At 50.8% G+C, this 53503-nt stretch carries 70 protein-coding genes and 1 pseudogene (2 of these 71 cut by a window edge); 29 read left to right on the top strand and 42 right to left on the bottom strand.

What is annotated here, in order from left to right; genetic code table 11:
- The 3 genes from SynBIOSE41_RS05365 to SynBIOSE41_RS05355 form a co-directional block, all read left to right on the top strand.
- On the top strand, window positions 1-94 hold the 3' end of the coding sequence (locus SynBIOSE41_RS05365; RefSeq protein ID WP_186539909.1) for a Nif11-like leader peptide family natural product precursor. Its footprint begins 155 nt before the window's first position; only the last 94 of its 249 coding nucleotides appear in the window; the start codon falls outside the window, past its left edge; its stop codon occupies window positions 92-94.
- Between the two features lie 224 nt (window positions 95-318).
- A complete protein-coding gene (locus tag SynBIOSE41_RS05360; protein WP_255476029.1) occupies window positions 319-498 on the top strand; it encodes a Nif11-like leader peptide family RiPP precursor in 180 nt (59 codons plus the stop codon).
- Window positions 499-819: 321 nt separating this feature from the next.
- Window positions 820-1071, top strand: a complete 252-nt coding sequence (locus SynBIOSE41_RS05355; protein ID WP_186539908.1) for a Nif11-like leader peptide family RiPP precursor — start codon at window positions 820-822, stop codon at window positions 1069-1071.
- Window positions 1072-1495: 424 nt separating this feature from the next.
- On the opposite strand, the gene SynBIOSE41_RS05350 is transcribed toward SynBIOSE41_RS05355, so the two are convergent.
- Both SynBIOSE41_RS05350 and SynBIOSE41_RS05345 read right to left on the bottom strand, forming a co-directional pair.
- Window positions 1496-1804, bottom strand: coding sequence for a hypothetical protein (locus tag SynBIOSE41_RS05350; RefSeq protein WP_186539907.1), 309 nt, complete (start codon window positions 1802-1804; stop codon window positions 1496-1498).
- 190 nt (window positions 1805-1994) lie between these two features.
- Window positions 1995-2297, bottom strand: a complete 303-nt coding sequence (locus SynBIOSE41_RS05345) for a TIGR03894 family protein (RefSeq protein WP_066908109.1) — start codon at window positions 2295-2297, stop codon at window positions 1995-1997.
- Between the two features lie 141 nt (window positions 2298-2438).
- On the opposite strand from SynBIOSE41_RS05345, the gene SynBIOSE41_RS05340 reads away from it, so the two are divergent.
- Window positions 2439-2816: a DCC1-like thiol-disulfide oxidoreductase family protein gene (locus SynBIOSE41_RS05340; protein ID WP_066908112.1), complete on the top strand. Its 378-nt coding sequence runs from the start codon at window positions 2439-2441 to the stop codon at window positions 2814-2816.
- Here the strand turns inward: SynBIOSE41_RS05340 and SynBIOSE41_RS05335 are convergent.
- The 4 genes from SynBIOSE41_RS05335 to SynBIOSE41_RS05320 all read right to left on the bottom strand — a co-directional run bounded on the left by SynBIOSE41_RS05335 (window position 2807) and on the right by SynBIOSE41_RS05320 (window position 4431).
- Window positions 2807-2965: a hypothetical protein gene (locus SynBIOSE41_RS05335; RefSeq protein ID WP_186539906.1), complete on the bottom strand. Its 159-nt coding sequence runs from the start codon at window positions 2963-2965 to the stop codon at window positions 2807-2809. The genes SynBIOSE41_RS05340 and SynBIOSE41_RS05335 overlap by 10 nt on opposite strands.
- Before the next feature lie 116 nt (window positions 2966-3081).
- The gene (locus SynBIOSE41_RS18315; RefSeq protein ID WP_370594186.1) at window positions 3082-3357 is read right to left on the bottom strand and encodes a hypothetical protein; all 276 of its coding nucleotides are present in this window, start codon (window positions 3355-3357) and stop codon (window positions 3082-3084) included.
- Window positions 3357-3533, bottom strand: a complete 177-nt coding sequence (locus SynBIOSE41_RS05325) for a hypothetical protein (protein WP_186539905.1) — start codon at window positions 3531-3533, stop codon at window positions 3357-3359. The genes SynBIOSE41_RS18315 and SynBIOSE41_RS05325 overlap by 1 nt, the downstream gene beginning before the upstream one ends.
- A gap of 91 nt (window positions 3534-3624) precedes the next feature.
- Window positions 3625-4431, bottom strand: coding sequence for a prohibitin family protein (locus SynBIOSE41_RS05320; protein ID WP_186539904.1), 807 nt, complete (start codon window positions 4429-4431; stop codon window positions 3625-3627).
- Window positions 4432-4542: 111 nt separating this feature from the next.
- On the opposite strand from SynBIOSE41_RS05320, the gene SynBIOSE41_RS05315 reads away from it, so the two are divergent.
- Together SynBIOSE41_RS05315 and SynBIOSE41_RS05310 are read left to right on the top strand one after the other, a co-directional pair.
- Entirely contained in the window at window positions 4543-5052 is a 510-nt protein-coding gene (locus tag SynBIOSE41_RS05315) for a hypothetical protein (RefSeq protein ID WP_186539903.1), read from the top strand.
- An 8-nt stretch (window positions 5053-5060) separates the two neighbouring features.
- Window positions 5061-5222: a hypothetical protein gene (locus SynBIOSE41_RS05310; RefSeq protein ID WP_186539902.1), complete on the top strand. Its 162-nt coding sequence runs from the start codon at window positions 5061-5063 to the stop codon at window positions 5220-5222.
- Between the two features lie 55 nt (window positions 5223-5277).
- Here the strand turns inward: SynBIOSE41_RS05310 and SynBIOSE41_RS05305 are convergent, their stop codons facing one another.
- The 6 genes from SynBIOSE41_RS05305 to SynBIOSE41_RS05285 form a co-directional block, all read right to left on the bottom strand.
- Entirely contained in the window at window positions 5278-6780 is a 1503-nt protein-coding gene (locus tag SynBIOSE41_RS05305; protein WP_186539901.1) for a SagB family peptide dehydrogenase, read from the bottom strand.
- 326 nt (window positions 6781-7106) lie between these two features.
- Entirely contained in the window at window positions 7107-7331 is a 225-nt protein-coding gene (locus SynBIOSE41_RS05300; protein WP_066908124.1) for a hypothetical protein, read from the bottom strand.
- Window positions 7328-7633, bottom strand: coding sequence for a hypothetical protein (locus SynBIOSE41_RS05295; protein WP_186539900.1), 306 nt, complete (start codon window positions 7631-7633; stop codon window positions 7328-7330). The genes SynBIOSE41_RS05300 and SynBIOSE41_RS05295 overlap by 4 nt, the downstream gene beginning before the upstream one ends.
- Before the next feature lie 199 nt (window positions 7634-7832).
- Window positions 7833-7982 carry a hypothetical protein gene (locus SynBIOSE41_RS17790; RefSeq protein ID WP_222930579.1) on the bottom strand — a complete coding sequence of 50 codons (150 nt, stop codon included), beginning with the start codon at window positions 7980-7982 and terminating at the stop codon, window positions 7833-7835.
- Window positions 7983-8030: 48 nt separating this feature from the next.
- Window positions 8031-8672, bottom strand: a complete 642-nt coding sequence (locus SynBIOSE41_RS05290) for an SOS response-associated peptidase (protein ID WP_186539899.1) — start codon at window positions 8670-8672, stop codon at window positions 8031-8033.
- 15 nt (window positions 8673-8687) lie between these two features.
- The gene (locus tag SynBIOSE41_RS05285; RefSeq protein ID WP_186539898.1) at window positions 8688-8870 is read right to left on the bottom strand and encodes a hypothetical protein; all 183 of its coding nucleotides are present in this window, start codon (window positions 8868-8870) and stop codon (window positions 8688-8690) included.
- A gap of 47 nt (window positions 8871-8917) precedes the next feature.
- Here SynBIOSE41_RS05285 and SynBIOSE41_RS05280 point away from each other — a divergent pair, with 47 nt between their 5' ends.
- Entirely contained in the window at window positions 8918-9073 is a 156-nt protein-coding gene (locus SynBIOSE41_RS05280) for a hypothetical protein (protein WP_186539897.1), read from the top strand.
- A 17-nt stretch (window positions 9074-9090) separates the two neighbouring features.
- Here the strand turns inward: SynBIOSE41_RS05280 and SynBIOSE41_RS05275 are convergent, their stop codons facing one another.
- Both SynBIOSE41_RS05275 and SynBIOSE41_RS05270 read right to left on the bottom strand, forming a co-directional pair.
- Window positions 9091-9612 (bottom strand): DoxX family protein, encoded by a 522-nt coding sequence (locus tag SynBIOSE41_RS05275; RefSeq protein WP_186539896.1) that lies wholly within the window; start codon window positions 9610-9612, stop codon window positions 9091-9093.
- A 242-nt stretch (window positions 9613-9854) separates the two neighbouring features.
- Window positions 9855-10289 carry a nuclear transport factor 2 family protein gene (locus SynBIOSE41_RS05270; RefSeq protein WP_186539895.1) on the bottom strand — a complete coding sequence of 145 codons (435 nt, stop codon included), beginning with the start codon at window positions 10287-10289 and terminating at the stop codon, window positions 9855-9857.
- A 72-nt stretch (window positions 10290-10361) separates the two neighbouring features.
- On the opposite strand from SynBIOSE41_RS05270, the gene SynBIOSE41_RS05265 reads away from it, so the two are divergent.
- Window positions 10362-10577: a chlorophyll a/b-binding protein gene (locus SynBIOSE41_RS05265; RefSeq protein ID WP_186539894.1), complete on the top strand. Its 216-nt coding sequence runs from the start codon at window positions 10362-10364 to the stop codon at window positions 10575-10577.
- A 20-nt stretch (window positions 10578-10597) separates the two neighbouring features.
- On the opposite strand, the gene SynBIOSE41_RS05260 is transcribed toward SynBIOSE41_RS05265, so the two are convergent.
- Window positions 10598-11452 (bottom strand): NAD(P)-dependent oxidoreductase, encoded by an 855-nt coding sequence (locus SynBIOSE41_RS05260; RefSeq protein WP_186539893.1) that lies wholly within the window; start codon window positions 11450-11452, stop codon window positions 10598-10600.
- 402 nt (window positions 11453-11854) lie between these two features.
- Here SynBIOSE41_RS05260 and SynBIOSE41_RS05255 point away from each other — a divergent pair, with 402 nt between their 5' ends.
- Entirely contained in the window at window positions 11855-13363 is a 1509-nt protein-coding gene (locus SynBIOSE41_RS05255) for a hypothetical protein (RefSeq protein WP_186539892.1), read from the top strand.
- A 177-nt stretch (window positions 13364-13540) separates the two neighbouring features.
- On the opposite strand, the gene SynBIOSE41_RS05250 is transcribed toward SynBIOSE41_RS05255, so the two are convergent.
- From SynBIOSE41_RS05250 to SynBIOSE41_RS05240, 3 genes are all read right to left on the bottom strand, one after another.
- A complete protein-coding gene (locus SynBIOSE41_RS05250) occupies window positions 13541-13840 on the bottom strand; it encodes a DUF2811 domain-containing protein (protein ID WP_186539891.1) in 300 nt (99 codons plus the stop codon).
- A complete protein-coding gene (locus tag SynBIOSE41_RS05245; RefSeq protein ID WP_186539890.1) occupies window positions 13841-14155 on the bottom strand; it encodes a hypothetical protein in 315 nt (104 codons plus the stop codon).
- A gap of 443 nt (window positions 14156-14598) precedes the next feature.
- Window positions 14599-14937 carry a hypothetical protein gene (locus SynBIOSE41_RS05240; RefSeq protein WP_186539889.1) on the bottom strand — a complete coding sequence of 113 codons (339 nt, stop codon included), beginning with the start codon at window positions 14935-14937 and terminating at the stop codon, window positions 14599-14601.
- Between the two features lie 70 nt (window positions 14938-15007).
- On the opposite strand from SynBIOSE41_RS05240, the gene SynBIOSE41_RS17785 reads away from it, so the two are divergent.
- Window positions 15008-15214, top strand: a complete 207-nt coding sequence (locus SynBIOSE41_RS17785; protein WP_222930578.1) for a hypothetical protein — start codon at window positions 15008-15010, stop codon at window positions 15212-15214.
- 160 nt (window positions 15215-15374) lie between these two features.
- On the opposite strand, the gene SynBIOSE41_RS05235 is transcribed toward SynBIOSE41_RS17785, so the two are convergent.
- Window positions 15375-16634: a glutathione S-transferase gene (locus tag SynBIOSE41_RS05235; RefSeq protein WP_186539888.1), complete on the bottom strand. Its 1260-nt coding sequence runs from the start codon at window positions 16632-16634 to the stop codon at window positions 15375-15377.
- A gap of 267 nt (window positions 16635-16901) precedes the next feature.
- On the opposite strand from SynBIOSE41_RS05235, the gene SynBIOSE41_RS05230 reads away from it, so the two are divergent.
- A complete protein-coding gene (locus tag SynBIOSE41_RS05230) occupies window positions 16902-19307 on the top strand; it encodes a S8 family serine peptidase (RefSeq protein WP_186539887.1) in 2406 nt (801 codons plus the stop codon).
- Window positions 19308-19510: 203 nt separating this feature from the next.
- Entirely contained in the window at window positions 19511-20038 is a 528-nt protein-coding gene (locus SynBIOSE41_RS05225; RefSeq protein WP_186539886.1) for a hypothetical protein, read from the top strand.
- Here the strand turns inward: SynBIOSE41_RS05225 and SynBIOSE41_RS05220 are convergent.
- From SynBIOSE41_RS05220 to SynBIOSE41_RS18310, 3 genes and pseudogenes are all read right to left on the bottom strand, one after another.
- A complete protein-coding gene (locus tag SynBIOSE41_RS05220; RefSeq protein ID WP_255475966.1) occupies window positions 19965-20525 on the bottom strand; it encodes a pyridoxamine 5'-phosphate oxidase family protein in 561 nt (186 codons plus the stop codon). The two genes, SynBIOSE41_RS05225 and SynBIOSE41_RS05220, sit on opposite strands and share 74 nt — an antisense overlap.
- Window positions 20526-20538: 13 nt before the next feature.
- The gene (locus SynBIOSE41_RS05215) at window positions 20539-21273 is read right to left on the bottom strand and encodes a peroxiredoxin-like family protein (RefSeq protein WP_186539885.1); all 735 of its coding nucleotides are present in this window, start codon (window positions 21271-21273) and stop codon (window positions 20539-20541) included.
- Between the two features lie 313 nt (window positions 21274-21586).
- Window positions 21587-22135: pseudogene (locus SynBIOSE41_RS18310) on the bottom strand (aspartyl/asparaginyl beta-hydroxylase domain-containing protein).
- A 115-nt stretch (window positions 22136-22250) separates the two neighbouring features.
- Between SynBIOSE41_RS18310 and SynBIOSE41_RS05200 the strand changes: the two are divergent.
- From SynBIOSE41_RS05200 to SynBIOSE41_RS05185, 4 genes are all read left to right on the top strand, one after another.
- Entirely contained in the window at window positions 22251-22805 is a 555-nt protein-coding gene (locus tag SynBIOSE41_RS05200) for a hypothetical protein (RefSeq protein ID WP_186539883.1), read from the top strand.
- A gap of 144 nt (window positions 22806-22949) precedes the next feature.
- Window positions 22950-24026: a hypothetical protein gene (locus SynBIOSE41_RS05195; protein WP_186539882.1), complete on the top strand. Its 1077-nt coding sequence runs from the start codon at window positions 22950-22952 to the stop codon at window positions 24024-24026.
- On the top strand, window positions 24026-24913 hold the full coding sequence (locus tag SynBIOSE41_RS05190) for a sulfotransferase domain-containing protein (protein WP_186539881.1): 888 nt from the start codon (window positions 24026-24028) through the stop codon (window positions 24911-24913). The genes SynBIOSE41_RS05195 and SynBIOSE41_RS05190 overlap by 1 nt, the downstream gene beginning before the upstream one ends.
- Entirely contained in the window at window positions 24906-25448 is a 543-nt protein-coding gene (locus SynBIOSE41_RS05185; RefSeq protein ID WP_186539880.1) for a hypothetical protein, read from the top strand. Before SynBIOSE41_RS05190 ends, SynBIOSE41_RS05185 begins: the two co-directional genes overlap by 8 nt.
- A gap of 11 nt (window positions 25449-25459) precedes the next feature.
- On the opposite strand, the gene SynBIOSE41_RS05180 is transcribed toward SynBIOSE41_RS05185, so the two are convergent.
- Window positions 25460-25750, bottom strand: a complete 291-nt coding sequence (locus tag SynBIOSE41_RS05180; RefSeq protein WP_186539879.1) for a PqqD family protein — start codon at window positions 25748-25750, stop codon at window positions 25460-25462.
- 204 nt (window positions 25751-25954) lie between these two features.
- Between SynBIOSE41_RS05180 and SynBIOSE41_RS05175 the strand changes: the two genes are divergently transcribed.
- The gene (locus SynBIOSE41_RS05175; RefSeq protein ID WP_186539878.1) at window positions 25955-26635 is read left to right on the top strand and encodes a TIGR02466 family protein; all 681 of its coding nucleotides are present in this window, start codon (window positions 25955-25957) and stop codon (window positions 26633-26635) included.
- A 484-nt stretch (window positions 26636-27119) separates the two neighbouring features.
- Here SynBIOSE41_RS05175 and SynBIOSE41_RS05170 read toward each other — a convergent pair whose 3' ends face one another.
- Window positions 27120-27278, bottom strand: a complete 159-nt coding sequence (locus SynBIOSE41_RS05170; protein WP_186539877.1) for a hypothetical protein — start codon at window positions 27276-27278, stop codon at window positions 27120-27122.
- A complete protein-coding gene (locus tag SynBIOSE41_RS05165; RefSeq protein ID WP_255475965.1) occupies window positions 27250-28293 on the bottom strand; it encodes a carbamoyl-phosphate synthase in 1044 nt (347 codons plus the stop codon). Before SynBIOSE41_RS05165 ends, SynBIOSE41_RS05170 begins: the two co-directional genes overlap by 29 nt.
- Window positions 28294-28552: 259 nt before the next feature.
- On the opposite strand from SynBIOSE41_RS05165, the gene SynBIOSE41_RS05160 reads away from it, so the two are divergent.
- Window positions 28553-28861 carry a hypothetical protein gene (locus tag SynBIOSE41_RS05160; RefSeq protein WP_186539876.1) on the top strand — a complete coding sequence of 103 codons (309 nt, stop codon included), beginning with the start codon at window positions 28553-28555 and terminating at the stop codon, window positions 28859-28861.
- 126 nt (window positions 28862-28987) lie between these two features.
- Here the strand turns inward: SynBIOSE41_RS05160 and SynBIOSE41_RS05155 are convergent, their stop codons facing one another.
- A complete protein-coding gene (locus tag SynBIOSE41_RS05155; RefSeq protein WP_186539875.1) occupies window positions 28988-29206 on the bottom strand; it encodes a hypothetical protein in 219 nt (72 codons plus the stop codon).
- Window positions 29207-29721: 515 nt separating this feature from the next.
- Complete coding sequence (locus tag SynBIOSE41_RS05150; protein WP_186539874.1) at window positions 29722-29907, bottom strand: hypothetical protein; 186 nt, start codon at window positions 29905-29907, stop codon at window positions 29722-29724.
- A 249-nt stretch (window positions 29908-30156) separates the two neighbouring features.
- Here SynBIOSE41_RS05150 and SynBIOSE41_RS05145 point away from each other — a divergent pair, with 249 nt between their 5' ends.
- On the top strand, window positions 30157-30405 hold the full coding sequence (locus SynBIOSE41_RS05145; RefSeq protein WP_186540841.1) for a DUF1651 domain-containing protein: 249 nt from the start codon (window positions 30157-30159) through the stop codon (window positions 30403-30405).
- Between the two features lie 32 nt (window positions 30406-30437).
- Here SynBIOSE41_RS05145 and SynBIOSE41_RS05140 read toward each other — a convergent pair whose 3' ends face one another.
- Window positions 30438-30707 (bottom strand): cupin domain-containing protein, encoded by a 270-nt coding sequence (locus SynBIOSE41_RS05140; RefSeq protein WP_186539873.1) that lies wholly within the window; start codon window positions 30705-30707, stop codon window positions 30438-30440.
- 29 nt (window positions 30708-30736) lie between these two features.
- Between SynBIOSE41_RS05140 and SynBIOSE41_RS05135 the strand changes: the two genes are divergently transcribed.
- Window positions 30737-31771: a bestrophin family ion channel gene (locus tag SynBIOSE41_RS05135; protein WP_255475964.1), complete on the top strand. Its 1035-nt coding sequence runs from the start codon at window positions 30737-30739 to the stop codon at window positions 31769-31771.
- Window positions 31772-31800: 29 nt separating this feature from the next.
- Here SynBIOSE41_RS05135 and SynBIOSE41_RS05130 read toward each other — a convergent pair whose 3' ends face one another.
- Window positions 31801-32151, bottom strand: coding sequence for a hypothetical protein (locus tag SynBIOSE41_RS05130; protein ID WP_186539872.1), 351 nt, complete (start codon window positions 32149-32151; stop codon window positions 31801-31803).
- 113 nt (window positions 32152-32264) lie between these two features.
- Here SynBIOSE41_RS05130 and SynBIOSE41_RS05125 point away from each other — a divergent pair, with 113 nt between their 5' ends.
- Together SynBIOSE41_RS05125 and SynBIOSE41_RS05120 are read left to right on the top strand one after the other, a co-directional pair.
- Window positions 32265-32678: a DUF1499 domain-containing protein gene (locus SynBIOSE41_RS05125; RefSeq protein WP_186539871.1), complete on the top strand. Its 414-nt coding sequence runs from the start codon at window positions 32265-32267 to the stop codon at window positions 32676-32678.
- A gap of 177 nt (window positions 32679-32855) precedes the next feature.
- Entirely contained in the window at window positions 32856-33107 is a 252-nt protein-coding gene (locus SynBIOSE41_RS05120; RefSeq protein ID WP_186539870.1) for a hypothetical protein, read from the top strand.
- Between the two features lie 620 nt (window positions 33108-33727).
- Here SynBIOSE41_RS05120 and SynBIOSE41_RS05115 read toward each other — a convergent pair.
- The 3 genes from SynBIOSE41_RS05115 to SynBIOSE41_RS05105 form a co-directional block, all read right to left on the bottom strand.
- Window positions 33728-33886, bottom strand: a complete 159-nt coding sequence (locus SynBIOSE41_RS05115; protein WP_186539869.1) for a hypothetical protein — start codon at window positions 33884-33886, stop codon at window positions 33728-33730.
- A gap of 485 nt (window positions 33887-34371) precedes the next feature.
- Entirely contained in the window at window positions 34372-35496 is a 1125-nt protein-coding gene (locus SynBIOSE41_RS05110; RefSeq protein ID WP_186539868.1) for an NAD(P)-binding protein, read from the bottom strand.
- Between the two features lie 108 nt (window positions 35497-35604).
- Window positions 35605-35781 carry a hypothetical protein gene (locus SynBIOSE41_RS05105; RefSeq protein ID WP_186539867.1) on the bottom strand — a complete coding sequence of 59 codons (177 nt, stop codon included), beginning with the start codon at window positions 35779-35781 and terminating at the stop codon, window positions 35605-35607.
- Between the two features lie 220 nt (window positions 35782-36001).
- Between SynBIOSE41_RS05105 and SynBIOSE41_RS18005 the strand changes: the two genes are divergently transcribed.
- On the top strand, window positions 36002-36712 hold the full coding sequence (locus SynBIOSE41_RS18005; protein ID WP_255475963.1) for a response regulator transcription factor: 711 nt from the start codon (window positions 36002-36004) through the stop codon (window positions 36710-36712).
- 232 nt (window positions 36713-36944) lie between these two features.
- Here SynBIOSE41_RS18005 and SynBIOSE41_RS05095 read toward each other — a convergent pair whose 3' ends face one another.
- On the bottom strand, window positions 36945-37148 hold the full coding sequence (locus tag SynBIOSE41_RS05095; RefSeq protein ID WP_186539866.1) for a hypothetical protein: 204 nt from the start codon (window positions 37146-37148) through the stop codon (window positions 36945-36947).
- A 3-nt stretch (window positions 37149-37151) separates the two neighbouring features.
- On the bottom strand, window positions 37152-37283 hold the full coding sequence (locus tag SynBIOSE41_RS18000) for a hypothetical protein (RefSeq protein ID WP_255475962.1): 132 nt from the start codon (window positions 37281-37283) through the stop codon (window positions 37152-37154).
- Window positions 37284-37469: 186 nt separating this feature from the next.
- Here SynBIOSE41_RS18000 and SynBIOSE41_RS05090 point away from each other — a divergent pair, with 186 nt between their 5' ends.
- Both SynBIOSE41_RS05090 and SynBIOSE41_RS05085 read left to right on the top strand, forming a co-directional pair.
- Entirely contained in the window at window positions 37470-38138 is a 669-nt protein-coding gene (locus tag SynBIOSE41_RS05090) for an SDR family oxidoreductase (RefSeq protein ID WP_066908214.1), read from the top strand.
- A gap of 86 nt (window positions 38139-38224) precedes the next feature.
- Window positions 38225-38452, top strand: coding sequence for a TIGR02450 family Trp-rich protein (locus SynBIOSE41_RS05085; RefSeq protein ID WP_186539865.1), 228 nt, complete (start codon window positions 38225-38227; stop codon window positions 38450-38452).
- Here SynBIOSE41_RS05085 and SynBIOSE41_RS05080 read toward each other — a convergent pair.
- Together SynBIOSE41_RS05080 and SynBIOSE41_RS05075 are read right to left on the bottom strand one after the other, a co-directional pair.
- Entirely contained in the window at window positions 38438-39103 is a 666-nt protein-coding gene (locus SynBIOSE41_RS05080; RefSeq protein WP_255476028.1) for a class I SAM-dependent methyltransferase, read from the bottom strand. The genes SynBIOSE41_RS05085 and SynBIOSE41_RS05080 overlap by 15 nt on opposite strands.
- A 103-nt stretch (window positions 39104-39206) precedes the next feature.
- Window positions 39207-40742, bottom strand: a complete 1536-nt coding sequence (locus SynBIOSE41_RS05075; protein ID WP_186540835.1) for an NAD(P)/FAD-dependent oxidoreductase — start codon at window positions 40740-40742, stop codon at window positions 39207-39209.
- Window positions 40743-40881: 139 nt separating this feature from the next.
- Between SynBIOSE41_RS05075 and SynBIOSE41_RS05070 the strand changes: the two genes are divergently transcribed.
- Window positions 40882-41418: a rhomboid family intramembrane serine protease gene (locus tag SynBIOSE41_RS05070; protein WP_186540833.1), complete on the top strand. Its 537-nt coding sequence runs from the start codon at window positions 40882-40884 to the stop codon at window positions 41416-41418.
- Here the strand turns inward: SynBIOSE41_RS05070 and SynBIOSE41_RS05065 are convergent.
- Window positions 41403-41651 (bottom strand): hypothetical protein, encoded by a 249-nt coding sequence (locus SynBIOSE41_RS05065; RefSeq protein WP_186539863.1) that lies wholly within the window; start codon window positions 41649-41651, stop codon window positions 41403-41405. The genes SynBIOSE41_RS05070 and SynBIOSE41_RS05065 overlap by 16 nt on opposite strands.
- A 36-nt stretch (window positions 41652-41687) precedes the next feature.
- A complete protein-coding gene (locus SynBIOSE41_RS05060) occupies window positions 41688-41990 on the bottom strand; it encodes a hypothetical protein (protein WP_186539862.1) in 303 nt (100 codons plus the stop codon).
- 140 nt (window positions 41991-42130) lie between these two features.
- On the opposite strand from SynBIOSE41_RS05060, the gene SynBIOSE41_RS05055 reads away from it, so the two are divergent.
- Together SynBIOSE41_RS05055 and SynBIOSE41_RS05050 are read left to right on the top strand one after the other, a co-directional pair.
- Window positions 42131-42340, top strand: a complete 210-nt coding sequence (locus SynBIOSE41_RS05055) for a hypothetical protein (protein WP_186539861.1) — start codon at window positions 42131-42133, stop codon at window positions 42338-42340.
- 22 nt (window positions 42341-42362) lie between these two features.
- Complete coding sequence (locus SynBIOSE41_RS05050) at window positions 42363-43124, top strand: hypothetical protein (RefSeq protein WP_186539860.1); 762 nt, start codon at window positions 42363-42365, stop codon at window positions 43122-43124.
- A 49-nt stretch (window positions 43125-43173) separates the two neighbouring features.
- On the opposite strand, the gene SynBIOSE41_RS05045 is transcribed toward SynBIOSE41_RS05050, so the two are convergent.
- The 4 genes from SynBIOSE41_RS05045 to SynBIOSE41_RS05030 form a co-directional block, all read right to left on the bottom strand.
- A complete protein-coding gene (locus tag SynBIOSE41_RS05045; RefSeq protein ID WP_186539859.1) occupies window positions 43174-43509 on the bottom strand; it encodes a hypothetical protein in 336 nt (111 codons plus the stop codon).
- A 1180-nt stretch (window positions 43510-44689) separates the two neighbouring features.
- Entirely contained in the window at window positions 44690-51925 is a 7236-nt protein-coding gene (locus SynBIOSE41_RS05040) for a calcium-binding protein (RefSeq protein WP_186539858.1), read from the bottom strand.
- 577 nt (window positions 51926-52502) lie between these two features.
- Window positions 52503-52832 (bottom strand): Nif11-like leader peptide family natural product precursor, encoded by a 330-nt coding sequence (locus SynBIOSE41_RS05035; protein ID WP_186539857.1) that lies wholly within the window; start codon window positions 52830-52832, stop codon window positions 52503-52505.
- A gap of 137 nt (window positions 52833-52969) precedes the next feature.
- Complete coding sequence (locus SynBIOSE41_RS05030; RefSeq protein WP_186539856.1) at window positions 52970-53176, bottom strand: hypothetical protein; 207 nt, start codon at window positions 53174-53176, stop codon at window positions 52970-52972.
- Window positions 53177-53254: 78 nt separating this feature from the next.
- On the opposite strand from SynBIOSE41_RS05030, the gene nth reads away from it, so the two are divergent.
- Window positions 53255-53503 carry the beginning of an endonuclease III gene (nth, locus tag SynBIOSE41_RS05025; RefSeq protein ID WP_186539855.1) on the top strand. The gene runs 405 nt beyond the window's last position, so 249 of the gene's 654 nt are visible here — the first part of the coding sequence; it begins with the start codon at window positions 53255-53257; its stop codon lies beyond the right edge, outside the window.

Here is a 53503-nt window from a genome sequence, read left to right as displayed (position 1 = left end):
ATCAGAGATTTCTGCAGAAGAGCTGGATAGTTTGATTGGTGCCGGACAAGCAAAACAAAGCATATGTGCATGCAGGGGAACACTTGAATTATGAAACACATTTTCAACTCCTTTAGCTTATACACCAATAATTCCTGGTATTAGGAGGTGAGTTTTTGTTGTTTCAGTCACCCAAAAAATGCGTGAATCAGCTTTCGGCAGCTGCCGCGATTGAGGACAGCAATGATTAATCAAACTCTCTTCAAAGTATCGTTGCTGTGATCGCTTAACCCCCTGATAGCCATGTAAGAAGAACAACTCAACTCTTTCCTTGAGAAACTGCAAAGCGACACCATTCTTCAGCAGAAGATCAAAGCTGCTGCTGTTGTTGATACTGTTGCCGCGATCACAAAAGAGGCTGGATTTAGTATTTCTGCCGACGAATTGAAGAAAGCTCAATCAGAATTGTCGGAAGAAGAATTGGAAGGTGTAGCTGGAGGCAAACATCACTGCACTTAGACATACTAAGCCTCCATCAATCTTCAACAGCTTACACACTCAAAACCTCTGCATTGGCAGGTGCTTTTTATTGCTTCAATAGCCTAACTAATCCCATAAATCAGCCTCCAATACCTGGCACGCTTGAGTGCAGTTGAGCAGAGATCAGGCGGGCGGATGCATTACCTACCTAAATCATGAAAAAGTTCTGAGCCATTCACCAGATGTTCACCAGAACCTCTCGCGATCTGCACCTGAGCTGTGTAGTGGGGTTCACCAGAAAGACTGTGACCTTGAAGCAGTACAGGGGGCAACACCCCTAAACATTCATTGCTTAGAACCATGACACAAGAACTACTCACAGCTTTCCTGGCTAACGCCAAAGGCAACATCAGCCTTCAGGAGCAGCTCAAAGCCGCAGCTGATACCAATGCTGTTGCCGCCATTGCCAAAGACGCTGGATTTCATCTTCCTGCTGATCCCTTCAGCAAAGCTCAATCAGAGATTTCTGCAGAAGAGCTGGAAGGCGGGGCTGGTGGACGCAGTTTCTCTTATCTGCCGCAACAATGTGTGACCGACATTTTATGTGGGTGATACAGATAAGCCCTATACGACATAACGCAAGGACGGCTTACTGACGCATGGAGGCTGGGCACAGTATCAAAGGCGACTTTGAAGGCTGTGACTGGCGTCATCAAGCGGAACTGCGCAGGAAGAGATAAAACTAAATCACTGACAAAGCTGGGCATTGATCAGCAACTCCGGCCAATACTTGCTCAGCGACAGTGATCAGCTCAGACTCTCCGGTTTTGGGGCCCTTGCCCTGCATGGATGTGATCTGGTTGTTGCACAAAAACCGGCAGCCCTCCCAATCATTGAGACCGATCCAATCAGCCACCTACGCACAACGATTGTTTTACAACTAAAGCCTTATACCGAAAAGCCTGTTCGCAAGGAAGCGAAAGGGCTATGCGAAAATCGCAGAGACACAGCAGCCCTAGAGATCAAGGCAAAAGCATTACCGAAACCGGCCACATAATCTCCTGAAAAAGTATGAGTTACCCTCGAAAACAACAACCACAAATTCATCCGACTCAACGATACCCTCATATTCAACACAAAAAGAATCAGCAAACTGATCAGCTGTTTCAATTCCATTTTGCCTCAAAAGACAGATAAATGAATTATTCTGATCTTCTCCAAGAATATAATCAGTACAGTCAGCAATCTCATCGATCAGCTGTTGTTCCTGCTCAGATTTTTCCTCATACCAGTCGGCATACCTTTGTCGCTCTTTGAGCGATTCACGCGAGAGGCCACCACTCATCAGCGGAGCTTGATCGCTGAGATGGAGCCACACACGCCTGGTTCAGAAAGGGCAGGAATCATTGGAGTTGCACAGTCCTGACGATCGTTTCAAGGGCTGACTATCTTCACTCATTCGGATAGCAACGGCACCCAAAAGGATCCGGGACCCAGCCCTGCTGCCTCAAAGACGACCGGCGCGATCGCTCGATTCAACCGGCGGAGCGGGAGCGGCGACGCACCACCCGGCGACCGTCAGGTGTCTGTTCGACCTCGGGAGCAGCGTCTGCCGATTTGGTCACGTCCTGCCCCTCAGGCTCGTTCTCTGGGGGTTCCTGTTCAGCGATCACGCCAACCACCACAGCAGCCTGCACCTGGTCATGCAGATCACCGATCACCATCAGAGCTTTGAGCGTGAGCTCAAGCCGAGACTCCCTCGGCAGGCCTGGACGCAGCTTCTTGACTGAGCCCCAGAGCTCAAGCGCCACCTCTCTGAGGAGTTCCTTGTCTGCCATTCGAGCCTGATGCGATCCATCTAATCGATGGCATCAACCTACCGTTCGGAGTGCAGCCCGCTTCAGCTGAAGTGACACTTGGCTGCGGACCGTTGTCGGGAACTGCCTCTGAACGGCATCTGAACGCGCCAGGATGTCTTCATGGCTCTGACTCTTGTTTATGACGGCGGCTGCCCCTTCTGCAGGCATTTCGCCCAACGCAGTGAACTGATGGGCGGCCTGCCCGACCTGGTGATCAGGGATGGGCGCAGTGACCACGCACTGAGGACGGAATTGCGCAACAAAGGGTTCGATCTCAGCAACGGCGCTGTGCTGATGGATCAAGACAACATCTGGCATGGCAGTGAAGCCATCGCAATGCTCTGTCAACAGCTCTCCCCAAGCGACCCTCTGCTGCGTCTGCTGAATGTTGTCTTCAGCGATTCCGGTCGGGCCAATCGTCTTTATCCGGGTCTGCTGATGGCTCGACAGATCGCGCTGGGACTGCGTGGACTGCCTGTGGATCCTGATCAGGCTTGAGCGGGGCTTTCCAGCAGATAGGGGGACGGCTGCTCAGCATGATCAGACGCGTGATCGTGCTGGTAAGCGAACTCCTCAAGTTCAGCATGCAATTCCAGCAACATCACCGCCATGGAATGAGCCAGTTCACTGCTGAAGCTGATCTGCATGGAGCGCTCTAGTTTCCGTCGAGAAGGTTCTAAAAGCTCCCACCGAGAAGGCGTGGATGTCGTCAACGTGCCGTTACATAAGGGCCGCGCGCCGATTCAAGCGGCGGCCCGAATGATCACTGGTGCTCGCGCTGCCAGCGGCTGAAGTTGGCAGCAGAGAACTTGTGACCATGGCGCATTCCGACCTTGGCCACGCAGGTTGTATCACCAGCGCACTGCTCAACCTCGCGGCGGATGTTGTCGTTGCCGTTAGCCCTGGCGAGAAAAGTCTCCAGCTGTTTCATGGACATGGTGAGCCTCCAGAGGGATTCTTCACCGCTAACCCAACCTGACGGGTTCATCGGAATCCATCGGTTTTTCTTCTCCAGGGCCGGCGCTATGGCACCAGCCATCACATCAGCACTCCTGGCAGCTGATTCCGTTGCTGTGAAGGACCAGGGGCCTCAGGCCAAGGTCCCTGCTGCGGCAGAACCCGGTACTGAACCCTCACGCGCATACGGGCCGCGAAATGGGTGATCAGACCCAGCAGGAGCACCAGCAGCAAGCCTGTGGCTGCACGTTGACTCATATACAGACCCGCCCCTGAAGCCAACCACGAGCCGGGAGAACATCTCTCCCGAAAGCAGATGGCTTCATCAGTGCCGGCAGCTGAGACAGCATCACTTGCGACCGACAATCACCGGGGGGGTTCCGCCTGCACCCCCAGGCAGTCCAGGCACAACCTGGGTCTGGCCATCCCACTTGTCCAGGAAGAGCTTGTAGAGAACCTGATCATCGAGGCTCTTGTTGAGCGTGTCGTAACGCAGCGCTTCCTGTTCAGCGATTTTGACCTCCGTCTGAGCGCGCAGCAGCTGCTGCTCAGCTATCTGCTTCTGCTCAATGGCTGCTCTGTATTCCTCAGCAATTTCCAGACCGGTGAGATCCAGACCCACAACCTTCACGTAATCGAACTGGTCCAGTTCCTCGGCAACCGTTGAGGCCACAAGCGAGGAGATGTCATTCCACTCAGAAGCGATTGTGACCAGCTCGTACTGCGAGAACACAGACTTCAAGGCTTTCAGCAGCGAAGGCTGAATGATGCGCGGATAAACATCGCGATCACTGCTCGCGATCGTGCTGTAAACGCGGCCTGCTTCATCAGGGCGCAAGGCGTATTTGATGGTGGCTGTGGCCTGGATCACCTGAAGATCCTTGGTGAGAGTGGCGAAATTCTCCGGCCTCACCTGAGTCCTGATGCTGAATGGCCACACCTGCTGAACCAAAGGTGCTTTCACATTGAGGCCCGGCTGGCGCGGAGCCCCGCTCACCTTGCCAAGGGTTGTGATCACCGCGACCTCACCGGCTGGGACCACGAACAATGCCTGACCCAGGAGCAGTAAACCGGCCAACACAAGGGCAACGATCGCCACCAAGCTGCCTTCGGGACCTCCTGGTGTGGCCGATCGCATCGACGAGGGGCTCTGCATGAAATGAATGCGTCGGACGCACGAGTTCGCCCTCTTCTAGCGACAGGCGGCGCTCTCTGCTCGCGGGGGCGATCGAGCCCTGATAGCGTCCGCCCATCCTGTCTGGGTCCCATGCTGAGAAGTCTGTTCTCACTGCTGTTTGTTGCCCTTCTGCTGATAGCGCAACCGGCATGGGCCGCAGACCTGAAGCTCACCTCCGTAACTCTTGCTCCCTGCGATGCTTCCGACCCGGGCTCTCAGCCAAGAGACAGCAACAGACAGCGCAGCAACATCACCAGCCTTGAAGGAGCGAGCTGCTATGTGCTCAGCGGCAACGTCAGCAACCCAGGCCGCAACTCCGTTGTGGATACCGATGTTTATGCCCGGATTCTTGATCGCAGCGGCGAACCGGTGCTCCAGAACCGGACGCGGGTGGGATCGATCGGCGATGTTCTGCCGGGAGACCACTCTTTTGCGCTGCGCTTGGCGGTACCGGCTGGAACACCGGGACCCTTTGAGGTGAAAAACCCACGTGCTCGCGGTTTCAGCGCACCAGTGCGCAGCAGGGCTGGGGACGACGAGGAATTGCTGCCGCTCGAACAGGGCGTGGTGCAACCTGGGCTTGAAGATGAGTTCAGCTGATGCTCCTAATGCTGCGAGCCGGAGCAGCGATCGTTCTGATGCTGATTGGCACAGTGCTGATCAGCTATCACCCGCGCGCTCGACAGCAGGGCAATCGCATCCATTCACTGCAAGACAATCGGATGATGCCCAGAAACACGATGAGGCGTCTTCGGCAGGAGAGGCTTTAACGCCAGAGCCCAAACCATTCGGATTCGCAATGGCAAAACAGAGTTACCTGCTGGTTCACCCCACAACACCAGCCTTTGGCTCAAAGCCATGCGTTGACGGTGGGTTGCCGATCATGAATTCACCTACGGAACATTCCAGCAACCCGGGATGGCCTGATGCCTGTTGAAACAACTCGCTGCTGCCAAAACTCAGCCCACAAGGAGCGAGTCCCAGAGCCGTCGCCACAAGATAGAGCTGCTGATAAATCGATCCCACATCTTTGAGGATCAGCGCATAGGGCAATCCTGTTTGCTGATGAAGACTTGCATTTCTGCCGTAACGGGCAGCCATCACAACAAGCACATCAGGTAACTGACCCTGACTTGGCGAAACAGAAGCTGCCTGAGGTGCACGACAGGTTGAGGCCGCAGCCAGTTCGAGCATCTGCAAGCAAGGGTCGATGAGATCACACAGCTTTCCCAGGGAGTGATCAGAGGAGTCGAAGTGATAAAAACCTGGCTGAAGACCGATGCATCGGTTGATGCACAGGTACAGCTCTATCGAATGAAGAGCTCCAGCGCTGGCAACAGGTTTCAACAAGCCTGCATAGGCTCGCGACAGGCCCGGATCGCAGGAGATTTCCTCACGGATGTGCATGGAGTGCCAGAGAAAATCACTCAGCAGCCCAGCGTTAATCGGCTGCTCTTGATAAGCACGTATTGTTTTCCGCTCGCGAACAACTTGAAAAAAACTGAGGTTGTGATTAATGCGGGATGGCAATGGAAGAGCTGTACTGCCACGAATGATTCTTTGATGCTTCGCAGGAAACTGCTTTTTGTCGATTGGCGTCTGGCGTGCTTGATTACGGCAAAGGTCAATCATCTGTTCACGTGTGTGACAGTGAAAAGCGAGATCTTCAAACGTCCAGCCCGCCTCAACAGCATCTTGATCAATGTCAGCAACACCCCATCCGTCGCAAACTCCTGCAACGCCGGAGCTCAACAGCAATGAAATCACATCTGCATAATGCGACTGAAGATCATCAGGAAGACACCCTCTGATTGTTGCCTCATCGCAGGCTGCTGCAAGCTGCACAAGAATCGTAAACAATCTCTGATCCTTCAGACGAACAGCTCCCGTTGCTAAAGGCGAGACAATCTCCAGACCATCAACCGAGGGTTGAACAATGACAAATTTTGAAAACTTGATGCGATAAATACCCTCTGGAGCGGTCTTGCGATGAAGCGACGGCTTCACAGGAGCAAGACAGATCGCAGTGCCCTCCGAACCACTGATTTCAGTTAAAAGCAGTCCCTTCGTATAAAACTTATCAAGCTCGCTCAGAAGCTCTCGATGTTCTGCCTTGTTGGAGAACGCATTATCCAGGATTAAAAGATTTTCTCGATCAACTCCAGTTCCCACCAGATCTTTCAAAAGACTCTTCAACGAGTCACCTGGATGATCAATTCGCAGGCTTTGTCGGATCGAGTTCAGTCGCGTGGCATAGGGCGCCGTGATGACAACATTGTCCTCACCCCAACCAACCTGCACACCATCACGGAATCTATAGCTAAGCATCGCCTTAACCTTAGCCCCAAGTGCCCACGGCAAATTCAGACCATGTCAATCATGGTTCACCACAAGCAGGCAATCACTGCGACCAGCTACAACTCACACAGATATCTTTGCGGACCACAGAACAGTGGCGAATCAAAGAACAACAAACCACATTCGCTCTGAAGGCCATCAGGACCTCCGGGATAAGCAAATCGACACTTGAGCAGCAACCATACTCTCTAATTCCAAACAAAAGAAGCTTGAGTAATTTAACCAAGGAGTAACTTCTAGAGCCCAGAAACAGCTCGCAATCAATCAGAAACAACTACCGGATCAGCAGCCAGTGCTTAGACAAGATATTTCCAGATTTTTTTATTAACTGCCATCCGCGTCCAGAAATACAACGACAACAGCAATGCCCCCAGGAAGCCAAGCCCCATTCCCCACATCAAAGTGTCTTCAACACCGAGGAAATCCATGCAATGGAAGAAAGCACCAGCCATAAAGAACGCAAAGCCAAAGGCACGAAAATTCTTCGGCAATTCAGTTGTAGCCTGATTGGAGCTGTTCATTTCCGGTCAAAGCCTCTATTCAAAAAGGTGAACCATGCGCCGGCCACAAGAAGCATGGCAGGCAGACCCGCAAAGAAAACACTGGAATCCGATTCTCCTGCGCTGACAATCCAGAACAATCCCCAAACCCAAGTGAGGAGAAAAATCAGATTGAGCAGCAACTTCGAGGAGAATTGAGCAATGAGCACTTCTCCAACGCGACGCTGAAAAGTTGTAGCTTGCGTGTTAGCCATAATCATCAGTCCCGATTGGATTTTGATACCGACGCGCTCCTGCGTCGTATCAATTGCTCCAAGCAGCAAGGTCTCCTTGGCCAGGAGCGGGAATCAATTGATTCGGAAGTGAGTACTGGCGCAGGTCTTGACGACCTAACCGGCCTGCTGAAAGCAGCAACTGCTGTTGATCGATGGATTCAGACAGCACCCGAATGAATAAGAATCATGGATGACTTCCGCCACCCAAGAACGATCAGAGCCTGAATCGCCTGCTGAAGTTAACAACTCAACGACTGGCCATTTCCCAGGTCAGCATAAAGAAGATGATCGAAAAACCAGTAAGGGAAAAGTCAATCGCTGTATGAGAGGAAAACCTGGCAACAACTCCCTGCACAACTGCTGACAATGCTTTCAAGATTGCGGCTTCACAGGCCATCAAGACTCAATGGACGCTGCTGATATCAGCATTGCGTCAACACATTGATCAGGTTTGCAGGGCAGGCAGCAACGAAAGCTGACCATCGGCCCGATCTGAAACCACTTCCCAACCACTCGGGTCCCATGGAGCGAGCAGCGGTTCAAGAGCTCTCAGCTGCTGGCCGTCAAGGGAAGCCATCCAGGCTTCCTCCAATCCCTCCGGAATCAGAACGGGCATCCGGTGGTGCAGGGGTTTGACGAGCGCATTCGGAATCGTGGTGAGGATCGTGCAGGTATCAACCTCACTGCCGTCACTCCCCAGCCAACGCTCCCAGAGACCAGCAAGCCAGAAAGGTTGGCGATCAATGCGCCTGATGGTGCGACCTTTTTCGAAGAAACAACTGGCAGGGATCAGACAGCGTCGATGACGCCAGGACCCTCGAAAACTGGGCTTGTCAGCAACCGTTTCCGCACGGGCATTAAAGGGCCTGGGGCCGGTGGAGGGGTCCTTCAACCAGCCTGGGATCAGTCCCCAGAGCATCAACGATGCCTCCGGACCGGACTGATCACACCGACAGGCCAGCAGGGGCTCACCAGGAACAATCATGTCCCTTGGTGCATAGCGAGTGCGATGGTCCTCAGCCATCCCGTCAAACAAAACAGGAGGCAACTTGTGCAAGGGCGTCGAGAGGGCAAAACGACCGCACATCTCAGGTCGGCTCGATCAGGATTCCTCTCGAAAGATACGTTCCAGATCGCGGCGGAACTGCTGCGTGCTGAGAGGTCTCTCGCCGCGACGGCTGTTGTTGCGAATCACCAGCGATCCAATCCACCACACCTGAAGACCAGCGAAAACCGATCCAAACAGAAGCAGGCTGAGTGTGGGAGTGTCGAGCTGGAAGGGCATCAGCGAAGCGACAAATCAAGCAAAATGAAGGTCCCTGCCCTAAGCCCATGAAGGAGATCAGCATGTTTGAGCTGATTGCTCGCAATTTCGCTCGCTTCGCTGCTGTATCCGGCGTAATTGTTCTGGTGATCTGGGTCAGTTGGGTGATGCTCGATTTTGAGCATATGAACAGTGGTTTCACCCTGCCTCAGTCTGTGTACTGAAGCAGGGCGAGACAGATTCAGCTGACCCCGTCAGCAACGACATCAGCTTTGACTGCTTCAGCTGGCTCGTTGTTGGCGACGAAGGCAGCTTCAAGACGATCAGCCTGAGAACGAGTATCCGGAGCAAAACGTCGGGCAATCAACTCGTCAACAGACAATCGGCCGGGACCAACTGCGAGGATTGCCGCCACGGAAGCGAAGTACAGACCCAGCAACTCAAGCAGATAAATGTTGAAACCCGATGTGCTCACAGCGTGGTAGATGGCCACGCTCATTGTTCCGAGGATGGCCAGGGCCCCGAAGCGTGTCAGCAATCCAGTGATCAGCAGCCAGCTGCCACCAACTTCTGAGAAAGCTGCGATGTAAGAAAGCGTGATCGGGAATGGGAGTCCGAGAGGACGGACAAAAGCGTCAGCGAAGTTATCGATGTTGGCGAGCTTCTCGTAGCCGTGATGAATCAGGAGCACTCCGGTGAAAACCCGAAGTACGAGGAGGCCGGCGTCTGCAAGGAACGGCTTAGTGAGGATTGCCCTGATCACAGAAATAAAAGTTAGTTTACGAAACGTAAGAGACCATCCCCCCACATCGTGTGCCGAAAGAACGGATCAGGGCAAAAATGAGCAGATATACCCATTCAAGACCAGCAACACAGCTCCGCCCAAATGCCACATAATGAAGCAACGTTACGAGTGCTTGACATGGGCAGCGAAGCTCTCATCACTTTGTTCCTTGGTTTTGGGGCTGCGACCATCAGTCTCCTGTTCTGGAAACTGAGCCGATCTCAGTCAACAAACCGCTTGTAAAGCCAGCGCACAAAACCACCAACCACGGGAACAGGCTCAAACGTGGGGCCCACAAAATCGAAATAGTCTCTGTGATCCTCAACTTTGCCTTCCGCGTTGAAGAGCAGGCGAGTGGTACCTGGATAGACGAACTCGATCCCCTTGATCTTGAGACCCATCTCCCATTCCACAAATGCAGTGTCCCCCTCCACCGCGATGGCGCCAGGAGTGAGGTAGACGTCATCGCAACGCCGCATCAATCCGTCCTGCGCTTCGACATAGGCCTTGATGCCCTGACGCTCCTGAGTTGGATCCTTGAAGCGCACGTTCTCGTCGTACAGCTCTCGCCATTGCTCCTCAGTGGGAGCAGGTATGCCGTAGGGCTTCGTGAACAGTTCACGCAGACGATCAACGTTCACAGCAGCAGATGGCATGGAGGGAAATCACACTATTCAGATTCCTGCGGACATTGCATAAGCTTCTCTCCCGCACAAGCGCCTTGTCCCATGCCCGACCAGCAATATCAATACGAACCCATCGAAGCCTTCGGAGAAAGTCTCACCACCAATCGTCCCTGGAACACCTCGGCGCTGGAAATTGTTGAGCGCATCAATGGGCGTACCGCCATGGTGGGATTCGCAGCCGCGATCGTCGGCGAATGCATCACCGGACATGGTCCCGCCGGTCAGGTGATGGACCTGATCCGCTGGTACCTCAGCTGAGCCTGAACACAACCGTCGACTCAGCGTCCATCCGTCAGTTCATGAAGGGCGGAATAATCGCCGGCGTCCAGATCGGTGTCAACAGCGCCTTCGAGCAAGCTTGCGAGTCCGTCCAGAGCCGTGGCATTCACCCCCGCCAATCGCGCCTCACGCAGAAACAGCAGAAGATCCTTGCGCAGCAGACTGGTGCTGAAGTTGGGATCTCCGTATTGGTGAGACATCATCCTCACCAGCTTCTTATCGACGGTGGGGGCATAAAGAGCTGAAAGGCGCAGCACTTCCATGAAGCGATCGACGTCCAGACCGGAGGCTTGAACCAGACGCAGCGCCAGTGAATATCCATGGGTGAGGCTGGCGATCAGCTGATTGAGAGCCAGCTTCGAGGCAGCACCCGTCCCCACGGCACCCATCAAACGCGGCTCAGATGCCAGCTGCCGAAGCAGGGGCAACTGAGCGTCAAACACCTTCGACTCGCCACCGGCCATCACCAATAAGCTGCCCTTCAACGCCTCCGGACGACTACCCAACACAGGAGCCTCCAGATAGGAGCCCCCCTGAAGGCGCACCTGCTCAGCTAGGGCAACACTTTCACTGATCCCCATGGTGCCCATCGGCACAATGCACCTCCCCCCCAGAGAACCGAGGCTGCGGACAATCTCCGCGGTGACGGGGCCATCGCGCAGCACTGTGACCACAACCGATGAAGCCTCAAGCCCCTGGCCGGGATGATGCAGCTGCTGGGCCCCTGCCTCCAAAAGCACAGCACAGCGAGCGGGGTTGCGATTCCACACGTTCAGCGTGAAGCCGACCTTGAGCAGCCGTTGGCCGATCGCAGCGCCCAGGAGGCCAGTACCCAGCAAAGTAATCGTGGTCATCAGCCTGCCTGGAATCCGCTCCACCTTGCAACAGGTTGCGGACCCACCCGCTCGATCGATCGGTTCAACTCGATGAGCCTGCTGGGAAAAGGGATGAGGCCTGAATCGCCATAGCCGAGTAGACCGCTGAGTCAGAACTCGCAGACATGGGTGGTCGATTGGGCAGGATCTAGCGAGCAATGGGAAATGTCTGACCTCCAGTGATGGCGAGAAAAATTCAGTTGCCAATGTCCAAGCGCCCGAGCTCAATCACTGCGGCCTGGGCAACGCTGACCTTCGCTTACGTCGCAGCCTGGGCTCTTTGGGCTTTGGCAAACGCCTATCCCAGCCTTTGACCGAGGGAGCTGATGCATTGTTCACCCCATCACTGATGGAGACAGGCAGGGGGGTGAAGCTTCAGGCTTGAGACGTCCTCTGCTCAGGCGGTTGGCGGGGTCTCACCCCCAGGCGGTAATCAAGGCCTTGGCATCGGTCAAATCGAGGATTGCCTTCACGACCAAAACCTCCAATCGTGAATCTGACGTGCCACCGGTCAGGCAATGCGCAGGGATGATCAAGCCTCGATCCACAGCACTCCGGTCACTGTCCCTGCTGTTGCTTGGATTGGCGTTCTGCGGAAGCACAAGTTCAGACCGGAAGCCTCTGCCGCCGATCATTTTCGTACCCGGCTACGGGATGGGCGCACTGCATGTGGAGGTTGAGAGAGAGGGGCGACCCGAAGCGAACTTCAATTTTCTGCTCCCTGCGATGAATCCAGACGCAGTTTTTGCAGGATTCAGCCCTCCGGTGGCCAATGCTCTGGACTATGCCCGAGGAAGTGGACTGGAGGCGGCGGATGTGGGTTTTGTACGGGACTGGCTCAAGCTCAGGATTGATGCGGATGGATCAGCACGGAACCGTCGAGGGGTTCGGGTCAGGCCAGTTTCAATCGGCCGGGATTTCGCACGTGAATGTCCTCGTTACGGAGGCATGGTGGAGAGTCTTGTCTCCGAGGGCTGGGAGACCAACAAGAATCTGGCTTGCATCCCCTTTGATTACCGATATCCACCAGGTGAAACCAGATTTGCGGCAGATCTCAAAAACCTGATCATCGGCCAAGTCGAACAAAGCAATGGCACGAAAGTCACGCTTGCTTGCCATAGCCAAGGGTGTCTTTTGGCCTATCAATTTCTGCGTACGCAGGATCCGGTTTGGGTTGCTCAGCATGTGGGACTGTTCTTCTCATTCGCTGGCCAGTTTTCCGGGTGCAGCGATTGCTTGCGCTGGGCATTCCAGAAGCAATGGAGCTGGGACAGCAACAACCATGTGGCGTCACCTTCGGATATGACATGGGTTGGGGAGCTCGCACTCGGTCTACAAAGCAGCGTTTACGGAGAAAAAATTTTGTATCGCTGGGGTCAGAGCTCCTATCGGGCCAGAGATTCAAGTGCTCTGTTGCGAGAGGCAGGTGCATTGGCGATCGCAAAGGCGGCCGATCGTTACGCACTGGACAAGCAGACTTGGTTCCTGCAGGGCGCACGAGATCATGAGCCACTAGCTGTGCCGACCCGTGTCGTTTTCGGTACGGGTCTGCCGACAACGGCAGGGTTTGTTTTTGCTCGAGAGCATGCCCCTAATCCAAATTGCACAAATCCTCAATGTGGTGGGCTTTACTCACAGGACGGACCGGAATTAATCACAACCTCGGGCGATCAAGGCGATAGCCATTGGATGAATCGGGCCCCCCGCGTGTGGTTAAGAAACCCAGAATGCGAAATAAAAGAGTTTGCAAAGATCAGCCATATGAAAATTTTCGAAAACAAGAAAGTTCTGAACTTTTTCACACAGACAGTGCAGGAAATCGCCTCTGGAAATGACACCTGCACCCCATTACTTTCATACGAGAATCGAATTGATCCAAGCGGGCATTGATCGACAGAGCTGCTCGAAGGAACGATTGAATCCAAAGTTGCCAGCCATGGCAATGAAGAAGCAGAAAGTCAACCTTCACCGGCCACTGAATGGCTGAGCTCTCGGATTGACAGGCAGCACTTCACTCGGGTCTATCAGCAATTGAATCGACTGAGGTCATGACGAGAAATTTGAATTTCAAGCAGTTCTGATGTCTTCCTTTTTGGTCTGTAACTGAGAGGTTGTTGTCGTGAACAAGTCATCGAGATAGCGCTCAGTCACAGCTCTCTCACTACAACCATTCTGGTAGAGAAATCGCGCCAACGCTGAACTCATCACCTGATATTGATCCCAGTTGGGGTTGGCACCAATGAAACCCTTCATTGCCGCGAACAGGACTTCAGGTATTTCAGATTCCAGGCTCACGTAGGGCGTCTCATCTGCAGAGGGCCTTGCCAACGCGGGATTGATGCAGCTTTCCAGTTGGTTGCGATCCATTCAGTCTTTGGACATCCGTCTTTCCGCCACCACAAAGCCATGAATCCAGGCGGACGTCAAAGCGCTCGCGGAATTGCCAGGAATTCCTGGTCTCACATGAGACTCATTTGTTTGCAGGGGTGTTTGGGTTGGCGGTGCAATCGAATCTTTCCCTTCCAAGCGAGCACGCTCTTCTGTCAAGCGGCGAATGGCACCCGGGTCAAAAACCACAGACTTTCTTTTTTTGAAAGGTTTTTCACAGATTTCCTGTGGAAAAGCCCCAGAGATTGGTGGAAAACCACCTTTCTTTTCCACAGGACAACATGCCATCAGCAAGGCTTATCCCTCGAAGTCTCACAGGACCCGCAAAGAGCAAAGACGTTTGAGAAACAAACAGGGGACAGGCAGGTTGGGACTAGTGGTAGCCCTCGCTACTGATTGGTTCCCAGTGGCGCGATCCATCTGAAACTCAACCGCATGCCCTGCTCCTGAATGGCAGATTGCGGAGCGGCGGTTAGCAGTCTCCTTGCAAAACTCGGGGTTCCAGCTCAACCCACTGCCTAGAGCCACCAGTGCTAGGGGTCTGAAGTGACAGAACTTGCCTGCCGAAAAGAGGTCTGAATCTGTTCAGCGACTTGTGGTTCACAGCCGCAAGCTTCGAAGTCCTTGAGGGCTGGCGGTCAACCTGGGGGCGATGTTGATTGGTCATTTCGCCGTGATGGCGAAATCACACTGCTCACCGACCCCTGCTTGAAATCATCAGGCATCTCGAATAGCAGTCAGAAGCGCAGTTGAATCCCAAAGCCTGCAGGTGTTCCATAGACGTAACCAGGGCCGTAGCCATAGGCAGGCATCACGCGGGGATAACGATTGACATCACGTTGATAGGCCCTGCGTGCATGCCTGTAGACACGCGTGTCATGACGGATGTCACGGCGCAACTGCCTCAGCTCATGCTGGTTGTGGTGATGGTGATGGTGGTGGTGGTGGTGGTTATTTTTTGCGTCCGCTGCCGGTGCCATTGCCAATGCCGTGGTGCCGATCACACCAGCACACAGCAGCACTTTGCTGCATTGCTTTTGAAGGAAGTTGCTTGCAGCAGCCAATTTTGTGGTCATCGCCTTGCTTGAGCTGCATTCAGCGTCGATCAGGTGGGGATGCAGGCAAAGTTCCTAAAACCGAACCTTCATGGACGGTCGCCCCTCTGACTCTGATCAGGAAAAGAGTTTCGTCCCAGCCCAGCAGATCAATAAAAAGACCCCACTGCTGGTGCAGCCGGGCCAGAGTGATGGGGAAGCACATCTTGGGATCACTCACGAGGCTCGTCAACGCCACATATGGTGCATTGACCCTGAAATTGCTGATCTGGTATCCCTGTATACCCATTCGCAATGATCGGTCGCTTGTTGACCGATCCGGGTCGAGAGATCGGAAGGATCGGGATCAAGAGTTGAGCCAGTGCCTTTGAACCGGTGGTTGAGATCCGCTGCCAAAACGATGCTTTTTGATCGGAAAGAGCCTCCGGAATGTTCTGGCATTGGCTCCAGTGACTCCGTCAACGCATCAGCTGTGATGGGTCCAAGAACGGTCTGGGGTCCTGATCGAAACGATGCTCGAACGGCAGTGCATCAGCATGCTGATCACCATCGAGTGCAGCAGTGGACTCGAGACTCTGCCTCAGCACCCTGGCACTCTCCAGCGGCATGTCGCGGGGCACGGAGATCCGATCGCGCAGATAGCGCAGAGCTGCAGCCGATCCACTCTCCGGTTCCACAGGTTGTTCCAGAACCATCGCACTCAGTGCGGCTCTCAGTGGCTGGTCGAAGCGATCCCCCAGGGGACTTCGGGCCAGGAGAGTGCTGCGATGCCTCAGCACTCTCTCCAACGCACGCCCCGGCGGCGACACCGTTGCGCCTGACGAGCTCCAGCGACTTTCGAGCTCATCAAGTCCCGCACCGCAATCCACAGCAAGAGCCATCCGCTGCTGGTCCTGGCTGCCATCAGCCCAGCAGCCACCCATCTGCGGCGGCAGGTCATGGGCATGGGTGTGCACGTCGCTCTGGGTACCTCGATAGGTCTCCAGTTGCTCCAGTGCAGTGAGCCAATGATCAATTCCGGGATGCTCCTGGCGCAAGGCAAAGCCCTTGAAATAAGCGAGTGAGGCATTCATCCGTTCCACGTAGGGAATGAACACCAGGTCGGCTGTGCCTGGGATCGGACCATCCGGTGCATCGGGATCCAGCCAGCGACCTCCCCCGCTGGCGAGCGCCTGCTCCATCTGTTTGGCCACACCCTGGAACTGAATACGAGCCTGACGTTCCTGGCCCTCTCCCAGACCGGGGGTGCACAACCAGATGCACCAGGCCCTGAACAGCAGGCGCTCCAGATCGCGAAGCCGACGCACTCTGTGGTCGGCCATGGGAGCGCCGACAGGACCGAAGCTGCGTTCCAGCGACTCCAGGATGCGATCACTTTCGGTAATCAGCCGGCCATCAAGCTCCAAAGCCGGGAGCATCCCGGAAGGCACGAGCTCCGTGAACCAGTGCTCCTTCGGGCCATAGCAGCGCATGGTGACCTTACGGATTCGATACGGAATCCGGCGGAACTCAAGCCAGAGCCACACTTTCTGGCAGTACGGACACCAGGCGTGGTGATCGCGGAACAGTGTGACCCGAACCGATTCCTCCAGCTGACCAAACAGGCGCAACGTGGCCTGAGCATTCGCAGGACCCTCGATGCGCTCGGCTGCAGGCGGAGCAAGTGCATTCAATGCAGACCAGCTGAGTGCCTGCTGAGACACTGCGGGATCAGCCATGGGTGTTGCAACAAACGATCAATCTCATGCTGGCGTGCCAGCAATCAGAGGGTGATTGAAGTTCACCAGGAGGGTCCAAAGGACAGTCTCCAGAAACGAGACACAATTTCAGCGCAGGCACAACCGAGGAATGCGCACTAGTCAGTACAGCACCGAGTCACGTTGTGAGCAAGATCACAACTGTTGTTGATGTCAATCAACGCATCAACCTGAAATCAGAAGGATGGTGAATACGCCGGAGATCAATCTCCACATCACTCTCCTCCCATGTTCAACACCAATTCGTTTTTTCTGAACCGATTTCAATCCTATTTTCAAGCCCCGAGACGACGTCGCTTCCAAACAAACAGATTCAACAAACCGGAGCGCCTCGACAACAACCGCGGCGAGCAATACGGCCAGGAAGCCAACGAGTTCGAGTCACGAGCACAGACCAGTTTCAACTCTCGACTGAATGGTGAAGCACGCTTTGAGGGTGATTCGACACAGTGGGCAAAGGTTGGTCGCAGACAACCAAGTGCAGCAAAATCATGGTCAAGGTCATTCAGAAGCATTGGCCTTGACAGGGATCCAATTGGGTTCAAGAGCACAGGCAATACAGACTTCATGAGGTCAGGCAAGGCCTCTAAAACTTTGGGTCAAGGCTTTGAGAAAGCAAATAGACAGGAGCAGCGAGCTCCGTTCAAAAGCAATGTCTTAATGCACAGCAAATCCAACGGAATAGAAACCGAACCAGAAGGAGGCGTTTTCCCTGAGCTCAGCCGAGGAATCATTGATAATCGTGTTGCCTGGAGACAAGAGTCCAGCAATGGGATCACACAAGCTGCCATCGGTCGAAACAACCGCCAAACAAATCTCATCAGAAGGGAGCATTACTTTGACCGCAATCTGAATCTGGGTTCAGTGTTCGGGCTACAACGCATCTTTGATGCATCAGGTGATGCATCAAAAAAGGAAGTCTTTGAAGATGGAGCGCTGGAAATCAGCTACAACAAGAACTACCTCAACAGTCTGAAAAATATCTATGCACCTCAATTCAATCACTGGGGGGGAATAAGCTTCAACTTGCCTGGCTCGGTATCGGCGACAGTTTCTGCCACCAAATCGTCCACTGGCGAAGTTGTTGATCTTGGCAGCACCACTCTCAACCTTGATCAAAGCAGTTTCTACGTGAATCTCAAGGATCAACTGGAAGCATCTGACAGCTTACTTGACCGACGCAGCACATGGAATATTGACGTCGATATTGATGCAAACTACGTTAACGGACTCAACATCAATCTCGAAGACTTTAATGAAAATATCACCATGATTGATGCCCTGGATGTAGGGAGTGGTTATCGAGGTGACGTCACAGCAAATACCTTTACCTATCTGGATTACAACGGAGGATTCTTTGGCAATTCCTTCGATACCGGCAGAATTTACCGCGGTCGTGGCGGCACAGACACACTAGTGCTCGATGGCATCAACAAAAACGACCTCCTTGAATTCAACGGTAGTTCTGTTAACCAACTGGGGCAATCGGAAGCGGGCGGCGCAGCGCTTGGTGAACAAGCATTCTACGGCGGCACTGTCTTTGACGTTCTCAATCTCAACAACGGAGATGAGCTCTATCTACAGGGCATTGAAACAATCTCCTGCGAAGACGGTGACATCCGAGTCCGCGCCAACATGAGTGATTCCACCAAAGAGCAGTGGAACCTCCAGGCCATGGATGTCTCTGGTGCCTGGCGATTTAATCGAGGCTCCAGTGATGTGGTAATGGTTTCTCTTGATTCTGGAATTGGTGATATTGCTGGCAATGCTGATGACATTGACGATGAAATTGATCATGTCGTCAACAAAACAAGTAAATATACTGATACCAGAGCTGCATTTCGTGATCATGGCCATCACTCAATGAGCATCATGGGAGCGCGTCACGATGGGCAAGGAATTGCAGGAATCGCACCCGGGAGCCAAATGTGGGCTTATCAAGTCTGGGAGCCAGGCTTTCACGGAGCAATTGAAGATGCAAAGGCTGACAGAGAATCTCATGAACGCCTTGTTTTTCAGAATGGTGCGAATTTCGGTGGTGAAGGTCTTTGGGGTCCCCGTGGAAACACACGCTCGATTACCGAAGAACAAATGATGGAATCTCTGGCTGAAACAGAAGATTATGGATTCTTCTCAGTTGCGGCAGGAAATAACTGGTCCAGAGATGGTGTCAGCACACAGAATCTTGCACATTTCCAAACCGACTTTGGGAACATTGCGAGCGTCGGCGCTGTTCAGTTCACAGCAACTGATGAGATCGACAACATCACCAATGTTACCGGCACTCAAATCGCTGGATATTCCAATCAAGGCGATGACCTGACCCTCTCCGCACCCACCGACAGCAGAGCTGTCAATGGAAACGGCGATATCACAGACTTCGGTGGAACATCCTGTGCCAACCCAAATTTGGCCGGTGTTGCTGCTTTGGTTTGGTCTGAAAACACTTGCCTCTCAGGCAGCGACGTACGTGATCTGTTGACCCACAGCGCCATGGATCTTGGAGCTGCAGGTCGCGATGATGCTTTTGGCCATGGCATGGTCAATGCAGAAGCTGCAGTCCGCCGTTCTCATGCACTTGCAGAGAACTATGAACTGGCAAGTTTCTATACCAACGATCAGTTCCTGGCCTGAGTGATCCACAACCCATTACACACAGCAGCAAGGATCATCCCAATGGGGTGGTCCTTTTTTAAATGCAGCAGATCGAAATGCATCAAAACTCTCTGTCCAGCAAGAGTCAGTCTTCGACTGAGGAACAGTCGATCAGCACATGCCTGCCATGACATCCTCGAAACAAAGCAACACCATCACTCCCGCTCGATTGAACCGTGAACATGGATCACAGCGCATTACTGGATCTAGAGAAGCAGGCTCGGCGAGCCGGTTCAGGACTGACCGCCAGCAACCTGGTGGGGTGCTGGCAACTGAACACCATCTGGCCCAAGGGACAAACCAAAGCCAGTGTCCTCAACGGCTGGCTGCTGCGACGCATCGGCGCCTGCCTTGAGATCAGCAATGGATCAGGCGATCGACTTCAACTGCGCAACGCCGTGAACCTGTCAGGTCTCACCCTCCAGTTCACAGGCCCAGGCGAACTGAATGGCCGCCAACCACTGCTGAAATTCCGCTTTGAGCAGGTGGAACTGCTGCTCGGCCGCTTGACGCTGTTAAAGCGTGAATTGCCATCACCGGAAGAAGGTCGGGAGCCGTTTTTTGCCCTGATCAGCCGCCGCCCAGAGGGGTGGTTGGTTGCACGAGGCCGGGGCGGAGGGTTGGCCTTGTGGACCCTCAGGGATTCAGACGCTGCTCGGACCAGCCATCCTGAACTGTCCAGCAACGGCGAAGGTGGGGATGGGGCTTGAGGTCGAGCTGCTCCACACGATCCAGGGCAATGCGCATGATCAGCAGATGAGCGGAGATCGGCTCGTCATCGGAAACCTCCTGAGGCCAGGGTCCTTGCGAATGAAAGGGTTCACCGGGAGACGGCCAGGCCCAGACCATGCGACCGGACGGTGACAGGCGTTGCCAATGATCGAGCAACGTCTCCGGTTCCTGCTCAGCACTCACCAGAACCGCCGTGCCACGCAGACGAAACTGCTCTCTGGCCTTGCGGAACAGCCAGCAGAGTTCAACCCTAGGCTGACTCAGCAGCTCAGAAGGCTTGTCACTGCGAACGTCGGTGAGCAGCTCCAGTTCTCCTGCAGCACTCCAACCTCGAAACACCAGGGTGCGCACGCGGGGCGTGCCGTCTGATGCAGCAGTGGCCAGCTGCAGCCAGGTGGCTCCAGGTGATCGCCCCTCACGTTGACGAGCTCCACGCACAACTGCGCGCCAGGGAGGCAGACTCATCACAGTCTCCTGATCAATCGGCATCATTCAGCCAGGGATCGAGAAATGCAAGTGGGCGCTGCATTGTTGCCGAAAATCCAAGGATGCCACGATCGCGGTAGACGTAGAGGAGGGAATCGTCGCTATCCAGCAGGAAGGTACCGCCACGCTGCGTGATGAAGCGATCATCCGGCACGTACGTGCTCCAATGACGGAGCACCTCATTCATGTTGCGCAGGCGAACCGTGGCCAGCTCAAATGGGCGCTGGAAACCCTCGCCGCCAGCCCGCCGGAACAGAGCGGCAGGAATCGGTGGCAGAACACCTGTCGACACGGTTTCATCAGCAGCAAAGCGTTGAGCCGCTGAACGGTCGCCGGTGTAGCCACGCAACACCTCGGCCAGAGTTCCTGGGGAACCAACGCCGGCACACATCAGCAGAAGCGATGGCCAGGGCCCTCCTGGAGCCTGAAGACCGGGAGATAGGCCAAGAGCCTGATGCAACTGGGAATCAGGCTCCACCTGAAGCAACTCCGGCGGCATCCCCGTAAACGAGCAGAAGCGCTCTGCCCCTGCCTGATCGCCAATCGCAATGGCGAGGGGGCGAATCCCTGCCTGTTCGAGCCTGGGCAGCGCAGGGACTAACGCCTGGGCATATTCCATCGAATCAAAGTCACCAAGCTGGGTCAGGAGAAGAACCAATCGCCTGGACCCACTAGACATGGAAGGAATCTCAGCGATGCGGCGTGACAGCGCCTCGGGTGCATTCATGACGGTGATGAGCAGACATCCAGCAAACCTTCAACCGGTATTTCCAGCGCTTTTAATTCAGCAAATAGAAGCGATGGGACACCACATTGACGAGTCAACCCGGTGTGGCAAAAGAATGCTCAGAGAAGCAATAACCTGACAACTCTACGAAGGGAATGATGAAATCAGGGCACCAAGCTGGAAGACGGACGGGGAAAGACATCACTAGCAAACGACAACCATCGAACAAAAGTAATTAGATTTCGCAAAAAAAACACAACAACTAACACGTGAAACACAAGCATAAAAAGGCATTCCAGAAAAAAGAGGGAAACTATTTCAAAAAATCAACTAACAAAATATACCTTGACTGATCGCTGAAATTCCAAGCTTCATGCACCTCAGTATCATCAAATATAAAAGCTTTGCCTTGCTGCTACGAATAAGTACTGCTGCCAACCCTCAAAGCACATGAAGGTTTGTTTTCGTTGACGTTACTATCCGAATTAGTGGCTGAAGCCATATACGGAACAATTAGACCAAGATGGCATCGAAGAACATCACTGGTATATCCCTTGTGCGGCAAAATATGAGTGTTTGGCTTCATTGCAGAAAAACCTGCTGTGGTCATACCAGGTATTGACTCGATAATCTTAGTCGTAATAGGACAGAGTTCACAATTATGTGATAACTTATCCCCAAATGCGTAGAAGCCAAAGACCTTCCACTGCCCTTCATAGATACCCCGCTCATGCCAGAAGTCAAAATAATTATTCCGGGATCCCACTTCCTTCAGAAGCAAAGATTCAAGCTCAGAGAGGATCAGCTTCCATTTGCTTTCCAGACTGTCGACAAATGTGTATCGTGAGAAGTCTGTACCCACTCAAACGTCTCAATGCATCACTTCATTATAGGCCGGAGTTAAACGATTCAGATAAATCACAGATGAAGACACAACACTTACCCAAGAACAGAATTACTACGGAGAGAGATTCTTGATGGAAAAGCAAAAGGTGTCAATTGAGTTTATATTTGGAGAAAAGGAGTCGAATTTATCGAGGGAAATTAATCTGTTTTGGAGTAAATTTAGTAAATCATACGACGAAGAAATGAGCAGCCATCAGCGATCAACTCAAATGAAGCGAACAACACATACATCTGCTAAGCTTGGCAATATCACCTTTTTAAAAAAAGAAGCCGCCGCCGTAGCAAAAGACCAAAATGGCGCTATTTTAGGAATAGTATCAGTGGCGCTAACCAAAACAGAAAGCCCATCAAACTCCAGCGAATATGTTTACTTTCAAAGAATGTATACACACAATTCACAAAGGTGTATCAGCTTATCAAGTCAACTATACAAGTCGTTTTTGAAGAATTTCAAAAAAGCAATAAGCAAACGCGATCCTCGAGCTCATTATTTAATGGCAGAAAATGCAAATCCAGGGTTAAGAACTCCGGTAATGAGACGATATTTTTTTCGACTTGGCTTCAGGATGCTAGGCACCAACCATTTAGGTTATGAGATCTGGCAATTACCATTGGAAACAAAATAAGACATAGAGCGAAGCGCAGAAAGGAATTGAGTAAAAGGTATAGTAAGCGAAACACTTAAATCAAATTAGACTAATTTTAAAACCACACGATGTACAAAAAAAGGGCGCCAATACAGGGTGGCAAGCAAAGAATGATATTATCAAGTGGGATCAGCAATTGAATTTGCCATCATCATCACAACAAGGCGAAAAATGAATTCAAGCAACACTGATCTCGAAATATACACTGCCTTTGGATTGGCGATAACAAGTGACGTGGTCCTACCAGAGTTAGTCAAACATCCTGCCCCGCAAGATGCTGCTGAAAAGGTCAAAATTGCTGGATCAAATAGAACCAGTTGGCCAAAGCTGAAAATCAGTGAACATAGTACAGCGATTGTTCAAATGTCAGACAATGATTGGCGTTTGAGCCTTGAAGGGATTGGATGGTTCCGCGTTAGTCAGGGCCAATCTATTGAATGGGAGCGATGGGATGACAGTGTTAGTGATCGTGATTTGCGAACATTTCTAGTTAGTACTGCTCTTGGAGCACTCATGATTCAGAGAGGAAATCTGATGCTGCATGCAACAACAATAGTGAAGGAAGGCAAAGCCGTCTTATTATTAGGGGAGCCAGCATGCGGTAAATCCACACTAGCTTTCTGTCTTCAAGAAAATGGCTGGAAACTTCTAAGTAGTGAAATAACACATGTTGATTCTAACGGCCTGGCCTGGCCTGGAGTTCAACAAATTAAATTATGGCTGGATGCAACGATGGAATTAGAATTAAATAGAGACAACCTCCCACCAGTTCGTAAGGGATTAAAGCGATACTCAATCATGCCAACATATCCAACTATTCTCAATCAGTCGATTCCATTAAGTACAATTTATGATTTAGTGAGACCCAAGAGGGGAGAAAAGAAAGAAGAGGAAAAATCCGAACCTAAAATCTCCACGTGGCATATAATCAAACAACAAAGGGTTCTCTTGCATTTACGCAACAAAGCATATCAACCACGATTTTATCGAGGCATGCAAAAAGAACAACAACTATTTATGCATGCTGCATCTTTGGCAAAGAACTTTGAATTACACCGTCTTTTTCTTCCAGATGATATTCAAGAAATGAAAAGGGCGTTAAATAACGTTGATCTCCTAGCACCCCATGCGTTATCAGAATCAGACAATAACAATGACACAGAAAGTCAGATCAAAACGGAAGCAAGGGAGGTTCAGTGATGGCGAAGAAAGACCAAGGCTACTGGTATCTTGCTTCATACCCTAAATCGGGTAACACTTGGTGCCGTGTATTCATCCCTGAATTAAAACGTCTTTCAGTAAGACAAGAAGAGCGAGAAGAACTTAACCTGAACAGAGACGTAGAAACGGGTGCAATAGCATCATCACGTCATTGGTTAAATGATCAGCTAGGAATCAATACGTGTGACCTTAGCTATGCTGAATTAGACCCTTTAAGGGGGCTAGCTGGGCAAACTGCCAACCTATTTGCAGAAGGAGAGAGATTTCATAAAGTCCATGATGCTTTTCGATCTCCAGATTCAAAGGGGAGGCCGATTGTATGCACTAATGGCTGTAAGGGGGTTGTTTATATCTTGCGTCACCCTGAAGATGTAGCTGTCTCTCTAAGTCACTTCTTTTCTTGGGATTTACCACGATGCGTCAATTTTTTGATGGACCCATCAGCATCGCTATTAGGAGGAGAAGGCCACGGTGGCCATCAAGTTAGACAATTTATGGGGCGATGGGACAGACATGTGAAGTCATGGGTTGACCAAACAGAACTTCCGTCATTGGTCATTCGTTATGAAGATATGCTGGACGACGGACAAAACACATTCTTGAAATTGGCGAAATTTTTAGAATTAACATCAGATGAAGAATTAGTTAATCAAGCAATTGCAAATACATCAATCGATCGCCTAAAAAAACTCGAAGATGAAGTTGGTGGATTCGACGAAAAGCCAGATGGATGTGAACGCTTTTTCCGTTCAGGCAAATCTGGCGAAGGTGCTGAAAAATTATCCATTGAGCAACGCCGTAGATTATATAAAGGTTTGGAAGATGTGATGAATCGCTTTTCATATACTGGAAGTTCAGATGAGTGAATTAGTCATTGAATACATCTTTGGTCAAAATAATTATTCTCTAAAACCTTTCCTAAATTCTTTTTGGATAAACAATATCTCTACATATCGTCAAGAAATTGGCGTTCATCAGCGCAAAGAGAAAGGAGTTGGAGTTAACTCTCGATCACCAAGCCTTCTATCTCGAAAACCAGCTGCAACCATACGCGATAGATCAGGGGAACTGGTCGGCGTAGTTTTTGTTGAACTGAGATCGTTATTTGCCGAGCTTAACCTCGGAACACATGCATATTTTCAACGAATGTATATTATTGATAGCTTCCGAAATGCAAGTTTAGCGTACAGACTCAATCAGACATTTTTAGAAGGCTTTGTTCCTGCAAAAAGACCAAGAGACCACCGAGCAAACAATTTAATTGTTGAAATCAGCAATCCAAGGCTCCAAAATTCGTATATAAGAAAATACTTAAATAGATTAGGGTTTCGCATGCTTGGTACCAATACTCTTAATGAGGAGATATGGCATCTAGCTCTGGATAGTACATACAACATGTAATCGTCATTGCACTAATTGACTGAGTCAATCAGAATCACTTCTCTTTCAACAGCCTCCTTAAGCCATTCAGAGGTTTCCTGCATGCATGTTTGAAAATCAACATCATAGTCTTCTACTAATTGTTTGCAAATGTCTTGCAATGTAGCCGGTGAAACAATCAATTCCCAAATGGCCGATCCCGTTGCGTTAAGAACTAAATATTCACAGGTATCAGTCTGAAACAAAGCGGTTTCACCATCTAAGTCAGTAAAAATGGCCTTAGGAGCACGCCTATAAATGCTTGATGAAGAATTATCTTGCATCGATTTTATTTTTAATTAAGCGAATGAACTATTATAACTCAGTTGACTCAATCTAGGAGCAACGTGAGCTGAAAAGCTAGCTTTGGTTCAAATCAACCATATATCGCGGTCTAAGCCATTTTACTCCATGCTGAATGATGCTAATGTAGCCTAAATTGTTATTCGTCTAGGCGCTTAACCCTAATCAAGCTCAACATTAGTTCAGTGAGTAGTCCGCAAATCAATTACAAGTCTGTTCCTGGGTTCAGCATCGCCCAAACACAGCTTCGACCTCCAGAGATAGAGCTGACAAGCATGATTAAATTCATGCAAAATCTCCAGGACAAAAGCAATGAGTCGAATAAACAATTTTGGGATCAGAAAGGTGGTATGGCTCACTTACACCAATTAAAACAGTTTAATTGGCTAACCGTCGAAGTCGAAAAGATTGTTGTCAAGTATTTAAGTGACCTGGGTTACGACTCAAGCCGAATTGCATTATTCCACCAAAAGTCTTGGCCTGTAATTACAAGAAAAGATGCATCGATCAAGCGACATGCTCATTTTAATTCGGTTCTAGCAGCAGTTTTTTATCTGCGATGTGATCCGGATTCAGGTGGAAATCTTGTTTTTCATATGGACAGACCTAGTCTTCCCAATATTCCTAAAATCAACTCTGCAAAAATGGAATTCCCTGCTCTAATCACTAAAATCTCTCCACAGCCTTTTGATCTCCTTGTTTTCCCTTCAGGGTTGTCCCACTCAGTAACTGTTTACGAAGGGGAAAATCCAAGGTGGAGCATTACATACGATATCAGTGTTACAGCAAGTGAAAAACTAGGATCTGGCAATACTGAATCAGTGATTATTCATCCCAATTACTGGCGCGAATTTACCCGGCATTGAGCCCACATCTATTTCAGGTTGTTAGCCAATGGCGATGAAGTCATCATCATCCAACCAACCTTTCTTGTTAAATCACTTTAGAACTTTATGAGCGGTTCCGTCTCCGTCATACTTATCTGTATTGTAAAAACCATTCCTTGTACCGAAGTACAGCGTGACTAACACGAAAGGGATTGAAACATACACAAGAACTGTGGATAAAGTCATTTTAGATCTGTAAAACCCAGTTTTATACCTCTATGTTAGTGACAGGTGCTTTTGATGTCAGGCTCTACTGAAAGTTGAGCTTCATGTGATCGCCACTTGACCACGGCACACAGAGCGACTGGTGTAGTCATGAAAGAGCAGACCCGTGAATCGGGTAGTCATTCAGTTCCCATTGCGGCTGCAGACCATAACGATCCACCTGTGATCGGGCGTCCCGGTGGAACAGGCTGCCGCTGAGCGAGTATTGGCCGGAGTTGCTAGTTGATTGCAGTCTTGATTAGTAATTAAGCCCCGCCTGTCGGTCTTTCGGCAACAGCACTTCCACCAGTGTTGGCCCCAGATCCACAACGGATAACCCCTTGGCTTCTGCGTATTCCAGCAGCAGCAAACGATCAACATCAGTCAGCTCAAGCGGATCCCCAAGTGCCTCCACCATTCCAAGTTGTTTTGCAATGATAAGTTCTACCATTGTGTTTTCTGTATACTGATCCGGTCTTGCATTTTTCGCCTTGATATTTATTGGCATCATGAACTCTTACGTCACGATGTTTGACTGATTCAGTGAGAGCTTGAATCACTGGTGTTTGCCATTTTTTCTTCTCAACTTCTGTTGCATTACCGCTGCCAAAGCGATATTCGATATTGCCTGAAACTCTGGTTTCAAATGCCTCGTCGTAGGAGACGTTGAAGCCAAGCCTTAAACCATCTGTGATTTCATAGGCCAGCTTGGCCAGTACACCATTTGCATCATTCGCTGTGAGGTCATCGCCATGCTGGTAGTAGTAACCAATTGAGGCGTCCCACTCAGGGGTGATTGCATAACCAACATCTAAGCCGTAGGTATGCAGTGCACCACCGCGGTAACGGTCATTCAAGACCTGCTCAGTATCACCAACAGGGAACAAGCCATAGGCATTGAAATTCCAGCTCTCAGAGACTGCTTCTAAACCTGCTGCAACCTGCTGAAAGAAGACATCACGCTTATGAGTGACATCCACGCCGGTATCAGCATTGCCTGTGTTCATCGGGCGGCTGTCATAGCCAGCATTCACCCCGAACATCCAGGAGCGATCGTTATTCAGCCAGCGGTAGCCAAGCCTTGAGGAGGTGCTGATGGTGGTGCCAGCAACCTCTGTATTGATGATGCTGCTGTAGCCCCCGTAATCAGCGAAATTGACGTTGGCGAGGGCGTCAACAAACAAGACGCTGTTATCGCCAACAGACAGCGGCAAGAACCCGCCAATACCAGCTTGATTCGGTGTGCCTGCTCCCTGCAAGGCTCCTTGAAACCCCCAGTTGAAGTTGATGGCGTCTTTGAGGTTGATCTCCATCACCCCGAGGTCTTCTGCGCCACCTGCCTCTTGAGCACTGGCAGGCAGCAGAGCACCATTAGAGAGTGCCAGTGCAGCAACACCGCTCAGCGAAAGCGACAGACGTACGGAACGCTGCATTGCATAAGACCCATTAGCTCAGCATCTTGACCTGCTTTTGATATTGATACGAGCTGCAGTAGGCAGTTTTGGCTTTGCTATCTTCTGTAGGCAATAAAAACCCCGCACTTAGCGGGGTGGCGATGTTCTTAATCAACACCCCACTCTAAAAAGTCAGTTTTATTTACTTCAGCTCAAATGCACTCAATCGTGGCAAGTATCAAATGTGAATTTGAGAAAATATGGATGAAACTTGCCGACAAGCAATAAACGATGCAGCGTGGGGACAGAACAGACAAATCTGACCATGGGACGGGTCCAGAGGTTGGCAGCTCAAAGGCAGGTCACGCCTTACGAGCTGTCGCGCAACATTCTTCAAGAAGCCGGCTACGGGATCACCCGTCGAGAGGCGAAGACTCCTGCTGGGCATCGCGGCTATGACGTGACCTTTCCCTGCGCCATTGATGGACAGCCACATCAGAAAATGATGCGAAGAACATGGCTGATCGAACTGGCTGAATTGGTACTGGAAGGGTTCAAGCCAGAGGAGATTGCCGCCAACTATTTCAAACGAGAATTCGACTCGTAGCGCGATATAGAGTAAAAATTGACAGACAAGATCAATGCTGACAATTCAACAGAAGACCTCTCTCCCCTCAGCTCCGAGACGAGAAAAAATCGCTGAAAGGTCCCATCATTCTCCGAGAACAATCCCTCAAAGAGAAGTCCCATTGCAGAGCCTCACGCCCAGAGCGCGCTTTTCTGCGAACGACATTTTCTCAACATTACTTTCACGAATCACCTCGTCAACGCAGTGATTGAAATACCGCGCTTGATTCGCCAGCGGAGAAATCTGGATCGCTCCATAGATCACAGCAAAGATCAAAAGCACTGGATAAAGGTGTGCATTAATCAGTTCACGTGCTTGAGACATTGACGGATCCATCACTGACTGCGCAGTAGCAACGAAGACACCATCGCGTCAAGCGAGAACGCCAGCGAACAGAGCCTGAAAGCTGAAGTCAAACAACGAATGAAGCCGCACCATCAGCCCAAAAACAGTGATCAGTTCTCCACAAAAAGGGGCGTCAACAAGCTAAACAAATCAATCAGGCCACATCACCAACACACCGAACGCCGAACCACGTCCAACCAGATCGTCGAAGCTGAAGGGCCTGCTCCAAGCCAGCAATGTGAGCAAACAGGAAAGCCTGGCTCAGGTCTCTTGTCTCTGGACGCAAAACTGGGTTTGATGGTCGTGTGTCACCCGGGAGCCCCCGCCGTGATCGGTCAAACCAGGATTTACTGCCATCAGGGAAAGGACTTCCTCCTTGTTGAGGTTCCATCCCAGGAAGCCCCATTGCAGATCCAAGAACTCACGGATCAAGGCTGGGAGATTGAGGCTGAAATCCCTGTCTGACCAGCTGAAATCGGCAGCAAAACGTGTGATCACCCAGGCCGGCCTGAATCGTCGTCGTCAAATTTCTGCACAGCTGAATCAATCAGCCCCTGGGTGTCCGTGTTCAGGGAAGCCACAACAAAAAACACCAACGACAACACCCCTGCGGCCACAATCACCACAACGCTGAGATTGCTCATCTCAAGATTGCCGTAGCGGAAAGCCAGATAAATCATCGTTGTCGCAGCAGCTCGAACCTGACGGACCGCAGTCCGTTCGCAGAACCATCAATGTACGCATTGGCGGAAACGCGACGACACCAACAGCGGCAACGACCAAAAGACAGCAAAGCCTTGCGTTGACACACCTGTACTACAGCACTAGAACAGATGTATTAGCAGAGGATCCATGGCTCCGAGCTCCCCCTATGCACCGTTCAAGGCTGAGGAGTGGATGCGTGCGTCCCTGATCACCCCACGGAAACGATGCCAAGCCATGGTTGGATCCAGGATCCCAGCACCCAGGACACGAAACGCTTCCATGCCGACGAAAAAAGTTGGGAATGCGATCCGAGGGTGTTCGTGGATTCAGGGCGACCTTTTCCAGACCAAGCACCATTGCTGAGCACACGCGTTCATCTGAGCCAGGACACTGCTGAACGCCTCTGGGGTGAACTCCTGCGCGTCGGTTGGATTCCATGCAGGCCCCAGTGGGCCGCTGACGCTGAATTCTGAGCGCTGAACTTTCGCGCAACCCAGCGTTTTGCTCAGTCGAATTGGTAATGCTTGCGAACGGGTTGATGAACCTGCCAGGTGCATGACAGCCCTGCTGGAAATTCAACAAGGTCGCCAGCACCGAATCGAACCGACTCTCCGTCTTCGGGTGTCACCGTGACATCACCCTCAAGCAGCAGACAGGTTTCCCGCTGGTCGTAATGCCAGGGGAAAGAGCTGATTTCACAGGCCCAGACCGGCCAGTCGCGAACACCCAGGGCCAGGATCACACTCTCCGGGCAGTTGGAGGTCACACAGATCATCGCGGGGTCGGTCGCGGCATCAGGAAACCATGATTACTCGGCGCCGGCCCCACGCTTCGAGCCTGGGCAATGGAATGCGTGATTGGCCAGCGATGATCGCGGCTGTGATCGAGTCACTGCAACAGCAGCCCATGAGCGACTCTGGCGACTACGGCTATCCACCAAGCACCCGAAGACAGGACTACGCACTCGTTTTGCTGCAGCTGCTCTGGCGCATGCGCTTCGACCTGCTGGTGCTGCTGTTGATCACTGTTCTCGTCCATCAGGACTGGATCCCCCGCAACTGGACCGCCAATGAAAGCGTGGTGCGGATCATGGGCATCGCCGCATCGATTTTTCTGGGCTTTCGCAACACCCAGGCAATCGGACGCTGGTGGGAAGCCAGGAAACTCTGGGGAAGCGTTGTGAACGTGAGCCGAAACTGGGCAGACTCACTGCGGGCCCATCTCGATAGCAGCAGGCCGCCCGGACGCCAGGAACGCAAGTTGCTGCGTCTGCAGGTTGCCATCGTCTGGCAGCTGAACTTTCAGTTGCGCAACTTCTGGCAGCGAGACCTGAGGGAGCTGCAGGATCAATTGCTTCAGGATCTGAAGTTGCCCAGTACCACCAACCTGCGCCAGCTGGGACAGCTCAGGGGGGTATGGATCGGGGATCTCCATCGCCAAGGATTGACCGATGGATTCGGACGTCTGCAGCTGATGCAAGTAGGCAACGCCTGCACCGATGCCATTGGGGGCCTGGAGCGAATCCGCAACACACCACTCCCAGCGTCTTACGCGGTTTTCGTCAGGCTTCTGAACTGGTTATTCGTTCTGTTGCTGCTGTTGTATTTCCACGACCTGGGTCCCGACTCACAAAGTCGTTTTGGAAGTGTGGTGATCGTGGTGCTGTTCCTGATGGCGGAACGGATCGGTGCCTATGTTGAAGGTCCGTTTGACGCAGATTGCAGCAGCTTTTCCCTGCCCCTGGACAGCATCTGCCTCACGATCAGTCATGACCTGCTCGATCATGCGACCGATCACGTGCAACACCTCAAATCGGATGATCCCGTGCGCTGGACCTGATCAGAAAAGGGCAGGGATGAAGACCGCAGTTATTGTGCGCCCAGGTATTGATTGCTGAATTCCCAGGCCACGGAACATCGATACTGATAATTCAGGCCAGCGATGCCAATCCTTTTGCAGGACGCATCTGTGATTGCCGCCCCTTCCGGAACTTTTGACAGCAATTTGTTCAGGGTCACCTCTCTGTTTCTTCCGCTGCCAGAGATGGATAAATCATTTGCAATCGCGCCAGACCCAAAAGCAAACAGTAGGAAACCCAGCAGAATTGCACTCAGGATTCTCATGACTAACAGGACTGCTTTCCAAGCAATAGCCACACAGAGAAACAGTGACCCAATACTTGACACATTCTGATCAGGAAAGGATTGCGCATGAGACAAGCCGACGACTGAACGTTTCTGCTCCTGTCTTGATCACTGCCCATGACTTCGATCAGGGAATGTTCGTCACTCAGGGCTCATAAGATGAATGAAAGCCTTGGCTATTGATCAGCATGCCTTCCATTGTGGTTCAGATCACCATCCCGTTCGTTCTGGCCCTGTTCCATTTTGTTGGGCCCATGCCCTCCGACTTGGGTGTCAACGGCGGACACCTGAGTGCCTGCCCAGGTCCTGAGCACTGCGCAAGCAGCCAATGGCAGGTTGCTGATTCCTCCGCTGCCCTGAAACAGCTGTCTGAACGGATCAAAGGCACTCCTCGCACAGAGATCATTGAACAGAGTTCCAACTACCTGCATGCCACCTACAGCAGCAGGATCTTTGGTTTCGTCGATGACGTTGAACTTCATGCCAACGATGCGGTCACTCTGGAGGCACGCTCCATCTCCCGCCTCGGAGAGTCCGACCTCGGCGTGAATGCACAACGCCTGGAGAGCCTCGGCGAGGCGCTGGAAATCCCTGAAGCCTGAATAGGCCAAGACAAACCTCTTCAACCAACACTGTTGTTACAGCTGGATGCCTTGTGAGTCGCACAGGTGTTGACTGAACCTAAACGTCTACACAGATTCGATTCACATTCGCTTTCATTCCTCACGAGGCGATAGCAGCCGTGAATGTGAACTACTCGACAAAACCGCCACCCCGCCTTGAATCCCTCCAGCATTCGCAGATTCATCTTCACTCTGATCACCGGATACCTGGCGATTTTTGGGGTTCAGAAAATTCCTTACGAACTTGATAATCAGTGGCTTGTCCTGATACCAGTCCTGATCGTTGTTTATATCATCACCATCTGGCTAGATGGGATATTTTTCAAAGATTCTGCTGTGGAAGCAACAACTGAATCGAAAACAAAGAAAGTTCAAAAGCAATCATCGAATAAGGGTTTTGGCCAATAAACAGCGATTTGGTGTCCATGCATACGACCAGATTCCGGCGATGAAGAGAAGCTTTGCCTGCGTCCAAGCAGTGGGAAGCACGACGAGAAGTTCAGGGCAGGGCTGGCACTCTGCCTCTTTTTCATGGGCGGCAGGCATAAACATTCAGAACCCGGCCTTCATCAGTAGTCCGAGTTCCAACCCGATGACAATGGGCTTCGGCAGGTGGAATTCTTGAACCCACGTGAATGGTGGAATCGGTCCTCACTCCGCTCGCCAAAACAAAAAGACCAGTTGCCAGGCAAAGCAGAGCTGCGATCCACCTTTGCATTACCTTGAATCAACGAGCTTGATTCTGCCCACTGGCAGAGCATCCGGTGGAATCTCGAGGGGATCGAACACCATTGAGAGTGCACTGAAAAAGCCCCCGGTCTCGCCTCTAAGGGCTGATTCAGCACCCTGCACCCATCACCATGACGCATCAACACAAGGCTTACATCCTCTGAAATGGGGATCTTGCCCAAAGATGATCAGAAGCTTTTCTGAAGCCACTGGAGTAACTGCCAAGTAGCGCATTCGCGCAAACGTACCAGCCGTCAAGCAGCAATCGAAGCGTTGGAGGACGTCGATGGAAGGGAGCGTCAGAACTGTGCGCCAGCGGAGTGAATGCTCACTGCAGCACGATGGTGGGCTGCAAACTCATACAGCCGCGGCTGCAAGGAGACCACCTCAGCAAGCGCTGCCGGCATTGGTGCCCATGTGGCATGAGCGGCCAGAAGGGTGTCCGGATGACGTCTCATTATCAATAGAGCGTCACGATTCTCTAACGCTTCAGTATTCAGGATTGAGACATTGGGTGATTCCTCAAAGTGAATCAAGCCATCGCAAAAGTGTGATCTGAATGGTGACGAGACCAAACCAGATCAACTGTGACTGTCAACGAAGACGCTTGTCAGAAGCCCGGTGCTGACTTGACAAGACAATCAGAAATTCGTTTGAGCTCAACGGCAGAGATAAACAGAACGATGCGTCCCAGGCAACGGCTTGGTCTGATTGACCATCTGGGTCAAACGACGGCGCAGAGCCACACAGTCTTGACACTGGCATGGCTCATCATCGTGAACACTGGCATGAACCCGGACAGGCTGAAATCGGCTGCGCATGGGAAACGACCTTTTCTCTGTTGTGACGCGCTCTGCGGTATCCGGCCAGCAGTTATCACAATCCTGTGATTGTTATGCATGAACCGACGACGGGTACGGCCTCTTCCAAGGAGAGTCGAAGTTCAGGACGCGATCAACTCGGCCAGATCGAGACCGCTCTGGAGAGCCCCCTCCGCCATGCCGAAACCAGATCCCGCAATCCAGTCGCCACAGAAACCCACACGGGCTTGCCTGCACCACTGCAGTGCTTTTGGCATTCCCTCGTCCAAGGGTTGAGCAGCTCCCCAGCGCATCACTCCAAGTGAACGAGCACTGGAGACCCTCCTCTGCAGTGATGGCCAGGGCCGTAGAAGCTCTGGTAGAAGGCTCAGCAAACGCTGTTCATGAACAATCATCAACTCTGGCTGTGTTTCAGGTGTGATCAACGCACCATCATCAAGACCATGTATCACCAGGCCAAGACGCCCCTGCGGCTGTCGTTGAAGCACAATGCGTTCCACTGCGAATTGCTGCTGAGCGCGAGGGGTTAGCCAGATCTGCCGAGGCAATGGATCGGAAGCCATCCCCGCAAACTCCACCATCAGATTCCAACGGACGCTTGCGTTAAGACCGGCAATCCAGGCGAGTGCTTGATCAAGCACAGGATCGTGCCCCTCAGGGACAGCCTCACGCAAGGGCACATTTCTCCAGCCCAGCATCGCCAACGAACGAGGATGGGCGAGGAGTGTTCCGCTCAGCACGAGTCCCGAGGCCCTAATTCCACCTGGAAACACCCAGCGCTCATCAACTCTGGAGAGCGTCTGAATCCGCTCTCCAAAACAGGCATCAACGGAATTTGCGCCATCGGACAGCAACGTCTCCACCACAGTTGCCATCGTTGGAATGCCTCGCCAGCGCGGCCCGCGCAACAGAGGGTGATCAGGAGGCTCAACCACGGCACCGTGGTGGTTCAGACCAACGACCGAATCGTGATCAACGCGAACAACACCACGTTGTTCAAGCGATGTCATCAACTCCCGCAACGGCCCAGAAGGTTCGGACTGAAAGCTCAGGGTCGGAGTTCCATGATCCAGGCGCCAGAGAGGGTCATCGCGCCGTCGCCTGGTCGCTGAGCGTCCACCAGGTCCTCGGCCCGCTTCCAAAATCTGGATGGTCCCGCTCCAACCCTTGTTTCTCAGAGCTGACGCCAACGCGCAACCGGACAACCCAGCACCGATCACAACAAGATCAACATCCCTGCCAGGCATAGAAACTGATGAAGAAGCCTTGATTCTGTACGCAACAAAAAAAGACGGGTGGCGGCCCGTCTTGACTCCCCCTAAGCGCTTACCGGAGCAGAACTCCGTGCACACTCCTTATCGCGTAGATAGGGCACTGACGCCGTAGGAATCGATACTCAAATCATTGAACACAAAGCATCCCTTCAAAGCCACGAAGGAAGCGCGGTGCAGGCGCCTGAGATCGCGAAAGCAAACTGCAACTGCGACCAGGCCCAGCAGCACCAGTGCTGCCATCAGTTGAACGGCAATCATCAGCAATCACAGGAGAAAAACGCTCTCACATCATCCGTCACTGCAGTGACGGATTGAAGATGCGGAAATGCAATGCCGATAGAGGCAGGCTGATTAACAGATTCAGCGGAAGAGATCAACCACTTCAAAGAGCACGCGATCAGAACGGATGAACTTCCATATCATCCCCACACGAGCAAATAAAGGATTGATACGTTGAGTAAAGCGCGCTCAAGCCTCAGTGAAAATACTTCTCAATGAGAGCTTCGACAAATGGCAGAAGATGATCAACCAATCAGACTGGGGGCACAAAATATTAATCTGCTGCGGTCATAAACCAACCGCTATTTCAATGGCAACGCTGTTTGCCATTGACCCGGAATCCAAGACGGATCACTTGATCGGTGTCTGCACCTCTCAGAGCGAGTGCATTGAGCTCATTGAAGAGTCTCACGATCCATTGCTGATCTTCATCAGCGGGCGACTTGATGATGGTTCAGGCATCAGCCTGATCAACGCCATTCATCATCAGGCCCTGAGCGCATCAGGGGAAAAGCACATCACTGTGCTGACAATGAATACGGTCAATCCATCATCACTGAAGGAAGCACTGGATTCAAGGGCAAACATCATCCTGACGCAGCGCGGATTTGAAACATTTACGATTCACCACGTCCTTCATTCAGTCAATGAGAAAATCAATTACGTCGACCCCTTGATTCACCACATTCTTGATCCCAGCCATCTGAGAAAGAGTGATCTTTTATCCAAGCGCGAGCTTAACGTTCTTGAATTAGTTTGCGACGGCATGACCAATCATGAAATCGGCAAGGAATTACATATAGCAGATGTCACAGCACGACAGCATGTCCAGGCAGTGATCAGAAAACTCCACGCAAGGAACAGAACAGATAGTGCCGTCAAGGCCATCAGAGAAGAATTAGTCGAATAACCGAAGATCGATTTCACAAAACAGCCTCAGATCATAAATAATTTAAGGAAATTGTCGCCATGCCAAACCCTATCAACAAACATTGCATCAGCTGATTTCAACAAAGAAATTGAAATGCAAAAAGCTGAAACTTTGGCAAATTATTTTACATTTATATCTCTTACACATCAAAAAAGCATCAATCAACGCCAGAATCGTTCAGCATGCGAAGAGCTGATGCCAACAAGACTGATCACGACGAACCAGACTCAAGATTGAGAGCCGACGTCATTCGGCGCTCTTCGCTCGCCAGAAAATCGGACCACATGCCAAAAAGGAAACTAAGGGTCGACAATGCACGAACCTGCTCCTGAGAACCTGGCCTGGTGTATTTGAAGTCCATGAACATCTGATCAGCAACAGACTGCTGCTCTTTACAGCGCGAATCGATCGACATCAATCAGCCCCTTGCCTGAACGGAAGGCAGGTCAGTCGGTTGTGACAGCACATCAACGACACCTGCAGCGATCACGGGAGCAAAAGCGATGAGCACGTCGATGGAAGTAAAGCAGCCAGTCATCGACGCGATCATGAATTTATGTAAACAATCCTAGTCTATTCGTAAGGCTATGCATCGAGGTGGTTTTGCTCTGATGCCTCCCTGGCGGTGGAGGGCAATCGGAGCCACGTCTGCTGTCACCCCAAAACAGCTCACGAATTAGGGGCGGGGCCTGGTGATGGGCTTTATGGCTAAGTTTCGTGCTCGCATCCATTGAATATGACGCGCACGATTGCCATAAGCGGTGCCTCAGGCAAAACAGGCTTCCGTGTAGCTGAAGAAGTGCTGGCTGCAGGAGATCAGGCCAGGCTGCTGCTGCGGCCTGAATCCCAGATCCCCGCATCACTAGAAGGCTGTGAGCAGCACCGACTCAGCCTGACGGATACGAACGCCTTGGACAACTCTCTGCGCGGGGTGGACGCTCTGGTGATCGCGACAGGAGCACGTCCATCTGTTGACTTGACTGGGCCGATGAAAGTTGATGCCTGGGGCGTCGAACGCCAGATCGAGAGCTGTAAGCGTGTTGGTGTCAACCGTGTGGTCCTGGTGAGTTCCCTGTGCGCAGGGCGCTGGAAACACCCTCTCAACCTGTTTGGATTGATCCTGGTTTGGAAGCGTGTGGGTGAGCGCAATCTGGAGAACAGCGGGCTCGACTGGACAGTGATCAGACCTGGAGGGCTGAACGAGCGCGAAGACGACCTGGAAGGGGAGGGCGTCCTGTGGACTGGAGCTGACCAGCAGGAGAGCGATTCAATTCCTCGCCGTCTGGTTGCACGTTGCTGCCTCGAAGCCTTGAACACCTCCGATTCGATCGGCAAAATCCTCGAGGTCACCAGCTCAAAGCAACAGCCCGTGGTGAGCTTGCAGGAAGCCATCGCCAGCTGCTGAGCCGTCCGGTTCAACTCAACCCCTACGTGACCAAGCTTGCACAGCGCGAGGCATGATCATGTTCGCCAGCGTCGTCCTGCAGATCTGTGCCCTGGAAACCGGCCGAAGCCTGGACCAGCCTTGCCCCTCGAGCAGGACGACGTCACTTCCGCGTGGTTCTGCAAGGTGGGCGTGGTGCTGAACGCTGGGTGGAACTGGCTTCACTGCTGGATCCGCAGGTGCGACTCAGGGAGAGCTGGAACCTGCTTCAGGACAAGACGCAATGGCAAAGCGGCTGGCAGCCCATTGCCTGCGAAGACTCAGACGTGATCTGAAACCAAGGGTTTGGTGGCAATCACGGCGAAAAAGGGATCACCCTTGGCACCGACCCAACCGAGAGGGCCCGTTTGCTGCGTCTGTTCAGCAACCAGTTCAGGCTTGGGCCACCCCTGGGCCATCATCACCTCCGCCACGTAGCGAAGGTGATCACCATCACCGCCATCGGTCCAGATCTGAGGTGCCTTCGTGAAAAACATGCGATTACTGAAAGCACAGATGACCTGCCCCCTGGGTCGGGTGATGCGCAGCAGTTCAGCAGCCACGGCTTCGGGCTGCTGCAGATACTGCCAGCCGGCCACGATCAACGTGCAATCGATACTGGCGTCGTCAAGGGGCAGTGTCTGATCGCGATTGAGGTTTTGCACCCAGTGACGATCGAGTCGCGGATTGGCCTGTAACTCCTGAGCATTCAGCCCATGACCGATCACCTGCTCGTAGCGCTGTTGCTCGGGCAGGTGACTCACCCAGCTGCTCATCAGATCCAGCACTACTGCACAACTGGGAATGCGCTCGCTGTAGAGCTGCGTCAAGCGCAAGCGGAACGCTGCATCGAGATGCTGAACAAAACGGGGGTCGCTGTAGAACAGCGCATCATCACCGTCATCGAGCTTGAAGCGCTCGTTGTCGTTCAAAACCTGCACGACCACGGGGAAGTCCTTCTCTCCAACACGACCGGAACCTAGAGAAGCCAGCGACGAAGCGCGTCCGCAGAGGCTCACCAAGACGCAGCTGCTGCAGGTTTGATGTTGGTCAGAGAGACAGGCTCTCCAGAAGTTGCTTCTGAGACCGCTGTCCAGTGATCGCATGGGCGGCCATTGCACCACTGGCGGCGACAGGCGGAATTCCGATCCCGGGGAAGGTGCTGGCACCGCACTGAAGAAAACCTTGCAGGGGTGTCTGCACACCAGGGAACAACCCCTTTGCAGCCGACAGCGCTGGTCCATAACTGCCTTGATGCACCGACAGGAAATGGCGATGGGTCAGGGGCGTGCCCTCCATCACGATTCGGCAGCGACTGCGCAGATCGGGGATGCGCTGCTCAAGAACCTGCCAAAACACCGCACAACGCTGCTCACGCTGTTCGTCATAAGCAGCCGTGGATCGTTCCAAACCACTCCAGTGAGACCAAGGTTCATTGGCCGGCGTGTAGGCATGCAGAACGTGCTGACCGGGAGGCGCCATCGATGGATCCAAAGCCGACGGAATCGACACCACCACGGCGTTGCGTTCGGCATCAATTCCCCTTTCCCAGTCTCCAACCCACACCGTGTGAATGGGCAGATCCTCAAGGCCGGTGGCATCAAAGCCCAGATGCAGATGGAGAAAGGAGGCGCAGGCAGGAGTCTCGAGACGTTGGCGGCGCCATGAGGGTGATGTCTTTTCAGGCAACAGCTTTGCCGTACTCCAGGCATCAGCGTTACTGACCACATGATCTGCTGCGAACTGTTCACCGTTGACCAGCTCGACGCCGACGGCCCGATCACCATCCAGTAAAACCCGCTTCACGCGGGCTCCAAGGCGCAGGCTGCCGCCATGTTTCTCAAGTCCGCGCAGCAGAGCCTGCACAACGGAAGCACTCCCGCCCTTGGGAAAATCGAGGCAGGCCTCCGGTTCAAACCATTCACCGAACAGTGTTGCCATGGCAGCGGCATTGGTGTCGGCCATGGGCATGCCACTGATCAGAAAGCAGAGCAGATCAACCCAATGGCGCAAAAAGGGATCCTGAAGGTGGCGATCCACCAGTGGGCCGAAGGCACCGCTGAGATGGCGCAGAGCCGGCAGGTGGGGAAGCAAACGACCACTGCGCCGCAGCAGAGGGCCAAGACCATCGAGCCCACCCGGAGGCAGTGCCAGCAGCGGCAGGGCGTCCGCCGCTGCAGCGATCGGCTGCAACACCTCAGCGAATCGACGCCACTCCTCGACCGCTGCCGTTCCGCGCAGATCAGCGACAACCTGTTCGAAGCCGTCAGCGCCCACCCCGATGCGCAGATGCCCTTCCGGGAACAGCACATCCCAGTCCCGATAGGGAATCACATCCAGAGGTTCGTCCAAGGCCCTGAGAATCTGGGCCAACGGGTTGCTGCTAGGCCAGCGGCCAAGTCCACTCCAGAGAGAAGGTCCCGATTCGAACTGATATCCCTGCCGCTCGAAACCGTGAGCAGCACCACCGGGGTGGCCATGGGCCTCGAGAACCATGACCTCATGGCCGGCCCTGGCACACAACGCAGCGCAGCAGAGACCACCGATACCGCTGCCGATCACGATCACCTCACACTTGGTGGTCATGGTGTGATCCGCTCGCTGACTGGTCAGTTCATAGCGGGTCGGAGCTGACTTCCGACACATGATCACCGGCTGTCATCAACACGACCAACCGGGATCAGCCAAAAACTGCTTCAGTGATCCCAGAGAACCTGTTGAAGCATTGATCGCTCTGCCTCTGATTCTGCTCGGCTTGGCCTGGCTGCAGGAACTGGTGGATCAATTGATTTTCGGCGGTCGCTGGAACCTGGCAATGGGACCTGGAACACCCTGGTGGTCGTTGTTCACCGCACCATTCAGCCACCAGGGCTTCGGCCATCTCATCGCCAACAGCCTGGTGTTCCTTCCGCTCAGCTATCTGGTGCTGGCACGGAGCCAGAGGGCCTATCTGAGCGTGTGGATCGCCGTGATTGTGATGGAGATTCCGATCTGGTTGTTCTGGCCGGTCGGAGCTCACGGATTATCGGGTGTGGTGTATGGACTGCTGGGCTATCTGGTGCTGATCGGTTTTCTGGAAAGGCGACCACTGCCCATTGTGCTGAGCATCATTGCCCTGCTGCTCTACGGAAGCGCGTTACCAGGATTGCTGCCCTGGGCATCTCCCGCAGGCGTGAGCTGGATCGGACATGCGTCCGGCTTTGTGGGCGGATTGCTTGCAGCACTTGCTGTGCATCGAGCGCCTGCTCATCTGGATGACTGATCTGCATCTGCGCCATCTTCTGCAGACTGGATTTTGAACAGGAAGCGACTGGAAAGACGGACCGCGAGAACGGAGGCAGCAGCTCCATAACCGATGAAGGTGGCGGCCTGACCGAAACTCCCCTCTTGATAAAGATCTGCGTGGAGAAGCAACCAGTCAACAAGAGAAGACGCCGTGCCCCAGATCACAACCCAAACCGATACGTAAATCACTCCCCGGGAGGTATTGTTCAAAACGAGAGCATGCGCTGAGCCAACGCTAAGCGAACCTCAGTCACGTCTCAGCCAGGAATCGGCGCCCGCGAACCAATCGCCGAGGTCATCAGCATCGGGGCTGTGCTGCTGGTCTGGGTCTGCACTGCCAAGATCAAGACCATCGAGAAGGCTGTCCAGACCTTCAAGATGGCCCCCTGCAAGTTGTTGTCGCCGAGCACGACGAAGCCAGGAAGAGACCGTGCGATCTCGGTCGGCGAACTTCTGGAGATAAACACGATCAGACAGGCTGACACTACAACCATCAGCCATTCGCCGGAGGATGGACTGCAGTTTCAGACGGGTGCTGGTGGTGAGCATGGCACTAACACTCCGGACTGGCGACGTTATGGCACGTCATAGCGGCAACGATGCCAACGATCAAACCCATTCGCACAGACAGACAAGACAACAGGCAATGGCTACAACCATGTCAGTGATGAACCATTCGAGGCAGGTCAATGAGTGATCAGGAACAGCAAAGGCCTGTTGTGATCCAACAGGGGGGCAACGGAGTCGGCCTTGTTCTTGCCGCATTGATCGTGGGTGGTGCCATCGTCTACGCCGTCAACATCTGGTCCAATACCCAGCAACAGAGGCTCAGAGTGCCCGCAGAAGCAATACAGAAAGGCGTTGAATCGGTCAAGGAAGCGATCAAGCCTGGGTCCTGAATCGACCTCATCGAGCTACGGCTTGAAACGAAACAAGCAAACAATGCAGACAGCCATGGAGATAAATGGACTGAAAGAATCAAGCCGCTTACACACAACATCCAGTATTCAAATCATCGATCAACACATGAAGAGCTTTGTTGCTATCGTTCTTTCAATTTCAACCCTGTTAGCAGGCTGCACTGCATCGGATCGGTTTGAAGAAAAAATATTTCTGAACAATGGTCCTTACCAACAGGGGACCATCGGGATCGACAGATCAAAACTACAGACAGTTGTGACATGGTGCAGTCCAACTCTTCTGCAAATGGTGGTTTACGACAGTATTAGAGAAACCTACCCTACGGATTACAAGAGATTGGAAGGGAAAGACCATCCACTACAAATGTCCGTGACTGTTTTCCCACAGGAATTACCGTTCAGCTATGCCACGGAGTACAGCAAACCAACAGATGTCACCAGTATCTGCAGCCCTGCAAGCATTCAGACAACGCTGAGCAATGAAACAGGCAATTCATCGACTCTCAACTTCAATCTGGGACAATCTTTTGAGGTCAGAAGTGACAAGGTGGTGGCAGTGACGGTGGATTGCAATGCTGGCAAAGCTGGCTACTCAGAACGTGACCAATACCGTCGGCCAAACTATGGAAAGAAAGGAGGAGTGGCATTAATACCGGCGGGCGAAGCTTCAGACGTCACGGGAGAATGCAAGGACAATGCTTTCTCCATTCAGATCAATCCAGCAAAGTCCTCAGAAGCTGAGGCGGCTGCTGAGATAAATTAATCCATCAACAGTGAGCGATAGGCAGAGGAAGAAATCCAATCGGCAGAAATCAACGTTCATCAAACGCTTGCAACACCTTATCAAGCACAATGATGTTCCTCATGTGCTGAACCTCAGTCAGACCATTCACTCTCATAAATTCAGCGAGACGGTCCGGAAAGTCAATGATTTCACGACCGGTATCAACAAATTGACGGAATGCTTGCAATAGCTGATCCTTGTTATCCGCCCGTTGAACAGCGCAGCAGCACCAATTGATCGCTGCATGTTCCTGTAGCTGATGTTCTCGAAGCTGACACCTTAAGGTTTTGATCGTTGCTTTAGTTCTTCTTACATAGAAAGCCCATGCAAGCCCAAGAAACGCCAAAATAATTGTCTGTACCACGCACTCAAGGCGACTAGAGCAAGACTAATCAAGCTGGATCAGCGTGTCAAAACAGACCAACAGGTCAACAAAAAACCAAACAGACAGAATCGATCGATCAATCAACGCCTGGAGCACACAAGAAAGATCAGCAGTCCAGCGTTAATGGCAAACCAATCAGTTAACAACAGCCGTTCAGGCTTACCAAAATCAAAACTGTTGTCGTATCAGGCAAGAGATGTGTAAGCTGAAAACAAACTCGGCACAGAAGCGTGAAATATTTACTTCTACTTGGCCTGTTATTTGTGGTCGCAGTTCTGGGAGCTTATATGAATGGTCAAACAGAAACACCCACCGAAAATCAGGACAATGTCAAAGCAATCACAGAGTTGCGGACCACAACCTAGAAACAACATCGCTTCAGACCCACAAGCCTGCAATCCTCTGAGCCGGCCTTCAAGCTGAAAATCTCGGAGCCCTGGACAACGCGTGCTCAAGCTCCCAAAGACGTTGAATCAACTGTTATTGGACGTCGGCTTTCTGTCCAGACGAAGCACCGTCAATCACAAGCGACTTTCGATTTGGCTCTTGTTCTTCAGCTGACTCCTGAAAAACAATGTCAATTTCAGCGACCCAGGCAACAATCGCAATCAGGCCGAGAGCGCTGCCGATCCATAAAGCGGTCCGTCGACTCGACATGTGGTTAGAGAACTCGTTCGCCGAGACTAGGACCGAAAGGCATCTTACTGGTGATCAGGACAAGCCTTGTCGCAGTCTGGTCAGACGCACCAGAGAAAAGAACAGGCAGAAGCCTATGGGAGCAAATCAAACCACATAATCAAAACAAAGCAAACAGCAGCAGAGGATAGAGCCGTGGATAAAAATGAAAACAACAGCGTGTCACTCAACCCATGCTGAACATCGCCGTCGATAGCAGGTGACATGAAGACATCAATGAATCTTCTACTTGGATAGCGACCCGCGAAAAGACAAGCCTGAGCGCAGACTGAGAGATCAATGAATAATCTTATTGAATAATTTTCAAACTTAAATCCGATAGAAAAGCAAAACAAGGCGCATGAGATGAACCTGCAGAACAGGTCAGGAATCTGTTAAGACGACCAGATCATGACTTAAGAATGACTAGATCAGGTCGAAAAATTCAGCAAAGACCTATCTAAAACGGGGCATCTGCAATTCCCTAAACAAGTGAAACTTGATCAACGCTTTCAATACCAACAAGCAGCATGATTTGATCACCGGAAGAATCTGTGAGCATCAAGCCGTTGTCAACGGCTTTCCAACTCTCCCCCTGCACCATCGAAAGATCAATCTTGTCCTCGCCAACGGTGTAGTCCCGAACCACTGCATAGCCATCACCTGAAACACCCTGGAAAGTATCAACACCTAAATCTCCCCAGACATCGCCTTGGCAGACAGCTAAGAGATCATCATCTTTACCACCTCTGTAAGTAACACCAGCAACCACTCCAGTGATGAGATCATTGCCACGGTTACCGTTGACAAAGGTACCAGCAACAGCACCAAGAACTTCGATGGTGTCATTGTCATCGCCACCAGAAATATGACTTTTACCGGCAATCAGTTTAAATACATCCTCACCAATCGCACCATAAAAATAATTATCTGTGCCACCTCTGACCTCAAACAGGTCACGCCCTTTGCCTCCCAGGAATTGACTGTCTTGGGAATCAAGAACGATAAGCTGATCATCCCCCTGGTTGCCGTTCACAAAGTTGTTTTTACCTCCGATAATCTGGACGGTGTCACTCCCACCCATCATCCGAAACTTGACATCCCTTTGATTCTTCAGCGAATCAGCTGCATCGCTATAAATAAGATATCCATTCTCTGTTGGAATAGGGTATTGAATTGGAGGCGGTGTTGAAGATGTCGATAAGGATGTTTTTGTTTTTGTTTTTGTTTTTGTTTTTGGTGTTGGTGTTGGTGGTGTGGGAGTCGTCGATGATTGGACAGTTAAACCAACAAAACCAGGATCTCGGATAACACCTAACTGATCATTCCAGTCATAACGGCCATTATCTCGCACATTGATGGTCAGTGTCTTATTTTGAGCATTCCAAAGAGCACCCTCACCAGTATTGGCATCATATGTAAAAGCAACAAAGCCACCTGTCGACTTATCCCTCTTGTAGAAAATAGGAGCATCATCATCAGCTCCTACATCATTGAGGACGATTGTAACCGATTGGATCTGGCCAAACTGGGAAGGATCAGTTGAAGTCACACTGAAGTCGAGCAGATCTGTTAGGGGCTTGATCTTCACCTCAGATGCAGATCCAAGTTGTTGAGACGTGCTAGAGCTGGCTGCTCTTGGCGAAGACCCAGTAGAAACTTGTGATGATCGGGAGCTGACTGCTCTTGAAGCAGACCCACTAGAAGCTTGTGATGACTGGGAACTTACGGCTGCAGAGGTTGAATCGCTGTTCGATTGAGATGTGCTGGAGCTCGCTGAAGCTGAAGTCGAACCAACTGACTCTGAAGCACTTGATGTGCTTGTGCTGACCTTTGCTGTACCGGCATCACTCTTGGCCTGCTCAAGCATTTGGCTGGAGACGTCCTTGGCAACGTTGACCTGAATATCATTGCGCGCAGCAGATTCAGCACTTGTTTTAGAACCAAATATCGCAATATCAGCAGCATCAGTGGCATCAGATGCACTCTTAATTGTCGAAAAATCGGAGTTGGCTCGCGACTCAAATTCCGATTTGATCTTAACTGCAGCACCCTTTTTCACCAAGCCTTGGGTAGAGGATTTCGTCGAAGCTCTTGTCTTGGATCCATCCCCATTAAAGTCTTCCTGATACATTGTTTCATCGATATCACCTGCAGCTAGGAACTCAATGCTGGATCTATCAAGCAGCAGAGAATTAGTTTTTTTATCCTCTTCCAAGGTGTACTGCAAATAAGAAACATCAGATTCAGAATTGAATGTTGATGTTTCCTTGACGATCAAACGATATTCGTCCTTCTTATCTAACTTCTTCTCAATCGCCAATGTTTCCTTTTTAAAGATCGGCTTGCCACTTTCCTTACTCTCAACGTCCAGTGAAGCATTGAATCTAGAGGCTTTATCCACAATGTCATATGTGGTCTCTTGCCCCCCAGTCTTTTCCGTTACAAACAAAATATTGCCAACAGATCTCAATTCTGCTCCATAAGTATCCGTGCTTTTCTTGACAGCAGATTTCTGATTATAGGAATACACACCAGGGGTATCGTCAAGATCCATGTTAAAGCCAATCTCTAGAGGCTTTAGATTGGAATGAACGATGGTTGTCGATTGATCTGCTTCAAAAGTTGTCTGATTAACATTAAATGTCTCATATGTTTTTTTAGTCACTTCACCAGTGGTTTCCTTCGATTCAACCAACAGACGAAGAAACGGCGTATCAACAGTACGCAATGATTCGATCGCTATTGCAGTTTTATTAATGGTAGCGTTGCCTTTTACATAACGCTCATCAACAACTAAAGCATCTCCGTCACTATCAAAAAGCGCCTGACGTGTATTAGATCCACTGAGTTGAACATACAAACGGTTAGCATCATCGGTATATAATTTGTCAACACCAGAATCAGTTGTTAAGGCTGAAAGAGTAAGGGTATCGGGATTAAAGATTTTGCTATCACCACTGAGATCTTGATTGAGGTCTTTTTCAAACAATTCAGAGTTGTCGCTAGACCTCTTACTGGCTTGGTCTAAAACCCCAAGTCTGCTGACCTCATAGTTGTTCCATTTAGTCGTGACGTTGCCAGCTAAATCCGTCTCAGTTTCTTTAACAAGCAGGTTATAGGATGCAATATCTCCATCCTTCAGTACTGCCTCAGCGGCATAGGCTTTTTGTTCTTTTTTGATACCACCCCATTTGATTGGAGCGAAATCAACAGAACCTCCGTTGGGATCAACAATTTCTGTAATCTGGGCCCCTTTTTGGAGATATAAACCACCCTTGCCATTAGCATCTTCGAGCAAGCTGATGCCTGTTTGACCGGTCGTGCTTAAATCCGTGGTGATTCGCTTGGTAGTTGGATTAATTACCGCAAAATTCTTATCACCATCTAGATCCTGCTTAATCAGTGGTTCAATTTTTCTAACACTCTTTGATGTAGTAGCTGAATTGTAATCGAGATACCAATCCTGCTGGCCTACATTTTTTTCCTTAATTTTAAATGTTTGCCAAGACTCAGTTGGTGTGTCTCCCTCAAAAATCTCTTCATTTTTAACAACCAGAAGATACTTATTAATCTTATCGAGGGGATCCTCAAACGACTCCACGGCATAAACCCTGGATTTTGAACTGGAGTTCTCATCGCCCCACTCAATATCAGGAGTATCTCCCCAGTAATCCTGTACGAGGAATGTCTTATTAGAAGTCAGATTGTCATCAGTGATATAGATAGCATCACCATTACGACTGACGGAGACACCCTGACTGTCTGTACCGATTGCACTCAAACCAGCAAGATTTAAGCCAACCTTGTCATCACTATCCAAATCATGCTTGAAAATTGATTCGTAAGACTGAATCGAGCCTGTCTCAATAGAGTCTTCCTCAAGGATAGAACCCTTGAGGTCAACGTAATCCAACTTCCAGCGAACATCAACATTTTCACCTCCATCAATCGTTCTAATTTCAGATTCTTTGATAGCAACAACATACACATCCTTTCCATTTAATGTTGTTTTTTCTGCCGCTACAGCATCACGCCTGAAGGTGACATCAGCTTCAATATTGAGTTCCGTATAGTCAGGAGAATCACCCCAGCTATATAGGATTTCAACAACCCCACCCGTTGAATCTTCAATAAAAAACTGGTCTCGATTGTTTGTGATTCCCTGCTTACGCTTTAAACGAACATCACCTAGATCCGTCGCAACATCGATCAATTGACTGAGATTAAAGCCGATACTGCCCGATAAATCCAAATCGTCCTTAAAGATCGTAGTTTCCTTAGCTTCAATGCTGCTAGACCAAGACGAATCGCCGATCACGCCAGTGGAACTCAGGGATAGAACTTCCCAGAATTTTTCTACGTCACCTGAATACTTTTCCGTACGCTCAACAGCTAGAGAGTAAGAATTATCATCATTTTTCTCAACAGCTACGGCATTACTCGTTCCCCAGCTGCCAGAAAAGTCAAATGAAGGAAACTCATTGAATTCATTGGTAACGGCAAACTCAAGTTTGTCGTCTGGTGTGAAGACATAGAGCAAGCCGTCAATATCCTTTTTCAAATAGTGTCCATTCTTATCTCGAGAAGAGCGCTCAAGCTTTCCAGTGTTAACCCCTACAAATTCATCTTGGTTAACATCTTGTTTGAATAGTGATGTTTCAAAGGGGGTAATCGAATCTGACCAAATGGTTTTAGAGAAATCAACCGATCCATCCTCTTTGATTGCATACACTTGCCAACCGCTATCTTGCCCAGTCCTGCCAGTATCGAGTTCAGTCCAGGTATGGTCTTGCTTGACAGCAACTTGATAGAGACCAGCCTCATTTTTTTCGACTGCCTTAACGACAGCTTTTGAGCTACCACCTTCCCATTTATCCTCATGTTCAATCCACGAATCCTGAATAGCAATTTGTTTTTCACCATCGACAATAAAGATCTGACCATCAGCTTCTCCTAGCTTGACTCCGAACGTATCTGAATTACGAAGAGCTATATCGATATTTCCAGAGAAGTCCTTATCTCCATTCAAATCTTGCTTAAATTCATCTTCGTAGGTTGTAATTGAAGGGGTAAAGATCGTACCGGAAGTATCAAGAATTCCATCAAGTGAAACCTTATAGATTTCCCATTCAACGCGACTCGTCGTAGGTGTCTTATCCGTTGAATTCTCAAAATAGGCATCTTCAACTTTCACGGCTACACGATAATAATCGTCTGACGACCCTCCATCCCACAGAGAAGCTGCTATGGGTGTGATCCTGAAATACCCATTATCCCATTTTTCGTCAACAAAAACTGTCGGGAAACCTCCACTTTGATCTTTAACATCAACTTGCTTTTTTGTAGTTGGATCAACAATATGGACTGTATTGGCTGTTGATTTCCACAGCTCAATGCCGGCAGTATCTGTAGTGAGCTGCGTTAAACTTGAAACATCAATGCCAATTTTGCCATCTTTATTAATATCTTCCTTAACAACTGATTCAAAACCTGCAATGCTTTCGGTGAAAAAGGATGGATTTGACCAGCTTGATTTGCCATCCTTGTCTAAATTGTAAATCTCATAATATGTGGAAGTTTGCTCTTCTTCATCCTCACCTTCTTCGCTGTTGCCACCCTCTTCACCATCAACCGCAAATTTAAGACTTAAATTATCAATGCTGAAGATATCACGAGCACTAGCAGTATCAATTGAAGAATTAAAGGCTTCACGAAGGGAGAATGAAGAAACAGCCTGGTCTTCAGCAGCTTGAAATGAAATATATTCAACAACTGCCTGGCTCGCATCACCTGGAACCGTTGTGACCGTGGAATGAATGAGGGAATTTGATGTATCTCTGACATCAAGAAAAACATCTCTCTTGATTTCACGACCCATCAAGTAAAAGCCAAACGCAGAGACTGGGTTATTGAATGCATCTCCAGAAGCTGCTTCGTTGCCATAAAAATAAACATTTAGTCCACCTTCTTCTAGCTCGCTTGGCAACACTTCAAGAAATTGATCTCTTGGTTCAGGAGGTGTAGTTGTAGTATTAAAGCCTTGCGTAATATTGATGCCTCGATCAATATTTGAGCCCGAGTTGATACGGGCAAGATCAGGTTCATCAGGTCCACCACTGTGGCCAACATTACTCAGATTGAAGTGAACTCGATTGCCGTCGAATTCACCGCCATTCGCAACAATATATTCAATCGTGCCCTCTGCCGTTCCGTTGGCATGATCGCCCTTTGCATCAGCAGCCACTAAGGTTGTGCGGCCTGTGGCTGAAGACGATGATGCTGGACTGAAACTGCTGTATGGCGATGATGTGCCAGCTAAATATTGATGATCATGACTGACAAATCCACCGCTATAAGAACCATTGACATTCAACCATCCGTTATCTTCCTCGAATGTGATTAAAATATCATCTTCCAATGCACCTGTGAAGCTTGTTGCAAGCGCATAAGCCGAATTGTAGTCAGTGGAGATTATCGTATCTGCATTTTTTGATCGTTCAATAATATTGTGAGCTGAATTAAATCCAGAATGAGATGTTGAAGCGAGTGATACTTCAGGATCAGATCCACTTAACTGAGATTGAGACTCCGCAGATGTCTTAAGCGTGGTTGCATTTTCCTCACGGGATCCTTGTTCATCCTCACCGCCGCTGTGCGTTTCCTGATGCTTGACGACAAGAACATAGCCGCCATTCGCTGTTCCTTCGGCTGCGACCACAACGGAAGATGACGAACCACCCTCCCAACGCTCTTCTCTTTCAAGCTCTAAAGCGAAACCATATTCATCTGCAACCTTTTTCGTGGCTCCGTTGTCAACGATATAAATATCACCATTACCTTTAAATCGCTTGACAGTAACGCCCGAATCTGACGAAGTATCGGCAGTGATTTTCTCGAGGGCGCTGTTATCAAAACCAATTGATTTATCACCATTGAAATCATAGTTAAAGACCTTTTCGTAATTAACGATATCGACATTGAAGAGATCTTGACCGACGCTCCCTCCATTCTCATTAAATGCGTTGATCACCCATTCCGTGTCCGAATAGCTTTTGCCTTCCCAGGTTGATGTAAATGTTTCTTCAATGGCAACCACATATTGCTTGGCTTCAGAATCCCAGGCTGCCTGCACCGCTTCTCGCTCAAAGCCCGAACCATCAGAATTCTTCTGGTCGAAATCAAATCGAAGGCCATTACCTTCAAAATCTTTCAGCTTCAAAACATTTTCTTTGTCCTTGATATAGCTATCGCCATCGGAATTCACCGCCAGGACGACATCACCAACATCATCGGTTTTGGGGGTAACTTCAACAACAATCCCGGTTTTGCCGTCTTTGTTTAAGTCAAGTTTGACACGCTCTTCGATCTCGCCAACGTTTTCAGAAAATAACGACGATTTCCAACTCAGGATTCCTGAGGACGATGCGGGGATGATGCCCCAAGCGACTCCATCGCCGTGATTTTCATGAATAACAACCTGATAGCTATCACCATCTTTTTGAACTGAATGAACCTTATGAAACTTATTTCCACTATCCCATTCTTCAAAGAGGCGTGTAGGCCACTCATCACCAGTGCGGTCCTTGAGAGGAATGGGAATACTTTCACCGGCAGGCCAAAGGTAAACATGACCTTCTTTGTCGTAATAAATAGGGATGTCGCCTTGGTTGGCATCAATTTTGGTCAGCTCAGCGAGTTCGGGGATAACGAAACTCATTCGAAGTCAAAACTAGTTAGGCAAACTTAGCTAAACATTGCAGAACGTCATCTCTTTCCAACAAAAAGACACAGTGAACTACGCGTGGTAGTTCCTGTAAAAAGTATTTTTTCGTCTCAATTATTTCGTACATCACCATCGGATAACTGCACAAATAGCAAATGCTGAGCTAAGTTAAGGAGCTTTGAAGGTAATTAAGCAACAGCCGCAGAGATATTTTGTTAATCCACCGTTACCCACCTTCCATCGATTGATGATTGCAGCCATCAAATGGACAAACTCAGAAGCTAGTGTTTACAGGCTATCTCAGCGGTGCTGTTTTGTATCTATAAGCTAATTCATAAGCCGCCGCACCTGAGGCAACACCGAGAGTGGTTCGCAGAAGCGTTAACCAGGCACTACCTGCCCTTGAAGACCCCTCAGAGAGTGTTAGTGATAGCTAGCTAGCACCTCTGAAGAGTTGTTGATGCCTACTGTAGCCGCTTGTAGAAGGCTATCAGAGCATAATCAATCGTGGAAAGAGTTGCTCAACCCATGACCAAGTCTTGCCTTTGACTTTTTAAGGAATGCCGAATTGTTATGGAGCAGAAGACAAAGGTGATTGACCACACTTCTCACCATGAGCAATATCGAGCGTATGTGCGGTCCCGGGACAGCCTTGGGTGGTGCCCGGGGGTTGACCAGGGGTGGCTGTATACTTTCCACCTGCAATAACTTCTAATTCCTCATCAGATAATTCTAAGAGTTCATCTTTATGAGCATTGCATAGATCTTTCGCGTCAATTTTGAATCCAGCATTTTCCGCAATTTCAGTCGCTTCTTCGAGTGTAGTTGCCGTTATAATTGCGTTACGCACTTCGGGATTGGCTTCAAGATGAGCGAGTAGATCCTCTATTGGTGAAGTCATCTTTAATAGATAGCATCGTATTGACTTTATTGCAAGCGAAAGGAGCAATGCAAAAGCATGTATTTATTTAAGATTAATGCTGCTGGCTTTTGAAGGTAATTAAGAAACAGCCGCAGAGATATTTTGTTAAATCGTTGCTACCCACCCTCCATCGATTGCTGATGGCTGTGCTGACGAAAAAGATCACTGGCGTCATCAATCTCAGTGATTTCAGCATTCTTTTCAATTTTGTCGTCATCAGGATGCTGCTGCTGCTCACGCTCCTGTTGCTGCTCTTCCCTGCGAACAGCCCGTGCGTAGGCGTCGCTTGAATCAGAACCGGTTCGGCGCTTTTCAGAGTTCATGAACCCACAGTTCGAACCTCTGCCAATCTCTCATCCCAGGCACGGCGCTGCAATTATGGCTGTCGATCCCAGAACGTGATGAATAAGGGCGAACGGGCCAGAGTGATCCTCGATCGGATGAACGAGCACTACCCCGAGACGCCGATTCCCCTGGATCACAGCGATGCCTTCACGCTGCTGATCGCCGTTCTGCTCAGTGCCCAGTGCACCGACAAGAAAGTGAACGAAGTCACTCCAGCACTGTTTTCCGCTGGACCGACGCCCGCTGCCATGGCAGCGCTCGACGAAACAGAGATCCACAGCCACATCCGTCAGCTGGGACTGGCG

The organism is Synechococcus sp. BIOS-E4-1 (genome assembly GCF_014279995.1).
Lineage (GTDB): Bacteria > Cyanobacteriota > Cyanobacteriia > PCC-6307 > Cyanobiaceae > Synechococcus_C.
This window is presented reverse-complemented; position numbering and strand designations above follow the sequence as displayed.

Coding starts and splice junctions, on each gene's coding strand:
- SynBIOSE41_RS05355 (WP_186539908.1), top strand. CDS start 820: ATGACACAAGAACTACTCACAGCTTTCCTGGCTAACGCCAAAGGCAAC.
- SynBIOSE41_RS05350 (WP_186539907.1), bottom strand. CDS start 1,804: ATGAGTGGTGGCCTCTCGCGTGAATCGCTCAAAGAGCGACAAAGGTAT.
- SynBIOSE41_RS05345 (WP_066908109.1), bottom strand. CDS start 2,297: ATGGCAGACAAGGAACTCCTCAGAGAGGTGGCGCTTGAGCTCTGGGGC.
- SynBIOSE41_RS05340 (WP_066908112.1), top strand. CDS start 2,439: ATGGCTCTGACTCTTGTTTATGACGGCGGCTGCCCCTTCTGCAGGCAT.
- SynBIOSE41_RS05335 (WP_186539906.1), bottom strand. CDS start 2,965: ATGCAGATCAGCTTCAGCAGTGAACTGGCTCATTCCATGGCGGTGATG.
- SynBIOSE41_RS18315 (WP_370594186.1), bottom strand. CDS start 3,357: ATGGCTGGTGCCATAGCGCCGGCCCTGGAGAAGAAAAACCGATGGATT.
- SynBIOSE41_RS05325 (WP_186539905.1), bottom strand. CDS start 3,533: ATGAGTCAACGTGCAGCCACAGGCTTGCTGCTGGTGCTCCTGCTGGGT.
- SynBIOSE41_RS05320 (WP_186539904.1), bottom strand. CDS start 4,431: ATGCAGAGCCCCTCGTCGATGCGATCGGCCACACCAGGAGGTCCCGAA.
- SynBIOSE41_RS05315 (WP_186539903.1), top strand. CDS start 4,543: ATGCTGAGAAGTCTGTTCTCACTGCTGTTTGTTGCCCTTCTGCTGATA.
- SynBIOSE41_RS05310 (WP_186539902.1), top strand. CDS start 5,061: ATGCTGCGAGCCGGAGCAGCGATCGTTCTGATGCTGATTGGCACAGTG.
- SynBIOSE41_RS05305 (WP_186539901.1), bottom strand. CDS start 6,780: ATGCTTAGCTATAGATTCCGTGATGGTGTGCAGGTTGGTTGGGGTGAG.
- SynBIOSE41_RS05300 (WP_066908124.1), bottom strand. CDS start 7,331: ATGAACAGCTCCAATCAGGCTACAACTGAATTGCCGAAGAATTTTCGT.
- SynBIOSE41_RS17790 (WP_222930579.1), bottom strand. CDS start 7,982: ATGGCCTGTGAAGCCGCAATCTTGAAAGCATTGTCAGCAGTTGTGCAG.
- SynBIOSE41_RS05290 (WP_186539899.1), bottom strand. CDS start 8,672: ATGTGCGGTCGTTTTGCCCTCTCGACGCCCTTGCACAAGTTGCCTCCT.
- SynBIOSE41_RS05285 (WP_186539898.1), bottom strand. CDS start 8,870: ATGCCCTTCCAGCTCGACACTCCCACACTCAGCCTGCTTCTGTTTGGA.
- SynBIOSE41_RS05280 (WP_186539897.1), top strand. CDS start 8,918: ATGAAGGAGATCAGCATGTTTGAGCTGATTGCTCGCAATTTCGCTCGC.
- SynBIOSE41_RS05270 (WP_186539895.1), bottom strand. CDS start 10,289: ATGCCATCTGCTGCTGTGAACGTTGATCGTCTGCGTGAACTGTTCACG.
- SynBIOSE41_RS05265 (WP_186539894.1), top strand. CDS start 10,362: ATGCCCGACCAGCAATATCAATACGAACCCATCGAAGCCTTCGGAGAA.
- SynBIOSE41_RS05260 (WP_186539893.1), bottom strand. CDS start 11,452: ATGACCACGATTACTTTGCTGGGTACTGGCCTCCTGGGCGCTGCGATC.
- SynBIOSE41_RS05250 (WP_186539891.1), bottom strand. CDS start 13,840: ATGGATCGCAACCAACTGGAAAGCTGCATCAATCCCGCGTTGGCAAGG.
- SynBIOSE41_RS05240 (WP_186539889.1), bottom strand. CDS start 14,937: ATGACCACAAAATTGGCTGCTGCAAGCAACTTCCTTCAAAAGCAATGC.
- SynBIOSE41_RS17785 (WP_222930578.1), top strand. CDS start 15,008: ATGGACGGTCGCCCCTCTGACTCTGATCAGGAAAAGAGTTTCGTCCCA.
- SynBIOSE41_RS05235 (WP_186539888.1), bottom strand. CDS start 16,634: ATGGCTGATCCCGCAGTGTCTCAGCAGGCACTCAGCTGGTCTGCATTG.
- SynBIOSE41_RS05230 (WP_186539887.1), top strand. CDS start 16,902: ATGTTCAACACCAATTCGTTTTTTCTGAACCGATTTCAATCCTATTTT.
- SynBIOSE41_RS05225 (WP_186539886.1), top strand. CDS start 19,511: ATGGATCACAGCGCATTACTGGATCTAGAGAAGCAGGCTCGGCGAGCC.
- SynBIOSE41_RS05220 (WP_255475966.1), bottom strand. CDS start 20,525: ATGAGTCTGCCTCCCTGGCGCGCAGTTGTGCGTGGAGCTCGTCAACGT.
- SynBIOSE41_RS05215 (WP_186539885.1), bottom strand. CDS start 21,273: ATGAATGCACCCGAGGCGCTGTCACGCCGCATCGCTGAGATTCCTTCC.
- SynBIOSE41_RS05200 (WP_186539883.1), top strand. CDS start 22,251: ATGGAAAAGCAAAAGGTGTCAATTGAGTTTATATTTGGAGAAAAGGAG.
- SynBIOSE41_RS05190 (WP_186539881.1), top strand. CDS start 24,026: ATGGCGAAGAAAGACCAAGGCTACTGGTATCTTGCTTCATACCCTAAA.
- SynBIOSE41_RS05185 (WP_186539880.1), top strand. CDS start 24,906: ATGAGTGAATTAGTCATTGAATACATCTTTGGTCAAAATAATTATTCT.
- SynBIOSE41_RS05180 (WP_186539879.1), bottom strand. CDS start 25,750: ATGCAAGATAATTCTTCATCAAGCATTTATAGGCGTGCTCCTAAGGCC.
- SynBIOSE41_RS05170 (WP_186539877.1), bottom strand. CDS start 27,278: ATGGTGGAGGCACTTGGGGATCCGCTTGAGCTGACTGATGTTGATCGT.
- SynBIOSE41_RS05165 (WP_255475965.1), bottom strand. CDS start 28,293: ATGCAGCGTTCCGTACGTCTGTCGCTTTCGCTGAGCGGTGTTGCTGCA.
- SynBIOSE41_RS05155 (WP_186539875.1), bottom strand. CDS start 29,206: ATGTCTCAAGCACGTGAACTGATTAATGCACACCTTTATCCAGTGCTT.
- SynBIOSE41_RS05150 (WP_186539874.1), bottom strand. CDS start 29,907: ATGATTTATCTGGCTTTCCGCTACGGCAATCTTGAGATGAGCAATCTC.
- SynBIOSE41_RS05145 (WP_186540841.1), top strand. CDS start 30,157: ATGCCAAGCCATGGTTGGATCCAGGATCCCAGCACCCAGGACACGAAA.
- SynBIOSE41_RS05140 (WP_186539873.1), bottom strand. CDS start 30,707: ATGATCTGTGTGACCTCCAACTGCCCGGAGAGTGTGATCCTGGCCCTG.
- SynBIOSE41_RS05135 (WP_255475964.1), top strand. CDS start 30,737: ATGATTACTCGGCGCCGGCCCCACGCTTCGAGCCTGGGCAATGGAATG.
- SynBIOSE41_RS05125 (WP_186539871.1), top strand. CDS start 32,265: ATGCCTTCCATTGTGGTTCAGATCACCATCCCGTTCGTTCTGGCCCTG.
- SynBIOSE41_RS05115 (WP_186539869.1), bottom strand. CDS start 33,886: ATGAGACGTCATCCGGACACCCTTCTGGCCGCTCATGCCACATGGGCA.
- SynBIOSE41_RS05110 (WP_186539868.1), bottom strand. CDS start 35,496: ATGCCTGGCAGGGATGTTGATCTTGTTGTGATCGGTGCTGGGTTGTCC.
- SynBIOSE41_RS05105 (WP_186539867.1), bottom strand. CDS start 35,781: ATGATTGCCGTTCAACTGATGGCAGCACTGGTGCTGCTGGGCCTGGTC.
- SynBIOSE41_RS05095 (WP_186539866.1), bottom strand. CDS start 37,148: ATGTCGATCGATTCGCGCTGTAAAGAGCAGCAGTCTGTTGCTGATCAG.
- SynBIOSE41_RS18000 (WP_255475962.1), bottom strand. CDS start 37,283: ATGATCGCGTCGATGACTGGCTGCTTTACTTCCATCGACGTGCTCATC.
- SynBIOSE41_RS05090 (WP_066908214.1), top strand. CDS start 37,470: ATGACGCGCACGATTGCCATAAGCGGTGCCTCAGGCAAAACAGGCTTC.
- SynBIOSE41_RS05075 (WP_186540835.1), bottom strand. CDS start 40,742: ATGACCACCAAGTGTGAGGTGATCGTGATCGGCAGCGGTATCGGTGGT.
- SynBIOSE41_RS05060 (WP_186539862.1), bottom strand. CDS start 41,990: ATGCTCACCACCAGCACCCGTCTGAAACTGCAGTCCATCCTCCGGCGA.
- SynBIOSE41_RS05055 (WP_186539861.1), top strand. CDS start 42,131: ATGAGTGATCAGGAACAGCAAAGGCCTGTTGTGATCCAACAGGGGGGC.
- SynBIOSE41_RS05040 (WP_186539858.1), bottom strand. CDS start 51,925: ATGAGTTTCGTTATCCCCGAACTCGCTGAGCTGACCAAAATTGATGCC.
- SynBIOSE41_RS05035 (WP_186539857.1), bottom strand. CDS start 52,832: ATGACTTCACCAATAGAGGATCTACTCGCTCATCTTGAAGCCAATCCC.
- SynBIOSE41_RS05030 (WP_186539856.1), bottom strand. CDS start 53,176: ATGAACTCTGAAAAGCGCCGAACCGGTTCTGATTCAAGCGACGCCTAC.